This window comes from Pseudoalteromonas rubra, from assembly GCF_005887095.1.
Taxonomy (GTDB): Bacteria; Pseudomonadota; Gammaproteobacteria; order Enterobacterales; family Alteromonadaceae; genus Pseudoalteromonas; species Pseudoalteromonas rubra_E.
This window is the reverse complement of record NZ_PNCI01000008.1, coordinates 229,687-287,357: the sequence shown is the minus strand read 5'-3', so window position 1 is coordinate 287,357 and position 57,671 is coordinate 229,687. Positions and strand designations below refer to the sequence as shown.

Below are 57,671 nucleotides of genomic sequence, written 5' to 3'. Positions count from 1 at the left end.
GCCGAGGACCCCAGAGTCGCGGGGCGGTTTGAGTTGTACTATCGTGGTATGGAGCTGGCCAATGGCTTTAATGAGCTGACGGATGCGGTTGAGCAGAGTGCCCGGTTTGATGAGGACAATGCACTGCGCACAGCAATGGGGCTGGCACCGGTGGCCAAAGACGCGCGCTTTTTGGCGGCATTAGCACAAGGTTTGCCTGCTTGTGCCGGGGTCGCGTTGGGCGTTGACCGGCTGGTGATGCTGGCAACCGGTAAAACGCAATTAAAAGAAGTCATTGCGTTTGATATAGACAGAGCCTGACCCAAAGGTTTACCCGCTGGGCCAGCGCTGGCCCTACACAAAGCGTTTTAGCTCTTGTTGCGTCTTAGTGGAGCGCTGCTGTGCGTCTTGGCAGTCCTGCAGGGCCGCATCTATTTGTGCTTTGGCCGACTGTCCTAACTCTACAATTCGTTGTACGGAGCCATGGGTATGTTGCTGCGTCGACTCAAGCTGATGTACGGCACTGACGATCTCTTCGAGTTGTGACTGATTACGCTCAAAGTCTTCAGACATATCGACAAACCCCTGTGAGGTGGTGCGAATGGCTTGTTCGGCAGAGCTGGAATGATCTATCAGCTGTTCTGACTCCTGATGCGTTTCTCCCACTAACACATCCATTTGGTTGATAAAATCACTGATCTGACGGGTCGCGTCGTTGACTTTGACCGACAGGTTACGAACTTCATCGGCCACCACCGCAAAGCCACGGCCAGCTTCACCGGCCCGAGCAGCTTCAATGGCGGCATTCAGCGCCAGCAGGTTGGTCTGATCGGAAAATTCTTCGACCATTTTCAAAATGCTGCGAATATTCTCGCTGTTCTCTTTTAACCCTGCGACGGTTGATGAAAAGCTACCCAGCAGGTGAGTAATTTGCTGCACTTCTTTGACCAAAGTGGCCAGTGATTGTGACGAGCCGCGGACAAAGTGCAGGCTTTCGGTGTTGGCCTGATATACCTGATCGGTATTGTGCACTATGCTTTGCAGGCTATGCGTCACCTGGTCGCTGGCAGCGATGATGGTATCGCCCTGATCTATCTGTTGGCCACCCAGCAAGGCGGTTTGCTTCATTGAGTCGGTAACCTGTTGATTGCTGCGATTGGCTGCCTCTGCACTTTGATAGGTGGCAGCCAGCAACTCACTCAGATGCTGCGTAAAGGTATTATATTGCTCACTGAGGTCGCGAAATTCGTCGTAGGTAAACTGGGGCAGTCTGGCATCCAGATCGCCGTCCTGACGATTGATCTGTTCCAGTGTATCTCGCATGGCTTGCACGGGCCGCACAATGAGGTAGCGCATATAGAAAAAGGTGAAGATAAACGCACCGACTGAGATCAACGCAAGCAACCAGAATATTCCGGTAGATCCCCCGTGTTCAGTCAGCTCACCGTGTAGCCATAGCAAGGTGATGATTTGAAAAACTAATAAAAACCCCAGATTGCCAAAAATCTTACGGGTGAGGGTGAAGAACAACGATTCTTCGATCAAATTATATATGCGCATGTATAAACTCATATTTGGCTCTTCACTGTGCCTTTTAGCATACAGTATAGAGTAAACCCGGCAGGTGCAACTGTTTACAGGTTAAGCAATTTATTTTAGTCAGCGGCATAATCCGGTGAGTTGTCTGCCCTGTCAATTGGCCTGAGACGAATGGTTCAGCTGCTGCTGGATCACCATTTTGGCGTAACAAGGATAATTACTGAATATGCCGTCTACACCATAATCTAACATTAATTCAATGTCTTTGGCTTTATCGACGGTGTAAGCCAGAACTTTAAGGCCACGCTGTTTGGCATCCTGTACAAACTCATGATTGATGAAATTTTTATCCATGTGGATGCTTTGTGCATGAAGTTGCTGAGCAAACTGCGCATAAGTAAGCGGAATTGACGCCGTCAGTGCGCCAATCCTGACCCAGGGCAATTTCTGTTTAAGCCACAATAACTGATGGTGATCAAAAGACGACAGCAATAGCTGGTTTCTGGTGATCACGCCACGCTGCACGTTGTCTTCTAGGGTTGCTACAAATTTATCCAGACTGAAGGTATGCTTGAGCTCCAGGTTAATGGTGGTTTGCTGGCCTATGGTATCCAGCACTTGTTGTAGCGTAGGCACAGGCTCGTTATTACTGAGCTTGAGCTGAGACAAAGCCTCGCGACTGGTTTCATTGACTTTACCCCGCCCATTGGTGGTGCGATCCAGCCAGGTATCGTGAATAATGGCGTAATCATCCAGACAACTTTGTACATCGAGCTCTACGCCGTCGACGCCCACTTCCAGTGCTGCCTGAATGGCGCTGAGTGAGTTTTCCGGATAGTTTCCACTGGCACCTCGGTGTGCAAAAACCTGGATCATAGCTTATTCCTTGTGATCGACCACGTTTCATAGCAGGCTGCACTGACAACCAGGACGCCCCCTGCCAGGGTGGTTAGAGTTATGGTTTCTGCCAACAGCATATAAGCCAACACCGTTGCGTACAAGGGTTGCAAGCAAGAAATCAGCCCTGCGGTTGTCGCTGATAAGTAACGTAAACTGGACGCAAATAAAGCATGCGGGATAGCCGTAAAGACACAGCCTGCCAGTACGATCAGAATGAGGTTGTCCGTGCTTAATTCTGTCGGTGGAACCTCAACAAAAGCACACAGCATCAATGCGGCTATCAGGGTTTGGTAAAACATGGTGTGTGGCCCGCCATAGCTGGAAAACAGCTTTTTCTGCAGCAGATTTCTAAGTGCAAATAAGACCCCGGAAATAACGCCAGTGACTATGCCCAGCGTGATTTGATTTCCGGGATCGCTCGATGGTACCAGCAGATAAATGCCCAACATCACCACGACAGCTGTAAACACATCTTTGCGTTTCAGGCGACTGCGGAAAAACAGTGGCTCAAGCAGAACCGTGATAACCGGGTAGGTAAAAAACGCAATCACGCCCACAGCGATCCCAGCCATTTGCATGGCGGCAAAATACGTCACCCAGTGCAGTCCGACGCAAATACCCAGCAGCATCACGATGGCATAATCTTTTGCCGCATTGAGCTTAAATACACTGCCTTTGAAGGCGAGTATACATGCCAGTGTGACGAAAGCGATGGCGGTACGATACACCGTAATATCCAGCGCTGAGAGGGAGATCAACTTAGAGAATAACGCGGTACCACCGAACAGCAGTACAGCCAGGTGTAAATTAACTAATGAGGATTGTTCGGGGCGCATAGCGAACTCGGTATGTTTTTCATCAGCTTACCATGGTAAACAGATGTCACTAAAGCACAATGACAAAACACGATACTCTGGATATTGCACACGCTCATGTAGTGTAAAACCTGATTTCATTGATACTTTATAGGATAAAAGGGTTAGGTGTAATCTCGTGTAATGCCGTGTGGATTAGATTTTGCTTCCTGCCAGCACAAAATTAATACTATACTAGTAGTTCTTTTTGACGATGTTTAATGCGGTATGGGCGATCCTAAACAACTTTTACAGATCCTGGCTTTAACTTCGTGCGTGTGTGCGTTGTTTATGATGGTCAATTGGTTCATTCATCGCCGTCTGCTGGGCACCGCATTCTGGGCCGGCTTTTCGCTCTGTACAGCGCTGGGGTGTATTTTCATCGCTTCTTTTTCCCTGCCCGTGACCTGGACTATTTTTATCCCAAACAGTCTGATCTTAATTGGTTTGTATTGCCTGAGTCGGGGCAGTGAAGCGTTTTTTTCTGTGCCGCGTCTAAGCTGGCCCTGGTGGTTACTTGGCGCCATCTTTTTTCCTGGCTACCTGTACTACACCTATATTGATGCCAACTTCATTGCCCGCGTAATACTCAATTATCTTGGCTGGGCACTGAGTATGCTCTTATGCCTGCGGGCACTATGGCTGGGTCAGCGGCGTCAGTGGCAGAGTTTTTCTCCGGCGCACTGGGCCTTCGCCTTATCCTGTGTGTGCCTGTTTGCAGTCTTTACTGTGCGGGTGTTGATGCTCCATCATTATACTCAGCACGATAGCCTGACAACCAATAATTGGGTGAATCAGTTCTTCTCTGTGTCTGTGATCGTCATGCCTCTGATCTTGTGCTTCTCGTTATGTTTATTGTGTAGTGGGCGGCGTGAGAAAGAGCTCCACGAGCTACGTCATCGTGCCGAGCTGGCAGCACAGCATAAAGAACGCTTTCTGACTTTGCTAAGTCATGAACTCAGAACGCCTTTAAATGCCATTGTTGGGCATGCCGAGTTGCTTAAACGTGCGCCGCGTGAGCCACAACAGCATGCGCAGTTTTGTGATGTGATTATTGCCACATCCATGTCGATGTCCGATCTGGCCAACCAAATTCTGTTGCAGGCACGTGGTACTGTGCCCAATACCACCGTTGAACCAGTTAATCTTGCACATCATCTTAAGGAGCTGATGACATTTTTCAGACCCCTTGCTGAGAAAAAGCACTTAAAGCTGACACTGACAATGCAAGGAATAGATACCAACTTACAGGTGATGCTGGACAAAGACCCGTTTACACTGGTGATCAAGAATCTGCTCTCTAATGCCATCAAGTATACGGAGCGTGGAGAGGTGGAGTTGATTGTCTATGGCTATGGGCTCAGCCAGACGCGTCATCAGCTGCGCATTGCAGTGAAAGACACCGGGATCGGACTGAGCCCAGCTCAACAACAAAAAGTGTTTGAACCCTTTGTGACCTTCGGGGCATCGCGTGCTATTGCCGACAGTGCCGGGGTAGGCCTGGCTTTATGCAAGCAACTGCTGGAGAACATGGGGGTTGACCTGGAAGTCGAAAGTGAGCCTGATAAAGGCAGCGAATTCTTCTTTGAAATGCAGGTCAACTCGGAACTGACTAAACAACTTGATGTGGCAGACAGCAAACCAACGTCACTGGGGGAGGTGTCTGTATTGGTCGTGGAAGACAACCACCTGAACCGGGAAGTGGTACGCGGATATCTCGATAATCTGGGCCTTTCATACTGCCTGGTTGAAAATCTTGCTGCGGCTCATGCACAACTGACACACAGTCATTTTGATGTGGTATTGCTGGATATGCATTTGCCGGATGGTCATGGGCTGGAGTGGTATCAGGCAAACTGCAACCAGCTGCCAGCCCTGGCATCTGCGGTTGTTATGGCGCTGACGGGCGATGTGGATCAGCAAGCCCGTCAGGCGTATCAGCAGGCGGGTATCTATGACTGTCTTGAAAAGCCGTTGCGTATCAACGCATTGCGCCAGGCATTAGAGCGCATTGTGCAAGAGAACAACAGTGGTCTGGCAGCAACCGAAGCGGCTTATGTGGACCTGGCCTTTGTTGAGCGCCAGTTAAGTGAATCCACCGAACGCTCAGAATTTTCCTCTCGCTTAATGTATCTCAGTGACAGGCTGGACTACGAATTCGCTCAATTGCGGGGTCTGGCTGATATTCAAGCCGATGAGTCTTTACGTGAGAAATTATTACAACTGGAGCACGAAGTTGAACAGTTAGGGTTGTATGCGTTGCGTCAGGCATTACACCAGACCAGACGGCGTGCGGCTCAGGAGCGTGACATTGACTGGTCTGCCTTACATCAGTTTGCTAAGCAAAGTGCCTCGGCTCTGCAATCCTGCCACCAGCGCAAGAATGCCTGAGTGCTTGAAAAAGCGCAAGGTTAGGTGGGCCATTGGCAGGATTTGAGTTAGAATACAGGTATAACTTCTCTACATACTCAGTGAATGTCTAAACAGGATCCTTATCTCAGCCGAGAACAAGAAAAATACGACAACCCGGTGCCCAGCCGCGAGTTTATTCTTGACCATATTCAGAAAAGCAATAACAAGACTAACTTCAATCAGCTCTGTCAGGACCTTAAGGTCTTTGAAGATGAGCGGCAAATCGCGTTTAAGCGTCGCCTGAGGGCTATGGAACGTGACGGTCAGTTGTTTTTCAATAAGTTTAAATGTTACGTGATCCCAACCGAAGACGGCCTGGTAAAAGGGCGTGTCATCGGGCACCGAGACGGATTTGGTTTTCTGGAAGTAGAAGGGGAAGCCAAAGACTGGTTTATCACTAAGTATCAGATGGACAGAGTATTACACGGTGACTGGGTGCTGGCGAAAGCGGGCTCCCGTGGTTCCGGTGGCAAAGTAGATGCGCGCATTGTGCGGGTGCTCGAAAAAGAACGTGCACCGCTGGTGGGGCGCTTTTTTGTTGAGCATGGCATGGCCGTGGTTGTGCCCGAAGACCCGCGCATTACTCAGGACATTATCATTTTACCTGGCAGCGAAAATGGCGCCCGTCATAATCAGATGGTCCAGGTGGAGATCACGCAAAGCCCCAGCAAGCAGATGAACGCAGTGGGTGAAGTCACAGAAGTGCTGGGCGATCATATGGCGCCGGGTATGGAGATTGAGGTGGCGCTGCGCAATCATGAAATCCCCTATGAGTGGCCACAGGCGGTGCTGGATCAGGTCGCTGAACACGGCGAATTTGTTGCCGAGCCCGACAAACTTGGCCGGGTCGATTTACGTGAACTGCCGCTGCTCACCATAGACGGGGAAGATGCCCGGGATTTTGATGATGCAGTTTACTGCGAGCGTAAAAAGTCTGGCGGCTGGCGCCTGTGGGTTGCCATTGCTGACGTGTCTCACTACGTACCTAAAGGCAGTGCACTGGATAAAGAAGCCATTGCTCGGGGGAACTCAGTGTATTTCCCTGAGCAGGTGGTCCCCATGCTACCCAAAGTGCTGTCTAACGGCCTGTGTTCTTTGAATCCACAGGTGGATCGCCTGTGTATGGTGGCCGAAATGACGGTGTCCGAAGCGGGGCGTTTGTCCGGCTACCGGTTTTATGAGGCCGTTATGAATTCTCATGCCCGCCTGACCTACACCAAAGTCCACGCGATGTTGCAGGGCGATGAAGGATTGCGCGAGCAGTATAGTGAACTGTACCCGCATATCAGCGAATTACACCAGATGTATATGGCACTGAAATCTGAGCGTCAGGCCCGCGGTGCCATTGAGTTCGAAACCCTGGAAACCCGCTTTGTTTTCAATGCCCATCGTAAGATTGAGTCGATTGTTCCTGTGGTGCGCAATGACGCGCACAAGCTGATCGAAGAATGTATGATCCTGGCGAATGTGTCGGCAGCACGCCTGCTGGAAAAACATGAAGCGAGTGCCTTGTATCGGGTGCATGACCAGCCCGATCCGGAAAAGCTCAGCCAGTTTAGGTTATTTTTGCAAGATCTGGGGATCGAAAGCACGCTTGGCCATGAGCCAACCCCGTTGGAGATCACTGAAGCACTGGCAGGTTTGGGGGAGCGTCCCGAGCTAGAGCTTATCCAGACAATGCTATTGCGTTCAATGAAGCAGGCAGTGTACCAGCCAGACAACATTGGTCATTATGGCCTGGCCCTGAAAGCCTATGCACACTTTACGTCACCCATTCGTCGTTACCCGGATCTGGTGGTGCATCGTGCCATCAAAGGGATTTTGGCGGAGCAGGGACAGCAGGTGTCGGGTGCCTACGTTTATGAGAGTGATGAGGCCAATCAGCTGGGTGAACAGTGTTCAATGACCGAGCGTCGCGCGGATGATGCCACGCGCGAGGTTGCAGACTGGCTTAAGTGCGAATTTATGCAGGATCATGTCGGTGATGAGTTTACCGGAGTGATCTCCTCAGTTACTAACTTTGGCCTGTTTGTACGACTCGATGAGCTGCAAATCGATGGTATGATCCATGTCAGCAATCTGGGTCACGAATATTTCCATTTTGATGGTGCCAAACACTGCCTGATTGGTGAGCACAGTCGAAGCGTATTCAGACTCGGTGACAAGCTGAGTGTGGTGGTAAATTCCGTGAGCCTGGATGAGCGGCGCATCAATCTGGCCCTGGCGGAAGAAGCGGTGCCGGATCGCTATGCCAGACGGCGTCGTAAAACAACGACAGACAGCACGGCTAACAGTGTTCGTGCACAACTGAAAGACGGCAAGATCCCGGGCAAAGCCAGCAAAGACAGCAAAGCCGATAAAGACGCGAAAGCGGTTAAAGGTGACGGGAAAAAGCCGAAAAAGAGTAAGAAAACCACGCCCAAAGGCAAAGCTAAAAAAGCCAAACAAGCTGCCACTTTGACTTCTAAGAAGAAAGCCAAGAAAAGCGCCAGCAAGACCAAGGCAAAGCGGCCGGGAAAAAACGCGCGTAAAAGAAACAAATCGAGTGCGGGAGCATAATTTTGAGTAATGAATTAATCTATGGTTTCCATTCCATTGAAGCCATTTTATCTACCACCCCAGAGCGTTTTTTAGAGATCTATGCGTTAAAAGGGCGGGACGACAAACGCCTTAATGCGGTAGTCAATGAAGCGCGTAAGTTCGGTATTTCAGTCCAGTTTATGCAACGTAAGGCGCTGGATAACAAAGCCAACGGTGAGCAACATCAGGGGATCATTGCCAATGTGAAAGCCGCCAGAATACTCAATGAGCGCGATCTGGATGAGATCTTAGCCAGAGAGTCTGCGCCGTTCTTTTTGGTACTGGATGGTGTTACCGATCCGCACAACCTGGGAGCCTGTTTACGTAGTGCCGATGCCGCGGGTGCACACGCGTTAATCGTGCCAAAAGATAAATCTGCAAAACTAAACGGCACGGCCCGAAAGGTGGCGTGCGGAGCAGCAGAAACAGTACCGCTTATTCAGGTAACCAACCTGGCACGTACCCTCAGAGACATCAAAGAAGCGGGTGTCTGGGTCGTTGGTACCGCAGGTGAAACAGAGACTGAACTATTTGATGCCAGTCTCACAGGGCCTATTGCAGTGGTGATGGGAGCTGAAGGTGATGGTATGCGCCGGCTAACTCGCGAACATTGCGATGTTTTAGTGAAAATACCTATGGTAGGCACAGTGTCCAGCCTGAATGTATCGGTGGCCACCGGTATTTGCCTGTTTGAGGTGCTGCGTCAGCGAAATGCTCAGTAGCCCCATGGTCTGGCGCATGAGAAAGGCAAGCTTAGCTTGCCTTTTTTGTTGCTGAATCCAGCAGCAGCGCCTGTAACTGAGGTAGGGTATCGACCGTGTAGGTCGGACTGATCTCTGCCGGGCAAGTGGCACCAGGGTGGCGTAGCCAGCAGCTGTCGATACCAAAACGGTTGGCACCCAGCACGTCACTGGCGGGGGTGTCGCCAACCATGAGTACCTGTGACTTATCCGGATTGCCCAGTAGTGACAGGGCATGCTCAAACACTCTTGAGTCGGGTTTCGCCACGCCTACCTGCTCAGAGATGACAATGCTATGAAAATAATCTTTAAATCTAGTATGTGCCAGGCGTTTTTCCTGTAGGGCTGTAAAGCCATTGGTGATGATTGCGAGGGTGGCTTTGCCTTGCAGGGCATGCAGTAATTCAGCTGCCCCTGGCAGCGGCTTACACAGCTCAGCCATGGCTTCCAGAAAGCCCAGATTGAGGTTCTCAGCTGGCACATTCAGGCGTTCGGACCAGAATTTAAATCGTGTCACTTGTAGTGTCTTTGCTGTGATTTCGCCGTTCTGATATTGCACCCACAGCGGTTTGTTGATGCGCTGATATTCTTCATTATCGGCTTCACTAAAGTCCACGCCGTAGCGGGCAAACAGGGTTTTCAGACCTAAAAAGGCATTGAAACTGAACAGGGTCTCATCGGCATCGAAAAGAATATGGGTATATTTCATGAATACAGCTCGGCATGATTAAAGGGGGCCATAGCCAGCAGCAGGGCCTGGGTATAAGCACTTTCGCGGGTCGCCAGGTGATTGGTCAGTAACCCAATTGCCCCACCTTTTTGTTTAATATTGTCGGTATCGAACATACGGTCCATGACATGACCCAACTCTTCACCACCAAGCAATGCATCATAAATGCGTTGCGGCAGTGGCAGATTGGCGCTGCGACCTACACTTTCCTTTAGTCCGTCAGATATCACCACAAAAGCAAAGGTAGCGGGGCCGTAAGCAAACTGGTGGGCACCGCCCTCCATTGCGCAGTAATAATCGGCTGTGTGGTGGTCAACTAAGTGATGCACGCGATTTTGTGCACCTAACAGAGTGTCCGGCTCTCCCAATGGCTGATCAGCGACCCCACTTGGGGCATGCAAGCCTTCACACTGGATATCGTGATCCGGGTAATATTGCATAAATATCTGCCGTGCGGCATTGATCTTAACCGGGTTCTTTGACCCGACGAGTACCTTAATAACTGCCATCTGCGATGCCCTGAAAAATCGCTAGTGTAACGGCTGTGATGGCACGGCTGCAAGCGGTGAAGTGTAACCGGGCATTAAACCGGTAAGTCGAGTGGAACGATTTGCTCAAGCGCCCGTTTTTTGGTGAGCAAATCTTTGATAAGTGGTGTTAATACCAACTCCATAGCCAGCCCCATTTTACCACCTGGCACGACCAAAGTGTTCACACGAGACATAAAGCTGCCCTGGATCATCTGCAGATAATAGGGAAAATCAACGTCTTTGATATCCCGAAAGCGGATCACCACGAAGCTCTCATCCAGCGATGGGATGTCTTTGGCGCTAAATGGGTTGGAAGTGTCTACCGTGGGAACGCGCTGAAAGTTGATATGGGTACGCGAAAACTGCGGCGTGATGTGGTTAATGTAATCATCCATACTGCGCACTATGGAAGTCATTACGGCTTCTCGTGAGTGGCCTCGCTCATGGGTATCGCGGATCAGTTTCTGGATCCATTCCAGATTAATAATGGGCACCATGCCTATCAGCAAATCAACATGGTGGGCGACATCGTGCTCTTCGGTGACAATGCCACCGTGCAGACCTTCATAAAACAGCATATCGCTGTTGCTATCCAGTTCCTGATATGGAGTGAAAGTACCGGGTAATTGGTTATAGGGCACAGCATCGTCAAAGGTATGCAGATAACGCCTGACTTGCCCGGTGCCTGTCTGACCATAAGTGGCAAACAGCTCTTCCAGGGCAGCAAAATCATTGGCTTCCTGGCCAAAGTAACTCAGGTGCTTACCTTCTTGCAGGGCTTCTCGCTTAAGCTTGTCCATTTCCGGGCGGGTGTAACGATGAAAGCTGTCACCTTCTACGATTTCGGCTTTGGCGTCCAGGCTGCGAAAGATATGTTTTATCGCGGCTGTCGTGGTGGTTGTACCGGCACCAGAACTCCCCGTGATCGCGATGATAGGATGCTTTGCAGACATTTTGTCCCCTTACCTGGCCCAGTTGGACTGAGCGTAACTTCCGATTAACACCATTCGATGTTACTCGATAAGGGAAAATTCGCAAGGCATTTTGCGGTGACTTAAGCGCCAGTGATTGAGTTCCTGCTGTCGCTCGGTATGATAGCGAAAAAAGCAAGGGATATAACACAATGACATTGTTGAAAAAGATTATCGCAACCTGGTTGCTGCTGGGCGTAACGCAGACGGTAAGTGCCATGCCAGTATCGCAACTCTGGCTGGCTGAAGAGCAAGACGGGGCACTGTCAGTAACGCCCATTAGTGCGGCAGATGGCTATCACAACCAACCTTTGGTTGTCGACAATGGCGTTTACTTCACCCAACAAGTATCCAGTGAGGATGGAGCACAAACCGATCTGTTTTTCTACGACTTTACGACACAGGTCGCTCGCAATCTGACTAACACTCCGGTATCTGAATACTCTCCAACGTTATACCCTCATGGTGACGGCCTATCAGCGGTGGTGGTTGAAGCCGATGGCTCGCAAAAGCTCTGGTATTATCCATTTTCCAAGGAGCTGTCACCTCAGCGACTGTTTGCCCATATCGCGCCTGTGGGGTATCACGCCTGGGGTGACAATGAACAGCTGGTGATGTTTATTCTTGGTGAGCCGCACACTTTGCAGTTTACCGATTTAAGCGGACACCTGCCGAAAGTCGTAGCCCGTGATATTGGCCGTACTCTGGCATATAACGCCGCGCGAAAAATCTATAGTTTTACCTATACCGAGCAGGGACAGCAGTGGTTTGCCAGCTTTGATGCGCAAACCCAGGTCATCACTGAGCACTTCGCATTACCTGCACAGGTGCAGTATTACACCTGGTTTGATGACAATACGGTGGCCTATGCCATTGCGGGTCGAATTTATACGCGTCATTTAGATAACCCGGATCAGGTCACTCTGTGGCGTAATTTGTCAGCATATTGTTCGGGCACAATCTCGCGTTTGAGTAAGCAAGGAGGGCGACTGGTGTTTGTGTGCGACCCGGCAAAGACGAAGTAGTACATTGCTGGCCAATCACTGACACATAGGACATGATCAATTACAATGAACACTATTATGGATCCAGGAAAAAAAATATGACCGTCTTAGTTACCGGTGGCGCCGGGTATATTGGCTCACACACCGTTTTGGAGTTACTTTCTGAAGGAAAGGACGTCGTCATTGTTGACAACTTGAGCAACGCGTCACAGCAGTCATTGCAGCGTGTCCAGGCCTTAACCGGGCGCGATGCAACCTTTTATCGCGGTGATATCTGCGATAAAGCCTTTTTGGACAAGGTGTTTGCTCAGCACCAGATCAGTCAGGTTATTCACTTTGCTGGCCTCAAAGCAGTGGGCGAATCAGTACAAAAACCGGTTGAGTACTATCAAAATAATGTTCAGGGTACGCTTACCTTACTAGACGCGATGCGTGACGCTGGGGTGTTCCAGCTGGTGTTTAGCTCCTCTGCGACTGTGTACGGCGATCCGGCCAGTTTGCCCATTCGTGAAACGTTTCCTGTCGGCGGTACAACTAATCCTTATGGTACGTCAAAGCAGATGGTGGAGATGATCCTGCAGGACTTAGCCAAGTCTGATGAGCGCTGGGCGTTTGCCATTTTGCGCTATTTTAATCCGGTTGGCGCGCACGTTTCGGGTCAGATTGGTGAAGATCCCAATGGCATACCCAACAACTTATTGCCTTACATTGCCCAGGTTGCGGTGGGTAAGTTGGCACAGTTGGGCGTATTCGGAGACGATTACGATACCCATGATGGTACAGGCGTGAGGGACTATATCCACGTGGTTGACCTGGCCATTGGTCATCTTAAAGCCTTAGATAAGATTGCTGAGCAGTCCGGTACGCATATTTACAATCTGGGCACAGGCAATGGTTATTCGGTGCTGGATATGGTGAAAGCCTTTGAAAAGGCGGCGGGAAAACCTATTAACTACGAAATTAAACCACGCCGCGACGGCGATATTGCGGCTTGTTATGCCGCGCCTGAAAAAGCCCTAAATGAGCTGGGTTGGCGCGCTGAACGTGGCATTGATGAAATGATGCAGGACACCTGGCGCTGGCAAAGCCAAAACCCAAACGGGTATGAAGGTTGACTTCTCTGGGCGGCTCAATACGGTCGCCCACTCCCCAATCTCTCTGCGCTGGATGAAACTAACCACAACAGCGTGTATAATTCTCCCCTTATCGATTTTGATGACCACAAGCGGCGCCTTATTTGCAGAACATAGGCTGGAATGTGGTTCGTTTATTGACGTTGGTGGCGGTTTGGAACCGTGATCAGAGTGTTTCAGAGGTAGTATGACAAACTCAGACAATTCAGGCACAAGCCCAGTAAATACAAGCGATACAGCGTTTCGCCGCTTCTCCGTTGCGCCCATGCTGGATTGGACGGATCGCCATTGCCGGACCTTTCACCGTAAGCTGACCAAACACGCAGTGCTTTACACAGAGATGATCACCACGGGTGCCATTATCTTTGGTAAGGGCGATTACCTGCACTTTGGTGAGCACGAAATGCCAGTGGCGTTGCAGTTGGGTGGCTCCGACCCTAAAGCGCTGGCTGAATGTGCCAAGCGCGCGGAGCAATATGGTTATAACGAAGTGAACCTCAATGTGGGTTGTCCGTCGGATCGGGTGCAAAATGGCCGTTTTGGTGCGTGTCTGATGGCTGAGCCTGAGCTGGTGGCTGAATGTGTTGCAGCGATGAAAAGCGAAGTCTCTATTCCGGTGACGGTGAAAACCCGCATCGGGATTGATGAGCAGGATTCGTATGAATTTCTGACCCTGCTGATTGAGACTGCAAAGGCCGCCGGCTGTGATGACTTTATTATTCACGCCCGCAAGGCTTGGTTGCAGGGCTTAAGCCCGAAGGAAAATCGTGAAATTCCGCCTCTGGATTACCCTCGTGTGTACAAGCTGAAGCAGGATTATTCCGATCTGCACATCAGTATTAATGGCGGTGTGAAAACCATTGAGGAATGTCAGCATCATCTGGCACACCTGGACGGCGTGATGATTGGCCGTGAGGCTTACAGCAACCCGTTTATGCTGTCTGAAGTCGACAGCGCCCTGTATGGCGCGCCCGCGTTTACTCAGACCCGTCATCAGGTCGTCCGTAGCATGTACGACTACATTGAGTCGGAAATGTCTAAAGGGGCGAACTTCTGGCACATTGCCCGTCATATGCTGGGCATTTTCCAGAACCAGCCGGGGGCGCGAGGCTTCCGTCGCCACTTGTCTGAAAATGGTCATGGTAAGAGCGCGGATATCAGTGTGATGGAAAAAGCCCTGACCTTTGTGCCAGAACTCTAATAGTAATATGGTCAAAAAGGCTAACTATGTGCTTTTTTGACCAATACCCCTCAAAAAATCTCTCCCCTCTTTTTTACCAAAATACACTAAGTTATTGATTTTAAATTGTGGCTGGTTTTTGGCACAAACCTTGGAATAAGTTAACTCACATTAGCTTATCAAGGAGCCTGCCATGGCCTTAATCGACAGAATTGAAGACTTAATCAAAGCCGAGTTCAATGCGTTGCTCGACAAAGCGGATGATCCTAAGAAGGATCAGCGTCAGCTACTGATTCAACTGGAGGAGGCGCTAAGCGAATGCCGCAGCACTGTGGTTCAGGTGATCTGTGAGCAAAAAGCCTTGGCCCGACGGGATCAGGCGCTGGCCAAAAAAGCGGCGCAATGGCAGCAGCAAGCTGAATACGCGCTGCAAAAAGATCGTGAAGATTTGGCCCGTGCGGCGCTGGTGGAAAAGCAAAAATGTCAGGAAGCACAGCAACAGATTGAAGAGGAAGCGGCACAGCTGCAACAGGCTTACGACAAGCTGGAGCAGGATGCACAGACGCTGACAGAAAAGCTCAATCAGCTGCGCCATAAAGAAACCCAGCTGGCGCGCCGTGAACACACCGCCACTACCCAGCTGAAAGCCCGCAGCGTGGCGAGTCAGCAGTCGATAGAAGAAGCTATGGCACGTTTTGAGCACCTGGAGCGCAAGGTTGAGCGGGTTGAAGCTGAGGTAGACAGCTATGAGTTAGTGAGTAAAGAACAAGCGCAGTGGCAGGCACTGGAGACATTGGCGCGCGAAGAGCAAGTCGATAAGGCACTGGCCGAACTGAAACAAAAAACACACTCAGCTTAGGTATTGGCACACTCAGGTGCCAGATGGGCCCCGAATATAGCAGCAATGAGGAGAACTCTGATGACAGAACATGACACTTATTACAGCACAACACGTTCGCAGCAACCCCGTAAAAAAATAGCGGGGGTGTGTACCAATGTAGCAACAAGACTAGATATGCCAACCTGGCTGGTTCGCCTTATCACCGTGCTATTGGCACTGAAAGCACCAGTTTTAGTGCTGATGGCGTATTTTATTGCCTGGATCGTCCTGTCGGAGCGTTCCTGAGGAGGCATGATGAAAGCGGCATTTATCTTACTGGTTGGTTTGGTTGTATTATCGGCTTTATCCTGGGTGTCCTCACCCCTAGCCTGGTTCAGCATTCCTGACGTGGTCACGGATGTGAGCTGGGTAGGGATCGAAATGCTCAGCCTGTTTGTGGCTATGATTGCCGTTTTCGCTTTGCTGGCGTTGCTGAGTATAGGATTGCTTGGCGTGATATTAGTGGTGCTCATTGGGCTAGTATTGGCACTGTTATTTAATTCGCTCCTGATTGCCGTTCCCTTGTTATTCCTGGTTGCCATTGGCTGGCTGGTGAGTGATAAACAGGTGTTCTGTTAAACTGGTTGGCCGGGCGTTTTGCATTTCAGGCACGACCGGCTAAACAGCTCAGTAGCTGTAAAGAAATGGTGATGAAAGCGCGGTAAACTAAGAGCAATGTGGTATAGTGAAAAGACTATACTCAACAAGGAAAGCGCTTATGATCAAAAATTTAGCCTTCTTTATGCTGTGTTCATTACCTTGGGTGTCGCAGGCTCACTCCGGCCACACACATGGCGAATCTCACCAGCATGTTCACGCTGAACAAGCTCCTGTGACATTAACGCACGCCACTATTCGTGATTTTCTGCCCGCCGCCAAGTCGACCGCGGGATACTTTACTTTGTCCAACACCACCAAGCAGGCAATGACTTTGGTCAAAGCCGAGATTGAAGGGCTGGGGAGAGTGGAGATCCACGAACATGTACATGCCAACGGTATGATGCGTATGCAGCAGATCGATAAACTGGAGATTGCGTCTGATAGCCAGGTTGAGTTTAAGCCTGGTGGGTATCACCTGATGGCTTTTGAGCCGACAAAACCATTAAAAGTGGGCGAAAATCGTAAACTTACACTATATTTTGCTGATGGAAATCGCGTCTATGGTTTGATTGAAGTGATTTCGCTTAAAACGCAGATGCATAACGCGAACAATGGACATCAGCATCACTAGGAGTCTTGATGGATCACAACACACACAATCACATGGCTAAATTCTGGGTCGTTTTGGTTACTGTGCTGGTGCTGGGCTACGGCCTGGCAGTATATTGGAGTGCCGAGCCGGACCAGTTCGATGTGGTCGGCAAGGCGAAAAGTCATGCTGAACAGTCAAACACTCAACTGGTCACAGGCTATGTTACCACGCACACATTGATCACTGTGTCGCAGACGTTACTCGATAAACCCGGTGGTTATTTATCTAATGATGTGCTGCCCCCCAGTGTGATCATGGATAATATGCCTGCCTGGGAATATGGCGCGCTGGAAATGGTACGTGATATGGCCTTGTCGATGCGCAAGGATTTCAGCCGTTCTCAATCGCAGTCTACGGAGCACCCCAGTCTTAAAAAAGCGCAACCACAGTTTAATATCAGCTCTACGGCCTGGTTATGGCCAAGTGCAGAAGGGGAATACCGCACGGGTATTGCACACCTAAACGATTACTTGCTGCAGATATCTAACCCGGTTGATCAGAGCAGTCAGTTTTACGCCCGAGCAGACAACCTGAGAGGGTGGCTAAAAGAGGCCGAGAAACGCCTGGGTAGTTTAAGCCAGCGGCTCAGTGCGAGTGTCGGACAGGACAGATTGAATACCGATTTGGCCGGTGACAGCGCCGCTAATCAGGCAACCTACGCGGCCAATCACCACGAAGTCAAAACTTCATGGTGGAAAATTGACGACGTTTTTTATGAATCCCGTGGGGCGACGTGGGCCTTGTTACACTTTTTAAGAGCGGTTGAATACGATTTTGCGGATGTGCTTGAGAAGAAAAATGCAAAAGTGAGCCTCCAACAGATCATCCGGGAACTTGAAGCCACGCAAGAAACCGTGTGGAGCCCGATGATTTTAAATGGTAGTGGTTTTGGATTGGTGGCCAATCACTCGTTGGTGATGGCTAACTATATTTCTCGAGCCAATGCGGCTCTTATTGAACTCAGTGAACTTTTAGCGCAAGGATAAATAAATGAAAAAGTACTGTTTAGCGGCAGCGTTATCTCTGGCCTGCCTCGCACCTGCAGCACAAGCAGACACTCTGTTAGGTTTATACCTAGGTGGTGAAGCTTGGGGTGCTGAACCTGAGGGGAGCTTTGCGAACAAAGGTAATCAGCAAGAATTTGACTTTGCTGATAAAAATTTCTCGAGCTTCTATGCTGCACTGGAACACCCAGTGCCTTTAGTGCCTAACGTCAAGCTCAAGTATACCGAGTTAAAACTGGAAGGTTCAGCAGTACTGAATGAAACCTTCGACTTCGGCGACAAGAGCTTCACCGTGGGTGGCACAGTGAATACTGTGGGCGATCTGAATCATATCGACTACATCCTGTACTATGAACTGTTCGATAATGACTTGGTGTCCTTTGACTTCGGTCTGAATGCCAAGCACTTTGACGGTGATATCAGCGTAACGGGTTTTGCTAATGGCGAATCCACCACTGAGACTGTCGACTTTTCAGGGTTTATTCCACTCGGTTATCTGAGAGGGGAAGTCGGCCTGCCACTCACTGGCTTGAGCGTCTTTGCTGAAGGCAGTTTACTGGCTATCGATGACAGTAAAATTCAGGACTTCCAGGTCGGTGTTGCGTGGGAGTTCATTGACAATATGGCTGTGGATATTGCGGTACGTGCGGGTTACCGCTCTATGGTGGTAGAGCTGGATGATGTCGACGATATCACGACTGATTTGGATGCATCGGGCCCGTTCGCTGGCCTACAGATCCACTTCTGATAACCGCGGTTAGCAGATAGCATATCTAAGCATCCACTGGGTGCTTAGATACCTTTATTCCCTTTATGACTCCCAGGTCAGAGTAAATTCTTCCTCCAGAGCTTTACCAAGTAATTGTCTGTAAGTTTTGTTGACCGGTGTGTTGATGAGTTTTTTCAGTTCATCTCCGGTTTGAGTCAGCTTGTAATAACTGAGCACCAGATCGTTACTGTTGGCCTCTATGGAAAGATGTTTGCCTTGGTATGCCAGGGTCATAGACTGACCTTTTTGCAGGTTTGCTGACTCAATCTCCTGGCGGTAAATCAGGTTAATATCCATCAGGGTGAGAATATGCGGAAAGCTCAGGCCTGCCTGAGCCAGGTTCAACGACTCTTTTGCTCCTTTTCTTAGTAAATCAAACAGCGAAGGCTTCTTGTAAAAGCCAAGCAAGATCAGATAACTGTCCTCTTTTTCCAGGTAGCCACACAGTGAGGCGCAGCGTTGTAGAGCATCCGCTTCTTTTTGTGTCATCTGTTTCAGGGTCTGCAAACTTTTTATTGAAAAGGTACCTGGTGAGATAGATTCTCCAACCAGTATCTTCGCCCACAGTTTTTGCATTGCGCTGTTGGCAATGTCCTCGGCGAGCGCAATAAAGTGTTCCAGCCAGTCAGGATCGGGGCGCCCCCGACTTGTAACATCCGGGCATAGGGTGAGCGACATGCCCATAATGGATTCAATATTACGCTGCTGGGCAATACGCTGTAACTGATTTCGTTTAAGTGCACGTTTAAGTACGCCGTGTTCACTGCGCACGATAAATTGATTCTGATTAGGGTTAGGTGTGCTTGCAAAGCGCCGATCTTCGGATTGGATCGCGGCTTTAGGCTGTTTGATCATGGCGTAGCCGAGCTTTTCTTCAATCAGAAGTGCCAAACTAGAGCGCGCCTGAGCATTTTTTATCGTCATACCTATCCCTGTCTGTGTAATTTTAGTTGGCTAACAATTTGGTTCATCATCATTTTTAGCTGCTGCTCAACATAGTAAGCGGCGAAACGAGCATACAGCCCTCCGACCAGAGGCGCATGGTTTTCACCTTTGGCGCTGAGTGTGACCACCACGCTTTCCTCTTGTTGACTCACAGCAAGCTGAATATGTGCGACGTGTTCGGTATCAAATCTGATTTGCACTGTCACACCTTGCTCGTTCAGGCTCAATACGGTTATTTCGGCCAGTCCCCAGGGGTGGGCGAGTTCACCATAGCCACCTACCTGCTGAGCCTGGGTAAGAAAAGACAGCTGTAAGTCAGATTGTGGCGTCAGTAATTCTTGCCAATTCTCGACATTTAAATACTGCTTCACGGTTTGTACATCTCGCACAGCGATAGTTTGCTCTGCATGGGCCTGATAGTGAGAGGGAAGCAAAGCAGTCATTACGACCAGGCCAAATATAAAAACGAGGCCGAATAGAAAAGTGCGGAAAATAGTTGCTGTCATAACTTGCTTTGAGCCGCTATATTATTTAGTTAACGAGCACAAGTAGTTGAACATCGACTATAATATTACTTGAGTGTTAACGGGTATGGATCTTGATAGTAAAAACCTATCATAATTTATAAGAAAACACATAGGCAAATATGCCATGTGCGCAGAAACTAAGTAGTTGAACATAAGGTTGATGATGGCGTCAGAACAAGAAGAGTTTTTGTTTGCGGATCAAGACTCAACGCATGACTCACTAGAGGCAGTCAGCGCGTATTGGGATGTACTGGTTGTGGACGACGATCCAGAGATTCATTCCGTCACTAAGTTGGCCTTATCCGGCGTTGAGTTTTGGGGGCGTGCACTTAAGTTTCATCATGCTTACTCTGGTAAAGAGGCGCTTGAAGTCTTGACGCACAATCCTGAAATTTGCATTTTACTACTTGATGTTGTCATGGAAAGTGACGACGCAGGTCTGTCTGTGGTTAAAAAAGTCCGCGAAGAGTTTGGCAACTACGCGGTTCGGATCATTTTGCGTACGGGTCAGCCCGGCTATGCACCGGAAGAAAAAGTCATTCGAGAATATGATATCAATGACTATAAAATGAAAACCGAGCTGACACGCGGTAAGCTGGTCACGTCTTTGCTAACAGCCATTCGTTCGTATCAACAGATCTGTGAGTTAGAGCAGCAGAGTCTGGCACTGACCAATATTCTGGAAGCCTCTCATGCCATTTTAGGTCACACAGATATGCCCTCATTTGGCTTGTCTGTGGTGAATCAGCTGGCCAAAATCCTTGGCTCTGAGCCACATGGTTTGGTTGCCGGTGCAATTGAGAAAGACGCCAAAGTGATCGTCTTTGGGGGTACTCAGACTTATCTAACCAACATTGGTCAAGGCCTTGAACAAGTCGACAATGGCCGGGTGATAATGCAGGTGCAAAATTGCTTTGATATGGATGCGCACCAGCAAACCGACCATGACGTCACTTTTTTATTACAAGGCAAGAATCGCCGTGCAGCCATTTATCTTGAAGTGGCGGAGCCGCCGAGCGCTGCGCAAATGCAGTTTGCGGAAATCTTTTTAACCAATGTCAGTGTCGGCCTGGACAATATTAAGTTGATTAACGAACTGCGTGATGTTGCTTATAAAGATGCCCTCACACGATTGCCAAACAGGGCAAACTTTGTAGATCAAATCGCGCAATATTATAAACCTGAGCAAGATCAGCTGGTGTTTGTGCTGATTGATATCGCCCAGTTTTCAGATATCAACAACGGGCTGGGTCAGGAAGTTGGTAATTTGTTACTGCAGGCGGTAAAAGAGCGGTTGCAACAAGAGTGTCCGCAGGGAGAGTTACTCTCACGTATTGGCGCCGATGTATTTGGCGTGCTAGTGCCAAAGCAAGGGTTCGACGAAACCCTGTTTCTGGATGCGCTTACCGTGCCTTATCAGGTCGGGGAGCATGTTCTGACTATGCATTTCCATATTGGTGTATGCTGTCAAAGTGATTTCTCGCCGCAGGGTCTGGAGACTCTGAAGCTGGCTTATATTGCTCTGAACCAGGCCAAACAAGCACGACAAACACTCAATTGGTACAGCTCAGATCTGGAAGAAAAAATGGCCTGGCGATTAGGCCTCATTCGCCAGCTAAGACAAGACTTTGAGCTAAGAAAGCTTGAAGTGTGGTACCAGCCTCAACTGTGTTTACAAACCATGACGGTGATAGGGTGTGAGGCCCTGCTAAGATGGCCCACGGGGAAAGGTGACTATATCTCTCCGGGGGTGTTTGTGCCTTTGGCCGAGGATGCCGGCTTGATTGTCGAAATTGGCCAGTGGGTGCTGGAACAGGCATGTAGTATGCAAAAGCAATTAAGTTCGCTTGGCCATGATATCAGTGTGGCGGTTAACGTCTCTGTGCCTCAATTTAAAGTGGCCAATTACGCGCAGCAGGTTAAACAAACCATCATGGAACACGATGTTCCGCCTGAGAAAATTGAGCTCGAGGTAACAGAAAGTGTCGTGATGGACGAGATTAACACTGTGGTGCATACGCTGAGTGAACTTAAATCCTTTGGTGTTGAGGTCGCGATAGATGACTTTGGTACAGGGTTCTCGTCATTGAGCTATTTGCAAAAATTACCCTTAGCCCGACTTAAAATTGATCGTGCCTTTGTAAAAGGGATCCCTCAGGAAGACTCAGGTGCCATTGCTGAATTGGTGATTTCGTTAGGTCGTCATCTTGGTCTGAAAACCATTGCCGAGGGCGTGGAAACACAGGAACAGGTTGATATTCTCCGGGCATTAGGCTGTGATGAAGTGCAAGGGTTTTTCTTTGCCAGACCTATGGCACAAGATGATTTGCTCGCATATTTGAAAAGCTAGTACTGGGAAGCTGTGGTGCTTTTCAGTATAATCCGCTTCTTTTTTCAGCATTGAGCCGTCATCATGAATGCGTTACAGGCAGAGCGCCCGCTTTTTTCTTATCCCAAGTACTGGGCCGAATGTTATGGTCCCGCCCCATTTTTACCCACCAGTTGTGCAGAGATGGATGCGCTGGGCTGGGACAGTTGCGACATCATTATTGTCACGGGTGATGCTTATGTAGATCACCCCAGCTTTGGCATGGCGGTGATCGGGCGAGTATTAGAAGCACAGGGGTTTCGGGTTGGGATCATCGCTCAGCCGGATTGGTCGAGCAAAGACGCCTTTATGAGCCTGGGTAAGCCCAATCTGTTCTTCGGGGTGACAGCCGGCAACATGGATTCCATGATCAACCGTTACACCGCAGAAAAGCGTATTCGTCATGATGATGCTTATACACCTGGTAATGTGGGTGGTAAACGGCCCGATCGTGCCGTGGTGGTATATAGCCAGCGTTGTCGTGAAGCCTACAAAGACGTACCTTTGGTCATCGGTGGTATTGAGGCGAGCCTGCGCCGGATTGCCCATTATGATTACTGGCAGGAAAAAGTGCGCCGCAGCATTATTTTTGATGCCAAAGCGGACTTGCTGATCTATGGTAATGCTGAACGTCCGTTGGTTGAAGTCGCACATCGTATCGCAAACGGTGAATCAATCGACACCATACAGGATGTGCGCGGAACTGCTGTGATCCGTAAGGAACCCTTGCCAGAATGGCGCGGCAGCGACTCAACGGCGATCGATAAAATAGGTAAAATCGACCCGATCCCTAACCCGTATGGGGCCGATGATGTAGGCTGCAGTAAGTCGGAGTTTGTTCAGGCTGAAAAACAGCAGACTGAAACTCAGGCGCAGCCCATTGTAGTGCAGCCACCCAGACTCAAACCTTGGGAAAAAGTCTATGTTAAGCTGCCAGCCTATGAGCAGGTTAGCGTAAACAAGCCGCTGTACGCCCATGCATCGCGGATCCTGCATCAGGAAACCAATCCAGGTTGTGCCCGGGCACTGTTTCAGCGCCATGGTGATCGCAGTGTGTGGGTGAATCCACCAGCATTTCCGCTGGAAACCGAGGAAATGGACGAAGTATTCGGGTTGCCTTACCAACGTGTACCGCATCCCAGTTATGGCGATGAAAAAATCCCGGCCTATGACATGATAAAAACATCAGTGAACATCATGCGAGGCTGTTTTGGTGGGTGTAGTTTCTGCTCAATCACAGAGCACGAAGGGCGCATCATTCAGAGTCGCTCTGAGCAGTCTATCATTGATGAGATTGAGCAGATCCGCGATAAAGTCCCTGGGTTTACTGGGGTGATCTCCGATTTGGGAGGGCCAACGGCCAACATGTACAAGCTGCGCTGTAAGAGTAAAAAAGCAGAAAGTACGTGTCGTCGCTTGTCGTGTGTATACCCGGATATTTGTAAGCATATGGACACAGATCATACGCCAACCATAGACTTGTACCGTAAAGCCCGGGATGTTGACGGGGTGAAAAAGATCCTGATTGCCTCAGGTGTACGCTATGATCTGGCGATTGAGGACCCGCGTTATGTCAAAGAGCTGGTCACCCATCACGTCGGTGGTTACCTGAAAATTGCGCCAGAGCATACAGAGCAGGGACCACTGTCTAAAATGATGAAGCCGGGCATGGGCACTTACGACAAGTTCAAAGAGCTATTCGATAAGTATTCCAAAGAGGCGGGCAAAAAGCAGTACCTGATCCCTTACTTTATTTCTGCACATCCGGGCACGACGGATGAAGACATGGTGAATATGGCGTTGTGGCTAAAAGCCCATGATTTTAAACTGGATCAGGTGCAAAACTTCTATCCGTCTCCCATGGCCAACGCAACCACCATTTATCATACTGAGATGAACTCGTTGCGTAATATCAAAAACAACAAAGAAGTGGTGGCTGTGCCCAAATGGGCTAAGCAGCGCCGTCTGCATAAGGCGATTTTACGATACCATGATCCGGCTGGCTGGCCGATGATCCGTGAAGCGCTGAAAAAAATGGGTAAGGCAAACTTGATCGGTCGTGGACCGCAGTGCTTAGTACCTGAAGCAGGACGCAATGAAGGTAAGAGCAACACCCGACGCAAGCCCGGCACTAAAGCACTGACCCGCCACAGTGGCATTGGCCAGTTTAATCAGGCCAATACCAAGCCCAGAGTCGGTAAGAATAAACCTTCAGGTCGCAGCACCAAACGCTAGTGAACTGAGTAAAGAAAAAGCCGCTCAATAGCGGCTTTTTTAGTTTAGTTATCCATCTCTTTGCGATAAGGGATCCCGGACTTGATCCAGTCTGCGGCGGGTTTGCCCATCAGATAGTGATCAAAGTAGTCCTTCATCCGGATGGAGTAGTCGACCTGATTCGGAAATTGCTTCAGATGATGTGGTTCACCTTCGTACTGCAGGAATATGGCATCTTTATTATGACGACGCAGAGCAAGGTAGTACTGGATCCCTTCCTGCCAGGGTACAGCGCCATCCTTGTCACCAAACATCAGTAAGATAGGGGTTTTAACCTTATCAGCATAGAAGACCGGAGAGTTCTCTATATATAGCTCAGGCGCTTCGGTGAGTGTTTTACCAATCCGACTTTGTCCCGTCTCATATTGGAACTGGCGCGCCAGGCCCGACTTCAGACGAATACCGCTATAGGCTGAGGTCATATTTGAAACCGGTGCACCGGATACCACGGCTTTAAACATATCGGTTTGGGTGACGGCAAAAGCACTTTGATAGCCTGCCCAGGAGTGTCCCTGCAGACCAATTTTGTCAGGATCAGCCACACCCAGGTCAATCAGCTTTTGTGCAGCATTGACTAATGTTTGCGTAGAGGAGCGACCCGGGTAACCGATTTCAAATCGAATATCAGGCAGGAATATGGCATAACCATTGGAGGTGAACATCGGCAGGTTTGGCCTGTGGTTCAGCACCATATGTGGAAAGTCGTACATGCGTTGGCTCATGTATCGATAAAAATAGAATACCACAGGGACTTTCTGGCCGGGCTGATAGTTAGCAGGTTTGATCAGCACGCCCTGTAATTGCTCACCATTGTAACCCTGATATTGCACTAGCTCGGGCTTCTGTCCCCAGGCAAAGGTGCTGAGTTGAGGGTTCAGGTTGGTCACTTTGCTACGTTTCTCAAAGGTGCTATCTGTGTGCCACAGATCCGGAAATTCGTGATAACTCTGCCTGGTAAACAGCAGCGTGTCTGCCTGCTTCGCTTTTTCTATCAGGCTGTACTTGGCTTCGCCGGAGGTTAGAGTGGTGAGCTTACCTGTTGCCAGATCGAGCTTTGCAAGGTGTGTTTGCTTGTTTGCCAGGTTATGAGCTGAGAGGTATATCTGCTCATCAGCAGTAAAGCCGACAAAGTCTTTATCCAGCTTGATAACCCGGTATTGTGTCTGGTGCTCCTTGCCCTGTGTCAGGCGTGTGCCCTGACCTGTTTTAGCATCAAAAGCCCAGATATCGAATTTACTGTAGGCATATAGTGTGCTGCCGTCTTGTTGCCAGCCGGCAAATCCATAGCCTGGGTTAGGCTCTGGGTAATCATGGCGATCATCGGCAAACAAGGCATCGCGCACAGCTTTGCTCACGGCCGTTTCTTTTTGCGCACGCAAGTCTTTGAGCCACAGCTGATCCTGCATAAAGTAAGCGGCGTGTTTGCCAGTGGGTGATAGGGTCGGGCGATTGGGCGCTTCTTTCACAATAAAGCTGCGTGCGCCAGTGGCAACCTGAACAGCATAATAGTCTGCATAGAAACCCTTATACATGATCTGTTCCAGGTAGGGCTGATCATTACTGGCAAGTAAGAAGGTTGCTTCGCGGTTGAGTGTGACGTCACGGGCCGTTTCATCACTGAGCTGCGCAACACGTTGACTGTTCAAGTGGTACACCGCCTGATAATTCCGCTCGCGATTTGTCTCTTCCCAGGTTTTGATCTCCCGGGGTTTAATCTGGGCGTCATTATTATGCCAGACCTTAAGTCCTGACTGCGCCATGATGGTATCCAGATCTGTCAGTGACGCCTGATCCTGATATTTTTTCTCAACCGGCTTTGGCGCCAATAGCGGGCGGTTTTCAAAGTAAAGTCGCTCGCCTTGTTCCGACCAGCTTAGTGCCGCTGATTTGGCACTGTACCAGCCTTGTGGTTGCACGACCTCTGTAAAGCGGTCTACTTTGGCATCCCACAATCTAACCTGGTAAGCTCGGCGGCGCGTATCGTCGTTGACATAATTGCCCTGAGTAAAGGCGACCAGTGACGAGTAGGGGTGCCAGGCGATATGTGACAGGGTTACACCCGGTTCATCTATCAGCACACTGGCCTGAGCGCGAGCAAGGTCAAAGTACTGTATCTGATTGCTTGCGCCGTCTTCACTGTGTTGGCTCATGAGTACGCCGTATTCTGCCGGGCTCAATGCATAACGGCCAACCTGTTCAAATTGGTGCTGCTGATCTGAGGTTAAGTCCACAATAACCAGTGGATAGGTTTTGTCTTTCTTATCGGCAGGGATCTTAGCGTCGTCGCTTTGCTCTGATTTTTCTGACGGCTCAGCTTTTACATCCTGGCGGTATGCCAGCCAGCGGCCATCATCGCTCAGCTGGTAGTCTTTGACCGCATCAAAGGTGCGTTGCTCACCCGTGAGGGTATTGACCAGTACCAGCGCACGTTTGAGTTCTTTGCGGGCTTTTTTATCAGACGTTTCTGACGTCAACAGGCTCGGGACTTGAGTGAACGCAGCCCAGTTTGCGGCGCGATTGAGTTGAGCTTTGGTACCACGTTCAACGCTGGCAATCAGTCGGTTGGTTTTGAGGTCATAGACCTGACCTGTGCTATCACCGCGGTAGGGCTTAGCGCTGAGTGCAACAAAGCGCCCGTCTTCTGACAAGACTCTGCCTTGTGCATATTTAAAGTCAAATACATCACTAAACTCCAGATTGGGTTTAGCGGCCAGTGCAGAAGCTGAAAACAGCGCGGCCGTGAGTAAAGATTTCGCAAACGTCATAATATGATTCTTGTTCGATAGGAGTTGTAACTTTGTAACACTTTTATCTGGGAGACAAAACTGTGCTGCGTTGGGTGTGAGGAAAAACTGGATAAAGCCAGGCGGACAAGGCCCGCCATACAAACCACAAGTTAAAACGTCAGGCGCGTTTTATGGCATCCAGATACGCTGTAGCTCTTGCCAGTGACTACTGAAGTTCGCTGCGGGTTTGGCTTTGAAGTCACTGCGAACAAACTGGTTCATTTTACCTTCCACATAGGCCAGGAAAAAGTTCGCCAGAGCGGCTTCATCGCTGGCAAAGGTTTTGCCTTCGCGTAATTTGCGCTCCCGCAGTACTTGTTTAAATTGCGTCTCAAGCTTTTCAAACAAACCCTGTACACGCTCTCGTAATCGTTCCTGTTCACCCTGCAGCGCATCGCCAGTAAGAATACGGGTGATCCCCGGGTTTTTCTCGGAAAAGGTGAGTAACAGCATCAGGATGTTATACACACGGCTTTGCGTTTCTTTCTCATTCTCCAGGATCAAATTAATGCGAGACAGCAAGGTATCTTCGATAAATTCGATCAGCCCTTCAAACATACGGGCCTTGCTGGGGAAATGGCGATACAACGCGGCCTCAGAAACACCGACTTCCGTCGCCAGCTTGGCGGTGGTAATACGCTGCCCGGGACTGGTTTCAAGCATTTGCGCAAGGGATTGAAGTATTTGCTCTTTGCGATTACTGCGTTTAGTCGCTGGCATGAGATTTCCTTTATGATTATCGTTATTTTAGTAGGAGCGGGCCCGTGAGCTGGCAGTCGTTACGCACACCTGAACGATTGCACAATGGGCCCTGTACTCAATTATCTGGCCATGTTAATGCTTTATTCAGCTTCTTTCCAGTCTTTTAACATGAACTTAATTAAGTTTACCCGCAATTGCTTTGACGACAGTAAGCGCTAACTCTGACTTGCTTGCCAGCGGTAAAGATTGCTGTTCCTTGTCCCAGAAGAGGGTAAGTGCATTATCATTGGCATTAAAACCGATCCCTGCCTGGCTCACATCATTGGCGCAGATCATATCTAACCCTTTGTTTTTTAATTTACCTTGTGCATATTGTGCGACATCCTGAGTTTCAGCAGCAAAGCCCACGGTATAGGGGCGCTGCGCGGTCAGCGCGGCAACATCGGCAATGATGTCGGGATTTTTCACCAGCGTCAGCATCATTTCGTCACCCTGCTTTTTGATTTTTTGATCGGCAATATCGGCAGCACGATAGTCCGCAACCGCGGCGCAGCCAATAAACACATCTGAGCCGGGTGCCAGCGTCATGGCGGCTTGATGCATATCCAATGCACTGCTCACCGAATGGACGTCACAGCCCTGAGGGGGGGTGAGCGAGACCGGACCTGAGATAAGGTTGACTTTGGCGCCTAATGCCAGTGCCGCTTCGGCCAACGCATACCCCATTTTACCTGAGCTGTGGTTGCTGATATAGCGCACCGGATCGAGTGCTTCACGTGTGGGTCCCGCGGTGATGGTGACTGTTTTACCAGCCAGTAGCGGCGCTTCGGGGGTGAGGGCTTTGAGTGCCAGTGACACCAGTTCATTAGGCTCCAGCATACGGCCTTTTCCTACATCACCACAGGCCTGCTCGCCCTGGCCGGGTCCCCATATTGCTACACCTCTGCTTGCCAGTGTGACGAGGTTATTTTGGGTGGCAAGGTGCGCGTACATTTGCTGATTCATGGCCGGTGCAATTGCGACTTTAGCGGGGGTTGCCAGTAACAAGGTCGTCAGCAGGTCATCGGCGATACCGCTGGCCATCTTGGCGATGATATTGCTGCTGGCCGGGGCAACCATGACCAGATCGGCCCATTTGGCCAATTCAATATGCCCCATAGCTGCTTCGGCTGCCGGGTCGAGCAATGAGTCTGCAACGGGCTCGCCGGATACGGCCTGCATAGTCAGCGGGGTAATAAATTGTTTGGCTGACTCCGTCATCACGACTCTGACTTCACAGGCCTGATCTTTTAACCGTCGTACCAGTTCGGCACATTTATAGGCGGCGATTCCGCCGCTGATCCCCAGAAGAATACGCTTGTGTGTTTGGCTCATGCTCGGCCCCTGCAAATTGAAACTAGCGCTAAGATAGCATAGCCCGCCTGTGGTTTTGAATTATTCTGCTGCCCGTCTACACTCAGATCATCACAGTGACGTGATGATGAGCAATTTGCTCCCCTGTTCAGCAAATTGACTTGGTTAACAAGGAGGAATTATGCAACTGATGGCAATACCGAAAGCACAGCGACCAAGAGAGCGTTTATTAAAGTGTGGCGCGGGATCACTGAGTGATGCCGAATTGCTGGCTATTTTTCTACGCACGGGTGTGGCTGGCATGAATGCGATAGAGCTGGCTCAGTCTTTAATCGAACAAAGTGGCTCGTTACACAATCTGATGAATGTCACCCTGGGCGAGTTCTGCGAATATAAAGGGGTCGGCGAAGCCAAATATGTTCAGTTACAAGCCGTGCTTGAGCTGAGTAGACGTTATTTGTTGGAAGAAGTGGTTCGTGATGCGCAGTTTGGTTCGCCTCAGGCCGTCAGTGACTACCTAAAAATTCAGCTCAAAGGGCTGCATCATGAAGTCTTTATGGCGCTGTTTTTAGATAATCAGAATCGCCTGATCCGCGATGAAATTTTATTTTCAGGGACCATCAATGCCGCCAGTGTCTACCCCAGAGAAGTGGTCAAAGCTGCGCTCAAATATAATGCGGCGGCTCTGATCTTTGCCCATAATCACCCATCAGGTGTTGCTGAACCCAGTGAAGCTGACAGGTTGATCACCAATAAGCTGCAGCGCGCGCTGGCTCTGGTGGATATTCAGGTACTGGATCACATGATAGTGGCAGGCAGTTGTTGCCTCTCATTTGCACAAAGAGGGCTGATATAGCGCCCGATTATGCGCTATTTGATTGGTTTTACCCCGCTTTCCTAGCATAAATTAAAAATAGTTTAATTTAAATGCAGTTTTTACTTTCCTAAGCGGCCATGGATCATTATAATTGGCCGCTATCAAATTTACCCATGAGCTGATTAGGATATCATCAGATCCTTGAACTCTGCCTGTAAATACTGTATAAAGAGCGCCCTTTGATTTTACCCAGGGCAAACAGTTTGAAGGCCTAAGGGGAAATTAAGCTCGAGCGAAGTTATTGGAGATATATAGACATGTCTAAAGTCTGTCAAGTTACAGGTAAGCGCCCGGTTGTTGGTAACAACCGTTCACACGCGCGCAACGCAACTAAGCGTCGTTTCCTACCTAACCTGCAAACACACCGTTTCTGGGTTGAAAGCGAAAAGCGCTTTGTTACTCTACGCACTACTACTAAAGGTATGCGTATCATCGATAAAAAAGGCATCGACGCGGTATTAACTGATATCCGTGCTCGCGGCGAAAAAGTATAAGGAGCTTAAATCATGCGTGATAAGATCCGTCTAGTTTCTACTGCTGGTACTGGTTATTTCTACACTACCGACAAGAACAAGCGTAACATGCCTGAAAAAATGGAGATCAAAAAGTACGATCCTAAAGTACGTAAGCACGTGATCTTCAAAGAAGCGAAAATCAAGTAATTCGCTTTCAGATTCGAAAAACCCGGCTCCGGCCGGGTTTTTTATTGCCTGTTTTCTGCCATGCTACTTTCTTATCATACCTACCTGTTTGTTAATTAAGGCTTTTAGCCTAGAACTCCCACCGCTTTGAGACCTACCTGTTTAGTTGGACAGTTATTGCCTGTCGGGCAATCCCTTAGGCTATCTCCGATCGAATTCAAAAAGGAGATGGTAATGAAATATACACTGAAAAATCGGGAAAAAGGGGAGATCCAAATAGTCGAGGCGAATGCTGCACTGGGCTTGGATGCGCTGACACGAGAAGATGTACTGGAATTGGTGAAAGCACATGGAGCGGTTTTATTCCGTGGTTTTGACACCAATCTGGACGCCTTCTCAGCCCTGGTTTCCCGCGCCAGCGATAAAGTGACACTGGACCCTGCACGTAAGCATTTTTCTGATAATGCACAGCTGGTCGATGCCGGTACCGATCCGGTCGGACTGCACTTAGAAAATGGTAACGCGCCAAACCTGCCGGATCTCGCCTGGTTTTACTGTAAAAAAGCGGCGAAACGAGGCTCTCAGACAACCTATTGCGATGGCTATAGCGTGCTGGATGACCTGGATCCTGCCTGCAACCAAGACTTTACCACGCGACAAATCAAGTATGCGCGTCACTTACCTGAAGCACTATGGAAAAAGTACACGCTCAATGAAGTGGATGGCCTGGAGCGTATCGAGCAAGTGACCTTTGAGCACTTGCAACAACTGGCTGCACACAATCCGGGCCAGACTTTTACCTTACTTGAAGATGGTGTGGTGTACTCAGAGCTGGTTGTGCCTGCAATCCGCCAGTCTAAGTTCAGTCAGGTTAAAGGGTTTGCCAACAGTTTGCTGGGTCCTTCCTATAACTACGAACCACCTAAGATCACCTTTGGGGATGATCAGAAAATTGATGAAGCTGTCTGGCAGCACATTAATGAGGTCACCGAAGCCCATACCAAAAACATTGACTGGCAGGATCATGATGTCGTGGTACTCGATAACACCCGGGTGATGCACGGTCGCCGCGAAATCATCGACACCGATCGCGAGTTATTCAACGCGCTCAGTTATGTGGCATAGGAGTGAACATGAAACAGGCTAAATTAACCGAGATCGTCGGACAATTTCTTCAAAATACAGAGGCGCAGCAGGTTGTCGTCAAGCAGTCTGGCAGTGCACAACAGCTGACAATGCAGGATTTTCGTCATGCACTGGCACAGCTCAATACCAGACTAACCGCACAAGTGGCTGACATCGATCAGCACCTTGTTGCGATAGCCATAGATCCGAGTGCGAACTGGATTTTGCTGGACACCCACTGCATTGTGAGCAAAACAATCAGTGTTCCAATTCCAACTGAGTTCAGTGACGAGCAAATTGCGCATTTGCTTGAGCCGGTTGGCTACTGTTTTGTGGATGATTTTCAGGTGGCAAAACGGATCATGGCCGCAGCCCCTCAGGTTGGTGTGATCTTTTCAGATGGCACTCTAATCAAAGCCACTGAAAAAGCGCCTAATGCAGAGTTACTAACCCAGCTGCAACAGCAGGACGTGATTAAAATCATTCATACCTCGGGCACAACGTCAGCGCCAAAAGGCGTGTTGATCCGTGATGCCGGGCTGGGTGGTCTGATAGAGACGCTGGCACAGGTTTATCAACACCTGGGCCCCTGGCATTACTATTCTATGGTGCCATTTTCGCTGCTGATTGAGCAGGTACTGGCCATTTATCTGCCCTTTAGCAGCGGTGGTTCCTGCACTTTACTGCCGAGCGGGATCCGACCTTTCAGTACCCAAAGCGGTATGGCGGGTGAATATCTGGAAAGTGTCCGTTATGCCAACTGCAATGTCCTTTACCTGCCTCCTAAGCTACTTGAGGAGACTCTCAGCATTTTACAGCGTGGCGAAATGAGTGTTGCGGATATCTTCGGCTCTAATCAGGTACACGTTGTTACTGGCGGGGCAAAAGTGTCGGCACAACTGCTGATTGACCTGCAAGCGTATGGACTGGAGGTTGATGAAGGCTACGGGCTGAGCGAAAACTCATCGGTGGTGGCGATTAATACTGGTGCCGGAAAAAAACTGGGCAGTGTTGGCAAGCTATTGCCCGGGCTTGAAGCGCGGATTGAAGAAGGCGAGCTGCTGATCAAGAGTCCCAGCCTGTGTGCCGGCTACCTTAATCGCGATATCAGTGCATGCGAGTTCAATGACGAGGGTTTTTTGCATACCGGTGATTTGGCTCACTTTGATGAACAGGGTTACCTCTATATTGAAGGTCGGATCAAGAATGTCATCATTTTGTCCAGTGGCCGTAATGTCAGCCCGGAGTGGGTCGAGGCGACCTACAAAGAGCTGGATGATGTGGCTGATGTGGTGGTGTTCGGTGAAGCACAGGAAAGCATTTCAGGTGTGGTGTTTACTAACCAAGAAATGGACGAAGTACAGATCCAGGCGGCGCTGGCACAGGTGGCCTCGAGATTGCCGACCTATTGTCAGATCCAGCAAGTGCGAGTGCAACATCTGAGTGAATCACTCAGACGCCGCTACTTTACCGTAACCGGGCGCCCGATGCGGGACAAGATAGCCCAGGATTTCTTTGCTGATATCGCAGCATAAAGGAGCAAATGATGACAGTAAAAACAACCAGCCGGACGCTGCAAAGCGCCTCTGGCGCCACTTTGACATTTGATGACGGCAGCACAGCAATTGATTTGCGCAGTGGTGGTTTTGGCCATGGGCAGCGCGAGATTGTCGCGGCGGTTAAGGCCCAGGTCGAGGCCATGCCATTATCAAACCGAGTGATGATCACCCCAGTGTTGGCAAGTCTGGTGGATAAAATTGCACAGCTGATGCCAGGCGAGCTGTCTGTCAGCTATATCTGTAACTCTGGAGAAGAGTCTTTTGATGGGGCACTGAAGCTGGCCCGGGGTGCAAACCCGGATCGCGATCAGGTGGTGGTGGTATCCGGGAGCCATTTAGGTTGTCTGAGCTATGGCCAGTATTTCTCACAATCAGGTGTGTCTTTGGATTATCTGCCATTGCGTCCTGTCTTTGTCGAAGCCAATGACAGTAAGGCGTTAGCCAGTGCTATTACCGCGCAAACGCTTGCTGTGGTTTATGAACCTGTATTGACGCAACAGCAGCTGTTGCCGCTGAGCGAAGAATTCCTGATGACCATGCGCACCCTGTCCAAGAGTACAGGTGCCACCATGATTGCCTATGAAGTGAATACGGGCATGGGTCGTTGTGGTCGCAATTTTGCGACTGAACTGACTTCAGTGGTCCCTGATGTGATGGTTATTGGTGGTGCCCTGAACGCAGGGTGTGTGCCAGTGGGGGGATATGTCACACACAAGGCACTGAATGACTTGGTTTACGGCAAGCAAAACCCATCGTTGCACGGTAGCACCACTGGCGGGAACCCGGCCAGTTGTGTAGCAGCATTACAGGCACTAATTGCGCTGGAGTCTCAGGGGGTTGCGAACAGGCAAACTCAGATAGGTGCGCAACTGGTGAGCAGCATAGACGGACAAGCAAGCTGTAAGCAGGCAGGGAGCCTGGTGTATGTCACGCTGAAAAACGCTGCACAAGCGGATGCCATGAAGCTGGCATTAGCTGAAGCCGGATTACTGGTTGCCACACGGGGGCATGAACTGCATCTGACTCCGCCTTTGATGATCAGTGACAGTGAACTAGCAGAGGCCTGCGCCACATTAAGTAAAATCATCAAGCAAGTTAACGTCAAGGAGGCAGCATAATGGATCTGCAACAAACAGTAGAGACTTTAGATCAACACTGGAACCCGACAGCTGCAAGCCTGTACCGAGTGAGCCGCCGTACTATGGAACAAACTGCGCACAATACAGTGATCCGCGACCATCTTGGCAATGAATTCCTCGACTTTGCCTGTAGTTACGGTGTATTCATCGTCGGTCATACTCAGCCTGAGATCCAGGCTGCGGTGACGGCACAGCTGGAGCAAGTGTCAATTGGTGCTGTTGGAGTGGAAGATCAGCAAACACAGCGTTTGTCACAGCGCCTCGCAGAGATGCTGCCGGGCGACCTGAATCGCAGCTACTACTGTAATTCGGGTGCCGAGGCCAGTGAATTGTCTATGCGTGCGGTGATCACCGCTCACCCGAGCAGCGACCGGATCGTGGTAGCCCGTAACAGTTATCATGGCAAAACTTTGGGGGCGCTCAATATTCTCGGTCAGCGTGGTCATCGATTGCCATTTGGTAAGCTGGCAGACAACGTCGTGTATGTGGATTTTGGTGACATTGCACAAATGCGTGAAGCCATCGCAGGCGGGGCAGCAGCCGTTTTCATTGAACCCATACTGGGTGGGCCTTACCTGCAGGTGCCTCAGCTGGGTTATCTGAAACAAGTGGAAAGCCTGTGCCGGGAGTATGGCACTTACCTGGTTGCTGATGAGATCCAGACCGCGTTTGGCCGTTGCGGCAAAATGTTCGGGATTGACTATGATCAGGTGGAGCCGGATATCGTGATCCTGTCTAAAGGTCTGACTGGTGGACATGCGGCGATTGCCGTTGCGGTTTTCTCCGAGCGCCTGGACAGGCGACTGCGCAATGACATCCAAGTGGATGAGGCTTTCTTCGCGACTGCCGGGGGCCACCCCTATAGCAGCAGCGCCGCTCTGGCAGCACTGGATTTTATCGAGCAGAAGCAATTGGTGTCACGTGCGCAAAAGCAAGGTGAATATCTGCTTAGCGAGATGCGCCGGGTGGCAGCTAAATATCCAGACCTGGTATTAGACGTGCCCGGGGTTGGCCTGATGACCGGGTTAAAGTGTGCCAGTCCGGCGGTTGAAACGGCGATTACTATGATGATGGGACGCCACAACATTCATTTGGGTCACTCTATGAATGAAAAGGCAACGCATCCGGTACTGAGATTTTATCCGCCACTGACTGTGTCTCATGATGAGGTCACGCGTTGTATCACAGCGTTGGAAGGGGTGCTTGCGACCTTAGGTAAGCGTCCAAAGCTATTTCTGAAGCTGATGAATGCGCTGATCAAACGTCAGTTCACTATGCCCAGAAAGTGGTTATATAAAATTACCGGTGTCAAAGCGGCGTAACCGAAAAATAAAAAGACTGGCGCGAGGCCAGTCTTTTGGGCTTGGGACCACATTGGAGATGGAAGTTCACCCGCGATGACGCGGATGCACCCAATTAGTTGATCGGATAGTTAGGGAATGGATTTTGGTAACTGATATCCGGGCGTTGCTCAGTGAAAATGGAGCGCACTTTTAGCAAATCAATCTTCCACTCACCCGGCTTAGTGGCAATTACGCCTAAGGTGTTATTGCTGACGAACAGCTGCGGCCCCAGCAGTGGTTCAAACGGCAGCTCAACATCCGTGGACTGCACAATTTCCTGATGAACCAACACATTAAAGTTTAACTCCATTCTGCCAGTGCCCGGTCGGTTACCTTCTTCATAATGGCTGATATAGAAAGAAGTCGGTGAAAAAGACGCATTCTGTCTCAGTTGTGCCAGACCTTCTGTTGCGATCTGTATGGTGGAATCAATCCCGGTGGACAGACTACCATTGAGATCCAGTTCAATCGCCGGGCTGACAATGTCATTAAAGCAGGCTTTGACTTCATCAACCCGTACATAATCCTCCTTAAAGTTAGACGCTTCCGGAATGCACAGGAAAAAACGTCGCACTATCTGGCTGCCCTCAAAATATGCATGTTGTTTATTGAGGCTGCGTAAAAAGGTTTTGTTTCTGAGAATTCGCTTAATGTTAAATGGTGGCGCATCTTGCGCTTGCTGGTAAGCCATTTCATTGTCCTGCCAGTCATCATCCTGCGCCATAGCGCTGGTTGTGCCAAAAGTCAGTGCGGTGGTTGCTACCAGAGTCAGAAATTTATTCATTGTCTTTGTTCCTTAGTGTGGAAGTTGAGTTCGTTATTGTTGGTTGTCAACGTGGTGTTGACTTGCTTACCAGTCTGACCCGGAACTTTATTTCAGACCATTTCAGGATATTTCTTTGCTTATCGCTTCATTTCACGGTGTACCTGAAACAGCGTGTTGGGTTGTGAAATATATTTCATGGCGATTGTTGATTTTAATGGGAAACACCAAAGCGGCAGACAGCAACAACAATATTGCCGCGGGCTTAATAAACCAACATCAACGGAGATAATCATGAAAACAGTTAAGCAAACCCAAGTACTGGTCGGGAATAAATTCACTAACTTTGCACAAAACCCGGGCGTTACTACTTATGAACAAGCACGCACTATGCTGGAAACCAATGATGAACAGCTCTCGACCACCCAGTTTGTATTAGGTCAGGGAATTTGTGCAGATGCTTACCAGGCACTACTTAATTTGGCGGAGGAAAAAGGCATGGCAGCAGCCTTTGCAACTCCTTCCTTTAATAAGCTGAATAAACAGGAAACCCATAAACATCAAAAACGCAACGGTATGTTAGGGGAACCGCAACAAATTGAAGACAATGTATACCGTCTGCCTATTTATATCGACGATGCCTGCGATGAAATGGGTGACCATGTCACCGGGCACCATATTCAGGGCATGGTGCTGACAGAATCTGCACGTCAGGCGTTTTTGGCCATTACCGAACGCTATTTCCTGGCCGATGCTGAAAAAAGTTACTTCGTGATTAACTCGCTGGATAGTGAATATCTGAGCTTTGCATTTCCACTGCCGCTGGAGCTGGAATATCGCATTTTGAGCTTCACCGACAAAGGGCGCGGCACTTTGTGCTTCGATGTAGAGATGACCTTATCGCAGAACGGCCAGGATTGTGCTCGTGTGAAGACCAAGTTCAGTACCTACCCTGAGAAATTCCTGTCTCGCAAAGAAGGCAGCATGGCCAAGCAGGCGGTGGAGCACCTGCAAACGGCATTGGCTGAGCAAGGAGCCGTCTGTGATGTGGCAGCCTAATGTCATCGCGCAGAGACCCTGCGCGTTCTTTGACGTCGATAACACGCTTATCGACCTGAAAAGTATGTTTTCATTCGCCGACTTTTTACAGGACAACGCGCTTTTGGTTCCGGCTGAACGGTTCGGAGCCTGGCGCGAACGCCTTACGGGCTTATTTTCAGCGCAGCGTCCACGCAGTGAAATCAATCGCTTTTACTACACCTTATTTGAGGGGGTTGAAGTCAGTGCGTTTGCTGAGGCGGCGCAGCTGTGGTTTACCACTTTGCCCGAGCCAGATGCTTACACTAAGCCGGCTCCGCTGGCTGCACTGAAGGCATTACAGCAAGCTGGATATAACATCATTTTGGTTTCCGGATCCGGGTATCACCTGCTGGCACCTTTTGCGGCAGTGTGGCAGGTCAGTGATGTGTTGTGCGCGCCTCAACAGCAAAAAAATGGACGCTATACAGGCGAGCTGGATGACCTGCCGAGCATAGGTCAGGGGAAGGCACATTTTATTGCGCAGTTTTTACGTCAGCACCAGATCTCTGCCGAAAACTGTCTGGCTTTTGGTGATGACCTCAGTGACTTTCCTATGTTAGGTGCTGTTAATAAAGGGTTTCTGGTAGATCCGCCAGCGCCAACCCTGGTCGCGAATCGGGACGCCGGGTATGAAGTATTCACCACAGTTTCTGATCAGAACTGTACGTTCAGGCAGTACGTCTGCCTCTAATTTTAATCAACAATAAACGCAACTGGATAACTACAGCAGGATAACCAGAAATAAGTGCCCCGTCGCGGGGAGGCTGTTTCTGGCATCCAGGTAATGTAATTGAACACAATTTAACTTAACTAAAATGGAAGAGAATTATGTCTAAACGACTAGCAAACAAACTGGTATCTCCAATTGGCTTGGGCTGCATGGGAATGAGTGAGTTCTACGGTGAGCGCAATGATGCGCAATCTCTGGAAACGCTGCACGCTGCACTGGATATGGGTTATAACCATTTCGATACAGCGGATATGTATGGTCAGGGTCACAACGAATCATTGCTGGGCCAGTTTGTCAGTGACATTGGTAGTAAGCGTGATGATATCGTCTTTGCCTCAAAATTTGGTATTCGCCGCGATCCAAACGACAAATACAACCTGATCATTGATAACAGCAAAGAATATGTCAAAGCAGCGTGCGAGGCGTCACTGAAGCGTATGAACCTCGAAGCGCTGGACATTTATTATATGCACCGTCGTGACCCGAATGTGCCTATCGAAGAGCCTATGGAAGCGCTGGCTGAGCTGGTTAAAGAGGGTAAGATCAAGGCCATCGGTCTGTCTGAAGTCTCTGCCGATACGCTGCGTCGTGCCAACCAGGTACACCAGGTTGAAGCACTGCAGAGCGAGTATTCACTGTGGAGCCGTGATATTGAAACTGAGATCCTGCCGGCCTGTATTGATTTGGGTGTGCAGTTTATCGCTTACAGCCCGCTGGGGCGCGGTTTCTTAACCGGGCAGATCAGCAAAGAGCAAATCGAGCAGGCAGACGTGGCTTCAGATTTCCGCGCCAAACTCCCTCGTTTCCAGAAAGAAAATATCGACACTAACCTGGCGCTGGTTAATAAAGTGGAAGAGATCAGTCGCGAGCTGGGCTGCTCAACAGGCCAGGTTGCACTGGCGTGGCTACTGAGCCGTCATGAAAACGTCCATGTTATCCCAGGCACCAAACGCGTGAAATATCTGCGCGACAATTTCGCGGCACAGAACGTCACCCTGTCTGACTCGATCATTACGTCTCTGGATGAGTTGTTCTCTCGCGACAATGTTGCGGGTGAGCGCTACCCGGAAGCGATTCTGGCAGGCACTAACCTGTAATTCTAAGTTCCGGCACCCAGGTTTGGGTGCCCCTCAACAAAAGAGTATGTGTAATGGTTAAGCAAGTCTTAATTGTAGGGGCCGGACCAACAGGCATGGTGCTGGCGCTACAACTCAAACGTTTAGGCGTTGATGCAACCGTGATTGATTCACGTGTGGCTGCGGGGTCCGGTTCTAAAGCGCTGAGCGTGAACCCGGCTTCGTTAGATATTCTGGATGATTTGGGCGTGACGGAGCAATTGCTTGCACGTGGCAAACAAAACCAGAGTGTAAACTTAATTTATGAAGGCCAGCGTTTGTTTAAGCTGGACTTTAAACAACTGAACAGTCGCTTTGCGTACTTTTTGATGCTGCCACAACCAGATACCGAAGCAGCATTGCAGGCGCGTATGGCCGAAATGGGCTGTGAGGTGGAACGTGGCACGGCACTGGTCGACTTGCAGCAGCAGGGTGATCAGGTACAGGTGACGCTGTCCCGTGATGGCCAGATATATAAAGAGACCTATGATTATGTGGTTGGCTGTGACGGCGCACGCAGTCGCACCCGGGAATTACTGAAATTACCGTTCAGTGGGTACGATTATGATATGCATTTTGTTCTGGCGGATGTGAAGGTGCGCTGGAACCGTGACACCACTCAGAGCTACTACATGGTCAGCGAAAAGGGGTTCTTTATTTTGCTGCCACTGACCGAGGGTTACCACCGAGTTGTTATCAAGGTTTCCGGGGCGTTTGACCCTAAACAGACCATTGATTTTGACCTGATCCAGGCCCATTTGCAGCGTCTTGATCCGGATCTGGAGATTTTCGAACCCAGCTGGATTTCATCGGCCCCCTTTTACAATCGCGAAACCAGCCAGTTCAGACGCGGCAACGTGTTTATCTGCGGTGATGCCTGTCACTTATTTAGCCCAATCGGTGGCTTTGGTATGAATACCGGGATTGGTGATGCGTATAATCTGGCCTGGAAACTGGCTCAGGTAGCTAAAGGCGAAGCGCCTGACGTGCTGCTAGATAGCTATGACACAGAGCGCCGCCAGAACGCCAAATCGTTACTGCGCCTGACTGATAAAAATACCTCGTTAATCGCGCGCCTTGACCGGCACTCGGCAGATGATGAAGCGCTATTTACGCCCAAGCAGAAAAATCGCCCTTTTATCCGTCAATTTGTCCAGGCAGCGGCAGGTTACCAGCTTGATTACGCTGCAGCTGAGTCAGCCAAGGGGGTAGGCCGTATTTATTTACCCCTAGATCTGCAAGGCTATCGGCATCAGGGCACGGGATACACCTTGTTCGTCAGTGATGCAGCATGTGCGGAGCGTTTGGCTCAACAAGTGGCGTATTCAGCCGATCAGGCCCGGATCCAGATATGTCAACGAGAAACGGTGGCACATCAATTTGATCCTGAGGCCGAGTGTGTGCTGGTCCGGCCCGATAAAATCATTGCCTTCAGTGGCAATGAAATACAGTGCCGCGGTTTTCTTAACGACACACTGTTACTGGCTGAGAGTGCCTGATCATGAACGAGATAAGAACACTTGGCACTTTAGAGAGAAAAATGGCGGCTCTGCACGATGTGCAGGGGAATGCTCAGACGACGTCTTTACTGACACTTGGGCAACAGCTCGACGAGGCGAGACTGGCTAAAGCGATGACACGTTGGTTACAGCTTAATCCGGCACTGATGCTGACACTGAATAATCAGCAGGATGCTTTTATAGAGGCGTCTGTTACTGGCCAGCCGCACGAGCTCGATGTGGCGGAAGTTGCACATGACAAGGCTTTGGCGTCGTTGCTCCAGGCGGTGTTGAACACGCCATTACAGCCGCAGCGGCAGTTATGCTCTGTTCTGCTTATCCAACAGCAGGACACGGCGATAAGCCACATTGCACTGACTTGTCACCATGCGCTGGTGGATGGCCATAGTCTGGCCTACCTGCTTGAGCAGCTGCTGCATTGTTATCACAACCTGACACACAGCGAGCGCAGCGCACTGGCACCGGCGATTGAATCTCAGCTGGAGCGGGCACGAGGCACAGCGGTGCCCCAGCCTGCCCACATGGGATGGCCTGTTGTCACACAGGCAAAACCGGCCCAGCGACACACTCGATTTTGCCGACAAACCATTGAACAAGACGCTTTGGTTGCACTAAAAACCATTGCCAAACACAGTGGTAGCGCACTCAACACGGTCCTGACCTACATTTTGACACAGGCCATTAAACAGGTGCACAGCACAGGCCAGTTGCGCCTGTTAATGGCTATCTCACTCAGGCAGCGTACCGCAGTAAAAAGCGCGGCTTCTGCACTCGGGTGTTTGATTGCCGTCAGTGCTCTGGATATGCCTGGCAGCACGGACTGGCCAACTTTTGCTCGTCAATTTGATCAGCAGTTAGCACAAACGATTGATACTGAGCTTGGCTATGTGCCGCCAATGGACGAGCCATCATTGCACCAGTTGCGTCAAAGTGCGGACAACCCGTCACGCTTTGGCTGCGATTTTGCCATGACCAACCATGGTGTGGTGCAGTTTGATACCGCCCGACACGGCGTGGTTGTTCGGGAGTATGCCAATTTTGCCAATCGCAATGCCGGAAACGTTGGTATTGCATGCCACCTGGCAACCTCAGGACACAGGTTGAACTGTGTCTTCACTTACTGTGAGCCGCTGATGTCAACGGCGATGGCACAGCAAATTAATGCGCTATTTAGTCGTCAGGTGAGCGCGTTTATCGAACAATATCAGGAGATTTATCATGAAGCGAGCTAGACTCACCACCTCCCAGGGCACCATCAGTTATCTGGAGTCGACCGGACGTGGCCCCACTTTGATATTTTTGCATGGGAACTCTTCGCAAGCGGCGGCATTTGACGCCCAGATGAACTACTTCGGTGCGCATTTTCATTGTCTGGCTGTGGATTTTCTTGGCCATGGTGAGTCGTCTGCTGCACATCAGAGTGATGCTTACAGCTTTGCCGGATGTGTGACTCAATTACGTGATTTCATCGGTGCATTGCAGCTGGATGAATGTGTCATCATTGGCCACAGTCTGGGAGGACACGTGGCACTGGATGCTTTGCCTCACTTACCTCAGGTGAAAGGTGTCGTACTGGTAGGCGCACCACCATTTTCAGCCGATACGGCTGCGCAAGCGTTTAAAGAAGAGCCATCTCAGGGGCGTATTTTTCGCTCTGAATTGAGCGATGAGGATGTTGAGCAGGTGTGTGGTCTGTTCGTCAATAAAGAGCAAGTTTCTTTGGCGCAGTGGCTGAAAGTGTCGCACAGTGTTGAATTGACTCAGCCCGGTGTGCGCGAAGGGATCCTGGCAGGTCTGCAAAGCGGGCCTCTATGCGATGAAATGGCGTTGTTACAGCAAGCTCAGATCCCGTCACTGGCGATCACAGGTGCAGCAGATCCTTTCATTCACTGTGAGTATGTCACGGGGTTAGAGCAGCAAATTGCACAGTTTCAGGCCCATACTTTTGCGGATTGTCATCATTGTCCGCATGTGGAAGATGCGCAGCAGTTTAACCGGGCACTGAGCGCTTTTTTGGAGCGCTGCCTGAATGATAAGGTCATGCGGATAAGCCGGTTAAACAGCGAGGACCAAACCTTACATCAGCAGGTTGTAGCGCGTCCTGTGGTGGCTGCCGGACAAGTGCTGGTAAAAGTCACCGGGTGTGGTTTCTCGGAGCTGGATCAGCGAATTTTAGCCGGTGAATACCCCCAGCTGTTGTCGCAAAGTGCTTTGGTACCGTTGAGTCAGTTTATCGGCGAAGTGGTGCATGTGGCAGAGAGTCGGAGCTCGCTAAAAATAGGCGATCGGGTGTTTGGGTGCTTGCTGGCAGAAAGCCAGCGGCTGGGCGCGCTGGCGGATTTTGTGCTGGTGAGTGAACAGCATGTGATTAAAGCACCGGAGAAACTCGATGATAAGCTGCTGGGTAACCTGATTTACCCGTACAGCAAAGCCTGGCTGATACGGCAAAAACTCAAACATGTTCAGCAGGGACGGGTTTTGCTGGTGGGCCGCGAGCGGTTATCGACGACGCTGGTTGCAGATGCCCTGCTCGAAGCTGGCTATCAGGTGAGTTTGTTAGTTGATAATAAACAGCAAAAGCAGACACTGATCCAGAGTCAGGTTGCTGAGGTTGAGAGCGTCTCCACAGCACAGCTGGAAGAAGACGCCTTACAGGGGGTGTTTACAACCGTGATAGAACTGGAGCCTGTGATTGATCCGCAGCTGCTGTTGCCACTGTGCTGTCATGATGGCGATTTCTTCACCTTTCATTATCACCGGGAGTTCCCGACCCGGGCACTTTATGGTCGTGGATTGAGCCTGCACAGCCTGGTACCGATCAATCTGTTAATGGAGCAGCTGCCGCGCTGTTCAGTGCAGGAGTTGCTGGCGGATTGTCGTCGTGATATCACCCGGGTGGCCGCCATACTGAGCAACGAGACGGCCTGTCAGGTCGAGCCTCAACGGGTGGGAAATGGTGACAGACTGAGTGTGGCTAGTGGCCAGGACTTCGTATTGTTTCAGCAAGTGAGTGCGCAGCCATGTTGAGGCGCACCAAAACCGCGCAGGCAAGTAATTTACTTGCCTACCTGTTGTGGGCGTCAGCCGCGATTTTTTTTCATCAGCTGACGCACATTGCCCTGTTTGATTTACTGAGCCTGAGAATTGTCCTGGCGACGCTGATGTGTCTGGTGTTAGTGACTCTGATGGGGCAACAAAGTGCGTTGCTTGCATTGCTGCGTGCCCGGTTTAAGCTAATTGCCCTCAGTGCTCTGCTCATTGCCAGCAACTGGTTGCTGGTGATCAGCAGCATTAGCAGCGAGCAGCTCAACAGCGCCAGCCTGGGATACTATCTGGCACCGGTCCTGACTTTGCTGTTACTCAAGCTGGTTAATCGAGAAGGGTTGCAGCTCAAAGAATATGCGTGTCTGAGCTTGTGTCTGTGTGGTGTGCTGCTGTACATCAAGATGCAAGCTTATGCTGCGCTACCCTGGCAGGGGCTGATTATCGCCTTAACGTTTGCACTTTATGTGGTGCTCAGGCGGTACTTGCAGGAACCTGCGGTAGTGGTTCTGGCGGCGGAGCATGTGTGTGCTGCATTACCCGCTTTATTGTATCTGGCGTGGTCTCACTATACTGCGTCGGGCAGCGGTCTATCGCATCAGTTGCAGCAGGGCGACATAGTGAAGCTGTGCATACTGGGGGTGGTAACCACATTGCCTTTGTTACTTTATAACTTTTCTGTGAAACATCTCAGCAGCGCATTTGTGTCTCTGTCTCAGTACCTTAACCCGACACTGATGTTGTTGATTGCGGTGCTGCTTTTTAAAGAAGTGGTGATGGCAGGTCAGTGGCTGGGACTGGCATTTATCTGGGGCGGTATTGCGGTGTACTTTGTGTTGGCTCAGCGTGCGCAGACGCAGCACGCTGTCTAGACAGTATTTAACTATGTGGTTCTGTTTACCGTCGAGATTATGAGGGATTAAAAGGAGAGCAACAAATGGGAAGCGTTCGAAAACAGGTGGAGAATTGGAACAGGCAGCTGTATCCAGTCACATTTCAGGGCTTTGTTGAACGTGTAGAGCAGCCGGTTGCGGCTGAACTGCTGGCTCTGAGTAAACAGGCGAAATTTGCAGACATAGTCTGGTCCGGGGCCGATGCCTGTATGGACGACGTCTGGGGCACGATGACAGTAGCACAGTTGCAACAGATGCTGGAGGACGGAGGCGAGGACTTACCCCGGTTATGTTATGTGCGTGTTGAACCTGAGTTACTGGCATGTAAAGTGCGGGTCGCTGAGCTGATCGATACACTTGAATCGGCACTGACGCACAAAGTCTTTCGCTTCAGACTGGTATTGCAAGAGGCTTATCGTATTGGCAGCCAGGAGCTTAAAAAGGCGTTGCGGGTCTGCGACATGGTTGGCAGCGATCGGATCGCCTTTGAAGATTGCCTCGGCGGGTTTCGCCCAGCGGGGGTTGAGAATTTTATGCTGTGGCTGGCACCCAAAGCACTGGCCTATGAGCTGAGTACGGAATTTATCTTTTATTCTGCTAATATTGACGCCCATGATAATGCACTGCGTGCAATAGAGCACGGTTGTAACTATTTGCAGGTGAGTGCACACTTTTTTAATCGAGATCGGTGCGCTCTGGCAATCGGCTCCGTGCTGGAAAGCTATGGTGACTATCAGCGGTTCTTTGACCTGGCACTGCTCGAAAAATATATCTGTCTACGTTTATTCGGTGGTGATGAGGCATTTGTAGAGCAAGAAGCACTGCAAGTTACGCCAGCTCCCGCTGCTGTACCTGAGAAAGTGCAAATGACGCCGGCGATAAAAAATGACACGCCAGTCTCACTGTGTTTTGAGGTCAGCGACAACGACTGGCATGTGCGCTTGTTGCTCAAGCGTGGTTCTCAGAGTGTGGATCTGGGCGAGCGTGTACATCACTATATCCTGCTGTTATTGGTGCGCGAATACCATGAGCAAGCGATGAAAGCCTGGGAAGAGGGCGAAAAAGTCGATCCATTACTGACAGGCTGGGTTGAGCGGGAACTATTGCACCGTATGATAGGTGACAATGAAACTCAGTTTAATGTCAAACTGTGCCGTGCGAAGAAACAGCTTAACGATGCTGCAAAAAATCTGGGCCTGGATGTATTTGAACCTTGCGCCTACAGGCAGGGCGCACTGCGCATTAACTTTGGCCATGTTGAAGTTCTCAAAGGGAACAGCTGTGAAATCGTTATTGAAAACTGGCAGATAGCGGAGTCTGAACCTGACGAGCAGGCGATGGCTGCTTAATATTGTGACGACAGGGCGTTGTATTTCTGTATCTGTGGAATAACTACAAAAGTATAACGCCTATGTGAGTTCGTGAATCAAGTGTAAATAATGCACCATAATGGCACACGATTAATTTCAATATTTGGTATGCTTTATTTTTCTTTGTTATGTCTGCTGAAGCAAGAATTGTTGCTGCAAATGGTATTTTTCTATTATCTTCAATAAAAGCTAGTATTATTCTAACTGTGATCTTGAAAATAATATATCCACTTAAATAGGGCTCGCTATTTTTGTGGATATATTATTTGTAACAAAATATATTTTGTTTCTTTTTAAGGGGCGGGTTGCCTAGATAATACCGAAGCTCATGCCTTTCGCTATCGCCTGAGAGCGGTTTACCACATTCAACTTAGTGAATATATTAGACAAGTGAAACTTCACTGTACGCTCAGATATACTGAGGATGATTGCAATATCACCATTGTTTTTGCCTTCTTTGGCCCATTGCAAGACTTCAAGCTCTCGTTTGGACAGTTGTGGCATGCCAATTTTTCGTCGTGTGTTCTCACCATCACGTGAGAACAGTTCGTGAAAATGTGGCGCGATGTAAGACAAGATATGTGCGTCTGCTTTATTGGTTATGGCCTCGGTCGAAATAGACAGTAAGGTAGAGCCACTGTGGTTATTGACAACAATAGACAAGCCATGACTACCCACATATTTCTGAGATAAAAACTGAAAATCACTGGAGTACTGCTCTTTTTTGGGAGAGAACTGAAACGCACTTTGCCAGTCAACCACCTGGTTACTTTGAGACAGCGCATTAAGCACGGGGTCCTGTTGATAGAACTTACGTTGAAAATAGATATCCTGCCACTCGTTGCTCAAGTTGTAGGAAAATAATTGAGAGGGGCTTGTAAGTTGGAATTGATTTTGTACATCGATAGCTAAAATCGCGGTTTTGATGGGAATGAGTTTGTCTAATTTATTAAACAAGTTATTTACTGAAGTACTGTCATTTTCCGATTTTACACAGCTATCGACAAAATCCAGCGTTTGGATCAATTTATCCTTATCAATCATATTAAGCACACCATAGTTACGTTTTAATGAGAATATTTATTCTATGGTGAGTGCATAGTTAGTCAAGTGTTAATTTGTGAAGTTTTTGTCCCGGGTACAGCTTGGTTACTGGAACGGATGGTAACCAAGCCCGGCTTTTAAATTTATTTTATGCGGCTTGCAGGTAAGGTATATTTACTACTGGCTCCGGTGCGGTATTTGTCAGATAAAACTGGTTACAAGCAGAAATAAACTGGCGGACATCAATTTTGGCTGCAACGGTTCTCACACCATCTGGCATAGTCACTGTTTTACCCAGTACTTCACATGGCAGACCTTTACGTTTTAGTAGTGACAAAATCTGTCTTGAAACAACGATATACCAGTATTGGATATTATTTTGCTGTGCATGTGCCAGTAACCCTTTTATCAACAGGTCACATACCGTAAAGGTGTCTTTTACCTTGGCATCACGAGAAATGATATCGACTGCAAGACGTGTTACTTCTGCACTGTTTTTCTCAAACTGATAGTTTTTATCTTCAATCAGAAAACTAAATGTGTCATTCAGCAGCCAGGGCGAGTGCTCAGGAGTGATACGCATGTAACCTTTCACAGTATCTTCCTGATAGGCCATGACATGAGTGCTGGCAAAGTCGTATTTATCGATTTCCATTTTACTTTGTTCTGTTTTTACCCAACGCAGTTCTTCAGAGAAAACACTGTGTCTGAGTTTAAAGCAGTCAATGAGCTTGTTTGATGCACGTGTTACCAGTACCTGCCAGTTGTTTTCGATGATTGAGATTGCCTTAGTCATGGTTCAGTTCCTTTTTAATTAAGCCGTTTCGCATTAGTACGTTTTTTGTTAAGCCGTGTTGCTTCAATACGACCCATTATAGGGAGCGCTAAAAATCGCATAACCGATCCAATGGGCAGCTGTACTGTTGGACAGTGAAAGGTCCTGAAATATATCAGTGTGACATGTAATTGTATGAAATAAAACGAAATATTGCGTTGTATCTGTAATGGGGAGAAGGCAGTACAGTGGACAGGTAATCACAAACTAGCATAAAGGAAATATCATGACTGCAATCGAAAACTGTACACAAACACTGTCCACAATTAATACCATAAACCCTGACTCATCCTGTTTTTCTATTCTTAAGCAGCTGGTCGCGAGTCACTATGAACTGGTCCATGAGGCCATCATTGAACCTAAGGTCGACGAGTTCGTCTCACTGAAAAAAAGCGCCAATGGTTGTGAAGAGTATCTGGCGGCCTATGGGATTACTTATGCGGCAAACAAAGCGTTATTTTCGGAGCAATATATAGAAGGAGATAATATTGAAACACATGTACTCGATACATTGGGCATAGAGCTGTCTCGTCAGGAAATTTGTGAGATTGGGGCATTCTCGTCTTTTAAGGGACGAGGGGGTGCGCTCAAACTACTGGAATCCTTACCTTATATTATGTGGTCAAAAGGTCAGAAATATACCTTAGTGACTGTTACTCCCATCGTTGAAAAAATGATTGCCCGGCTGGGGTTTTATTTCCATGAAGTGGCACGGGCTAACGTCGAGATGTTACCACAACAGCAGCAATCTACCTGGGGGCGCTATTATGAACATAATCCCAAAGTGTTGTTAGTGGATCTGGCCGCCAGCTTGCAAAGTACTTTGCCTTTGCTATTTGGCAAATATCAGGTCGCTGAGTTGAGGTTGAATGAGCATGGAAAGGTGCTGAATCATTTGGAAGTGGCTGCCTGAAAGGTGCAGCCTGAACGTCACCAAATGGCCTTTCCGGGTAAACCTGACTGCCTGGACAGGTGCACAAAAACAGCGTCGTATTAGCATATGACTGGTTGATTCATTACATTTAATCAGGAGCAAATATGACGAACATCACGACTATGAAGGCCCTCAGAATTCACGAATACGGCGGGCAGAGTAAACTGCTTGAAGAGCAGGTCGCACTGCCCAACGTTGCTGAGGACGACGTACTGATAGAAGTGGCATATACCAGTGTTAATCCGGTTGACTGGAAAGTCCGTGAAGGCTGGTTAGCAGAAGAAGAGCTTCATCAGTTGCCCTTGATCCTGGGCTGGGACGTTGCTGGAACCGTGGCTAAAGTCGGTGAGCACGTGACGGGCTTTCAGGTTGGCGACCCGGTCTATGCGTTTGGCGATCTGACCAAAGACGGTGCTTATGCACAGTATATTAGTGTGAATGCTGCGCTGGTTGCGAAAAAACCACAGAAGTTGGATTTTGCACAAGCAGCATCTGTCCCGCTTACCTCTTTGACCGCCTGGCAGGCGATCAATCAACTGGCTGATATCGACTCTGAGACATCGATCCTTATTCATGGTGCCAGTGGCGGTGTTGGCAGCTTCGCTGTGCAGTTTGCAAAGCGTCTGGGTGCCACCGTTACAGCGGTTGCATCAGCAAAGAACCATGACTACTTGCGTACCTTAGGCGCAGATCAAGTGGTTGACTACAACACACCGGACTATCTGCAATCTCTGGGTCAGTTTGATGTGGTCTTTGATATTGTCGACAACGATGTTGCCGGTATTTACGACACAGTCAAAGCAACTGGCAAATATATTTCAACACTCAAGACACACGAGTTACCAGCCCGATATGACTTCGCGCATGAGCGCGTATTGGTGATGCCAAACGGTGGCCAGCTTAGTGAGATTGGCGCATTAATTGACAACGGAGAAATTAAGCTTCCGGAAATTGTTGAAATGCCTTTTACAAGCATCGGCGAAGCCCATGCCTTATCAGAAACCGAGCATGTGCGCGGCAAGATTGTCATTAGCATTTAATTTTTCAGTTCAATATTGCGGCTCACTCTTAGTCCTGGCAAATACCAGTCGTTTTTGGAGCCGCAGATGCGCTATTAGCCCAATAGGATAAAAGGAACAAAACCATGAACAAACTGATCATCGGACTGCTGTGTGCCACCGGATTGTATGCTGCACCTCAAACGCAAGCCCAGCAGAGTGAACACGACAAACAAATCATTGCTAAACGCACTGTAAAAGGTCATTTAACCACAGGGGTAAATAACTACTGTGGTCGTAAATTATTTGAATTCCCAGCGGCTTACGATAGCCTTAACGACCTGTCTTTTCAGTTTGTTGGCGAATTCGATCCAACGCCGGGGGCGCTGGACGCCAAGCCATTAAGTGCAGCGAACTGTGAGGCTGATACCATTCTTGCCTCCACGACCGATCCTATCAATGTAGCCTGGTTACAGAGTTTTCTGGACATGCCAGATGCCGATCCCAGACTTAAAAATCGCCCCATTATGGACAAGCCAACTTATGTCGATCTGATCGGTAATCATGGCTACATCGAGCGCCGTTTACCAGAGCACTCGAATCCTGTGCCCTTCTTCGACGGACCGAAAGAAGAGATCACCTTAGGCTCCTGGTCTAAAGCGCGTGGTCGTTACAAGTTTCAGTGTTATAACGATAATTCGGCGAAAACGGTGGCCAGATTCAAGCACTTGTTTCCCAATTCTATGTACTCGATGCTGGCGGTCTGGGATCGGGCTGGCGAGTTAGTGGTACAGCCTTTTGGTGGTCTGCCGAATGTATTTATCACGGACAAACGCGGTAATGCGCGCTATGAAAAAGAAATTAACGGCTGTCCGCTACTGCCTACTGAGGATGGCAGCTCACTGTTGTATCTGATCATCAGTTATCACCCGAATGCCTCTATCACAGGTGCCTCTTCCTTTATTACCGCAGCGCCTGCAACGGTTATTGACAAAGATGGCAGTGTGTTCGAAAGCACGCAACCACCTGGCATCGTGATCCACGATCAAATCATGTTCCCTATTAATGGTCTGGAGAAGATCCAGTATGACCAGCCACTAAATGCCAAGTAAGCCGGAGGTCTGAGTGGATATTGCAACTTTATCATTGCGCACTCAGGCTGACTTGATAGCGTCTGGTGCGCTATCAAGTGAAGCGCTGGTGCGTCATTATCTGGATATGATTTCAAAACATAATGGCGAAGTGAATGCCATTGTTCAGGTGGCCCGGGTCGAAGACCTGATTGCACAGGCACAAGCCGCGGACGAAAAGGTACGTAGTGGCGCACCACTGGGTCGTCTGCATGGTGTGCCCATGACAGTCAAAGACATGTGTAAGGTCGCCGGTTTCCCCTGCACCATGGGGACGGAGGGTCTGACGGGGTTTGTGGCCGAAGAAGATGCCACCATAGTTGCGCGGGTTAAAGCGCAAGGAGCCATTATTCTGGGCATTACCAATGTGCCTGAATTACTGATGGCGTTCGAGACGGATAACCTGATCTATGGCCGAACCAATCATCCACTTGACTCGCAACTATCACCTGGTGGCAGCAGTGGGGGTGAAGCGGCTGCTATTGCATCGGGATGTTCGCCAGCCGGACTCGGTTCAGATTCTATGGGCAGTGTCCGTGTTCCTGCCAGCATGGTGGGCATTGCCGGGCTAAAAGTCACACAAGGTCGTTTACCACAAACCGGACGGGTGCCCATGGAAGGGGCCAGTCTGCACGTAAGGTCAGCGTCTTATGGGCCTATGGGTCGTTACATTGATGACGTGGCGTTACTGTTGGAGATCATTGCCGGGCCAGATGGCATTGACCCGAATACGATGCCTGTGCCCGTACAGGATTATCAGCGCTGCGATATCTCGACGCTGGATGTAGCCTGGTATGAAAATAATGGCTGGTGCGAAGTTCAGCCGGAGATCGGGCAGGCATTGCGACGTGCTGTCGATACACTTGCCCCGTTTGTTGGCTCAGTGACCAATGACGCGCCGGCATGCCTGAATAAGGTTAAGTCGCTGGCTCTCGAGATGATTGCTTTTGGTGCTGATGGCGGGCAAAGCTGGTATCAGGGGGCGAAATTAATGGGGAGCAAAGCATTGTCACCCCTGTTTGAGGCCTTTTTGGAGTCTGCATCGTCTTGTCAGCTGACGGTCACTGAATTGCGTGGCCGACTGCGTGAGTGGGATCAGTACAATTTCGCAATGCAGGCCTTTAGCCAGCGTTATCCAATCACTTTGTGCCCGGTCAGTGCCACAACGGCACAAGCCCACGGACACTCAGTAAGACAGATCGACAACTACACCTTTACTATGGCTTACAGCTTAAGTGGCCAACCTGTGGCAACTGTTTGTATTGGAGAAGATAATAACGGTTTGCCGATTGGGGTACAGGTGGTTGGGCAGCTGTGGTGTGAGCATCAGGTGCTGGCGGTTGCATCGGTACTGGAGCGTGCCTTTTCTCAATCGGACGCAACCAATAAATAAAAGGAGTCTTTGATGAAATATATGATTATGTTAGTGGCGTGTGGTTTTCTGTGGGGATCCCAGTATATTTTTAACGCCATTGCCCTTGAGAGCATGCCAGCTTTGTGGATCGCAGCATTGCGCTCCACCATTGGCGCACTGGTGCTGATTGTTGCTTGCTATTTTCTGGGCTTAAAGCGTGAGCCAGGTCACTGGCGATTGCTGTTTGTGATTGGATTGCTGGAAGCCACTTTACCCTTCTTACTGGTCGCCTGGGGCCAGCAAACGACGGCGGCGTCTCACGCTGCTGTCATCACAGGTATGAATCCGTTGCTGACGATTTTGCTGGCGCCTTTGTTGCTGAAGGACAGCGATTTCAGCGTCAAAGGCATACTGTGCGGATTAATTGGTTTTGCCGGTTTGCTTTATCTGTTTTTACCTCAGCTGCAGGCGCAATCTGCATCCCAGTTTGTCGGTGCCGCGGCCATCTTTATCGCAGCACTGAGCTTTGCACTGAGCTTAATTCTGGTGAAAAAGCTTGAGCATTTGCATCCGGTTGTAGTTGCCCGTGATGTTATCGCTCTCTCCGCATTACAGTTGCTACCGTTAGCGATGCTGTTTGCGGATCTTAATGTCACACAGATAAGTGTCGATGCGCTGCTTGCCAGTGGTTATCTCGGTGTGTTCTGTGGTGGTGTGGTCTATATTCTGTTTATGCAATTGATCATGAGTAAAGGGCCTGCATTTGCTTCGTTCAGCAATTATCTGGTACCAACCGTTGGGGTATTACTGTCTTATCTGGTGACGGATCAGGCATTTGACTCACGGATCCTCGTGAGTCTGGCGATTATCATGTTTGCGATTTTCGTCTACCAGTATCAGGGCAAACGCGGCAGTGCGTCACAAGAGACGCCGTCAGCGGTACACAACAGCTAAGCAACAAAAAAGCCCTGATATGATCAGGGCTTAATTTAGGGTTACCGACAGTAATGCGGATTATGCAAATGCATCCTGTAGTGGCGGAACGACCTGCTTTTTACGGCTCAGTACGCCATCCAGCCATACCCGGCTATTTTCAGGGGTGACCTGGTAGGCTTTTTCTACAATGCTTTCGTCGTCAGATGCGATCAGCATTTGTGAGCCCTCTTTCATGATATCGGTCAGCAGCAGTAATACTGAGTGACGGCCGCCTTCTTCTTTCAGCTTAGCAATGTCAGCTTCCAGGTCGGCTTTGATGTCATCAAATACAGACAGGTCAATCACTTCCAGCTGGCCAATACCAACCAGGTTGCCATTCATGTTGAAGTCTTTAAAGTCACGCATAACCAGATCGCGTGCCGGTGTACCTTCAACCGCTGATTTTACTTTGAACATGTCCATGCCCAGAGCTTTAAAGTCCTCTACGCCTGCAATTTCAGCCAGCGCTTCAACACATTTAATGTCCGCGGTAGTACAAGTTGGTGACTTAAAGATCACGGTATCGCTTAGGATGGCACACATCATCAGACCTGCGATCCCTTTTGGGATCTCTACGCCGTAGAAGTCATACATCATTTTGATGATGGTGTTACTACAGCCAACCGGACGGATCCAGCATTCAAGCGGTGTTGAGGTAGTCAGGTCACCCAGTTTATGGTGATCAACCACACCGACAACCGTTGCTTCATCGATGTCATCCGGGGCTTGAGTCTTTTCGGTATGGTCAACGATATAGACTTCTTCACCCGCATAACTCAGTTTTAGCTCCGGCGCTTCAAAGCCAAAGCGGTCCAGAATAAACTGAGTCTCAGGAGAGACATCGCCCAAACGGGTTGGGATTGCTTCTTCACCGATCTGGTTTTTCAGGTAAGCCAGTGCAATTGCACCACAAATTGAATCTGAGTCAGGGATCTTATGTCCCACTACATACATTGCCATTGACGGTTCTCCAAAAAAATTTGGAGCCATTCTAGCAAAAATTAACCACAAGAAAACAGCATAAGCGGGGCTAATCGCAGCTTTTTCATGTCGTGTCATCTTATGAGACGCACTATGACGATGGCATTTGGATAAGAAAAGGAGAAGGCAATGTTGAAGAGCATTTTCTTTTCGATGAGTTTGGTTTGCCTGTTCTGAGTGCAAGCAAACGGGATGGTAAGTTAATTGAACTTTGGTACCGCCGCGCCAACTGAGTATAGGCAGCTTTGTGTGTTCACTCATATTGGGTGAACACACATGAACCAGATAATTGATTATCCTAAGTTTCATCGCTACATTACTGAACACATATGTTTGTTCTGGTAGGGCCAAGGAGGCGTTAAATGGAAAAAGCTTATCTGGTGCTGGCCTGGCTGGGGCTGGCTATTTTCTTGTATTCCATTGCTATTCGCCAGCTGAAGCGGGCGGAGTTTACCGGGCCGATGTGGTTTGTGCTGTTTGGCTGTGCGTTGGGATGGTACTTCCAGGGATCACTGTCGCTGCGTCTGGAGAGCTTGCGTGAGTTTTTGCCGCTGGTGGAGCTGATCCTGGCCATTTTTCTTTTCTCTGATGCTGCAAAAACCCGGCTCAGAGTGCTGCTACATTCTTATCAACTTCCCCTGTTATTACTGCTGGCGCTGCCTTTGACTATGGGCCTGGCCGCACTGGGGGCACATTGGCTACTCTCACTGCCCTGGTTGGCAGGGCTGATTCTGGCCATCATGTTGACACCGACTGATGCCGCGCTGTGTCAGAGCTTTATTCAGGATAAACAAGTACCAGCGAAACTTCGTGAGGCCATCAATGTCGAAAGTGGTCTGAATGATGGCTTGTGTGTGCCTGTGTTTCTGTTTTTATTAAGCAGCAGTCTTCATACGCAAGCGCCTTCAGGGCACTCACTTTTGATGCTGTTTTTACAGGAGGTAGGGATTGCACTTGCTGTTGCATTAGTGTTAACCATTACCGCCGTATGGCTGATAAAGTTGACCTATCGTCATCATTTTTTTGCCGCTAAAAGTAGCCCGTTTTTATTTATCGGCATTGCGATTGCTATCTTTTCACTTACTCAGTTACTGGGGGGAAGTGGTTTTATTGCAGTGTTTATCAGCGGCCTGTTGTTTGACTATGGGTTTCGCGATGCCTTTAAAGACAAATTAATCGAGGAAAGTGAGCAAATAGCAGAGTTGGCAGCCTATATCCTGTGGGTCATCTTTGGGATCAGTGCCAGTGTGCTGTTATTTACTACTTTTGAATGGCAGATATGGCTTTATGCCCTGCTGGCTGTTGTGGTGTTTCGTTTTATCCCTGTTATGGTGCTGCTTATGCCGACCCGTTTAGACTGGCGGGCGCAGGTGACGCTGGCCTGGTTTGGCCCAAAGGGACTAGCCTCTGTGGTGCTGAGCCTGATGCTGTTGGGTTCCAATCTCGCGTATAGCCTGCTACTGACGAAGATCACCGCTGCAACGGTATTGCTGAGTATTTTTATTTTTGGTGTCAGCGGCCATCTTGCAGGCTCTTTTTTGACTAAAAAACAACAGTAGACGAACAAAAAGTGTCACTCGGGTGAAATAAAAAAGTCATCAAGTGTCCCTAAACTGTGCCGCGGCTCAGATGATTACGTTTTAGGAACACTACAATGAATAAAAAGCTATTAGCAGTGGCAGTATCTGCCGTCTTATTGACCGCATGTAACAATGATGACACCAGAACGGTTGAAGTCGTAAAGGAAGTCGAAGTTGCAAAAGAAGTGGTTAAAGAAGTTGAAGTCGAAGTGATTAAAGAGGTGGAAGTGCCTCCGACGGCCGTGACTCAGGTTAAGAATGTTATCCTGATGATTGGCGACGGTATGGGTGCCCAGCAGGTTGGTTTACTGGAAGAGTATGCTCGCCGTGCACCTAACTCAACATATAATACTAAAAACAACCAAACTGCACTGTCTAAGCTAGCTGCGGGTGGTCATTTGGGTCTGTCTCTGAATGCTCCTCATGGTGCAAATGGCAGCCTGGTTGTTGACTCTGCGTGTTCAGCAACTCAGCTGGCGACTGGTAAAGCATCGGGCTCAGAGATGATTGGCCTGGATGACCAGGGTTACGTTATCGAAACTATTCTTGAGAAAGCGAAAAAAGCTGGCAAAGCGACAGGTCTGGTCTCTGATACTCGCTTAACACACGCTACGCCAGCGGCCTTTGCAGCACACCAACCACATCGCTCATTGGAGCCTGAAATTGCGGTTGAAATGGTAGAAAGCGGTATGGTCGATGTCATGCTCTCTGGTGGTGCACGCGTCTTTATCCCATCTGATATTAAAGAAGATGCCGCGGATCAGCAAATACTTGCAGAGCTGGGCATGCCTGCCAGTGTCTATAAAAAATCGAAGCGCAGTGATGACCGCAATGTTGTTGTTGAAGCGAAAGACAAGCATGGCTATACACTGGCGTTTGATAAGGCACAGTTAGCTAAAACGGATAGCGATAAACTGCTTGGTTTGTTTGCCAACTCAGGTATGGCGGATGGCATTGCTTACAGAGACTGTAAAGCCGATGACAGTTGTACGCAGCCGTCTCTAAAAGAGATGACGGTCAAAGCACTGGATATCCTGTCTAAAGATGAAGACGGTTTCTTCCTGATGATTGAAGGCGGCCAGATTGACTGGGCAGGCCATGCGAATGATGCCGGCTGGATGTTGAACGAGCTGCTTAAGTTCGACGAAGCTGTTGAAGCCGTTCATGAGTGGGCAAAAGATCGTACAGATACGCTGGTCTTGGTCACCGCTGACCATGAAACCGGCAGCTT

Annotated in this window: 52 protein-coding genes (2 of these 52 only partly in view); 37 read left to right on the top strand and 15 right to left on the bottom strand. The window is 49.4% G+C overall.

Annotation, left to right across the window (positions count from 1 at the left end):
* On the top strand, nucleotides 1-300 hold the final stretch of the coding sequence (epmA, locus tag CWB99_RS04625) for an elongation factor P--(R)-beta-lysine ligase (RefSeq protein WP_138550811.1). 699 nt of this gene lie to the left of the window's left edge; only the last 300 of its 999 coding nucleotides appear in the window; its start codon lies beyond the left edge, outside the window; it ends in the stop codon at nucleotides 298-300.
* Between the two features lie 33 nt (nucleotides 301-333).
* Here epmA and CWB99_RS04620 read toward each other — a convergent pair whose 3' ends face one another.
* The 3 genes from CWB99_RS04620 to CWB99_RS04610 all read right to left on the bottom strand — a co-directional run bounded on the left by CWB99_RS04620 (nucleotide 334) and on the right by CWB99_RS04610 (nucleotide 3,254).
* Nucleotides 334-1,539 carry a methyl-accepting chemotaxis protein gene (locus CWB99_RS04620; RefSeq protein WP_138550810.1) on the bottom strand — a complete coding sequence of 402 codons (1,206 nt, stop codon included), beginning with the start codon at nucleotides 1,537-1,539 and terminating at the stop codon, nucleotides 334-336.
* Nucleotides 1,540-1,671: 132 nt separating this feature from the next.
* Complete coding sequence (locus tag CWB99_RS04615; RefSeq protein WP_138550809.1) at nucleotides 1,672-2,394, bottom strand: glycerophosphodiester phosphodiesterase; 723 nt, start codon at nucleotides 2,392-2,394, stop codon at nucleotides 1,672-1,674.
* The gene (locus tag CWB99_RS04610; RefSeq protein WP_138550808.1) at nucleotides 2,391-3,254 is read right to left on the bottom strand and encodes a DMT family transporter; all 864 of its coding nucleotides are present in this window, start codon (nucleotides 3,252-3,254) and stop codon (nucleotides 2,391-2,393) included. Before CWB99_RS04610 ends, CWB99_RS04615 begins: the two co-directional genes overlap by 4 nt.
* A gap of 309 nt (nucleotides 3,255-3,563) precedes the next feature.
* On the opposite strand from CWB99_RS04610, the gene CWB99_RS04605 reads away from it, so the two are divergent.
* The 3 genes from CWB99_RS04605 to rlmB all read left to right on the top strand — a co-directional run bounded on the left by CWB99_RS04605 (nucleotide 3,564) and on the right by rlmB (nucleotide 8,986).
* Complete coding sequence (locus CWB99_RS04605; protein ID WP_171045260.1) at nucleotides 3,564-5,663, top strand: ATP-binding protein; 2,100 nt, start codon at nucleotides 3,564-3,566, stop codon at nucleotides 5,661-5,663.
* 84 nt (nucleotides 5,664-5,747) lie between these two features.
* A complete protein-coding gene (rnr, locus tag CWB99_RS04600; RefSeq protein ID WP_138550806.1) occupies nucleotides 5,748-8,243 on the top strand; it encodes a ribonuclease R in 2,496 nt (831 codons plus the stop codon).
* Between the two features lie 2 nt (nucleotides 8,244-8,245).
* Complete coding sequence (rlmB, locus tag CWB99_RS04595; protein ID WP_138550805.1) at nucleotides 8,246-8,986, top strand: 23S rRNA (guanosine(2251)-2'-O)-methyltransferase RlmB; 741 nt, start codon at nucleotides 8,246-8,248, stop codon at nucleotides 8,984-8,986.
* Between the two features lie 31 nt (nucleotides 8,987-9,017).
* On the opposite strand, the gene yjjG is transcribed toward rlmB, so the two are convergent.
* The 3 genes from yjjG to CWB99_RS04580 all read right to left on the bottom strand — a co-directional run bounded on the left by yjjG (nucleotide 9,018) and on the right by CWB99_RS04580 (nucleotide 11,217).
* Nucleotides 9,018-9,713: a pyrimidine 5'-nucleotidase gene (gene yjjG / locus CWB99_RS04590; RefSeq protein ID WP_138550804.1), complete on the bottom strand. Its 696-nt coding sequence runs from the start codon at nucleotides 9,711-9,713 to the stop codon at nucleotides 9,018-9,020.
* On the bottom strand, nucleotides 9,710-10,243 hold the full coding sequence (gene yjjX / locus CWB99_RS04585) for an inosine/xanthosine triphosphatase (protein WP_138550803.1): 534 nt from the start codon (nucleotides 10,241-10,243) through the stop codon (nucleotides 9,710-9,712). The genes yjjG and yjjX overlap by 4 nt, the downstream gene beginning before the upstream one ends.
* Nucleotides 10,244-10,317: 74 nt before the next feature.
* The gene (locus CWB99_RS04580; protein WP_138550802.1) at nucleotides 10,318-11,217 is read right to left on the bottom strand and encodes a phosphoribulokinase; all 900 of its coding nucleotides are present in this window, start codon (nucleotides 11,215-11,217) and stop codon (nucleotides 10,318-10,320) included.
* Nucleotides 11,218-11,387: 170 nt separating this feature from the next.
* Here CWB99_RS04580 and CWB99_RS04575 point away from each other — a divergent pair, with 170 nt between their 5' ends.
* The 9 genes from CWB99_RS04575 (at nucleotide 11,388) to CWB99_RS04535 (ending at nucleotide 18,436) form a co-directional block, all read left to right on the top strand.
* Nucleotides 11,388-12,260, top strand: a complete 873-nt coding sequence (locus CWB99_RS04575; RefSeq protein ID WP_138550801.1) for a hypothetical protein — start codon at nucleotides 11,388-11,390, stop codon at nucleotides 12,258-12,260.
* Between the two features lie 77 nt (nucleotides 12,261-12,337).
* Nucleotides 12,338-13,354 carry a UDP-glucose 4-epimerase GalE gene (gene galE / locus CWB99_RS04570; RefSeq protein ID WP_138550800.1) on the top strand — a complete coding sequence of 339 codons (1,017 nt, stop codon included), beginning with the start codon at nucleotides 12,338-12,340 and terminating at the stop codon, nucleotides 13,352-13,354.
* Nucleotides 13,355-13,559: 205 nt separating this feature from the next.
* Complete coding sequence (gene dusA / locus CWB99_RS04565) at nucleotides 13,560-14,573, top strand: tRNA dihydrouridine(20/20a) synthase DusA (protein WP_138550799.1); 1,014 nt, start codon at nucleotides 13,560-13,562, stop codon at nucleotides 14,571-14,573.
* 172 nt (nucleotides 14,574-14,745) lie between these two features.
* On the top strand, nucleotides 14,746-15,411 hold the full coding sequence (locus tag CWB99_RS04560) for a PspA/IM30 family protein (protein WP_138550798.1): 666 nt from the start codon (nucleotides 14,746-14,748) through the stop codon (nucleotides 15,409-15,411).
* 60 nt (nucleotides 15,412-15,471) lie between these two features.
* Entirely contained in the window at nucleotides 15,472-15,678 is a 207-nt protein-coding gene (locus CWB99_RS04555; RefSeq protein ID WP_138550797.1) for a PspC domain-containing protein, read from the top strand.
* A gap of 6 nt (nucleotides 15,679-15,684) precedes the next feature.
* Nucleotides 15,685-16,011 carry a hypothetical protein gene (locus CWB99_RS04550; protein ID WP_249331681.1) on the top strand — a complete coding sequence of 109 codons (327 nt, stop codon included), beginning with the start codon at nucleotides 15,685-15,687 and terminating at the stop codon, nucleotides 16,009-16,011.
* 139 nt (nucleotides 16,012-16,150) lie between these two features.
* Entirely contained in the window at nucleotides 16,151-16,663 is a 513-nt protein-coding gene (locus CWB99_RS04545) for a copper chaperone PCu(A)C (RefSeq protein WP_138550796.1), read from the top strand.
* A 32-nt stretch (nucleotides 16,664-16,695) separates the two neighbouring features.
* Complete coding sequence (locus tag CWB99_RS04540; protein ID WP_138550880.1) at nucleotides 16,696-17,670, top strand: DUF2333 family protein; 975 nt, start codon at nucleotides 16,696-16,698, stop codon at nucleotides 17,668-17,670.
* A gap of 4 nt (nucleotides 17,671-17,674) precedes the next feature.
* Complete coding sequence (locus CWB99_RS04535; protein WP_138550795.1) at nucleotides 17,675-18,436, top strand: TIGR04219 family outer membrane beta-barrel protein; 762 nt, start codon at nucleotides 17,675-17,677, stop codon at nucleotides 18,434-18,436.
* A 63-nt stretch (nucleotides 18,437-18,499) separates the two neighbouring features.
* Here CWB99_RS04535 and CWB99_RS04530 read toward each other — a convergent pair whose 3' ends face one another.
* A complete protein-coding gene (locus CWB99_RS04530) occupies nucleotides 18,500-19,381 on the bottom strand; it encodes a TIGR03899 family protein (RefSeq protein ID WP_138550794.1) in 882 nt (293 codons plus the stop codon).
* Nucleotides 19,382-19,383: 2 nt separating this feature from the next.
* Nucleotides 19,384-19,908 (bottom strand): hypothetical protein, encoded by a 525-nt coding sequence (locus CWB99_RS04525; protein ID WP_138550793.1) that lies wholly within the window; start codon nucleotides 19,906-19,908, stop codon nucleotides 19,384-19,386.
* 184 nt (nucleotides 19,909-20,092) lie between these two features.
* On the opposite strand from CWB99_RS04525, the gene CWB99_RS04520 reads away from it, so the two are divergent.
* Nucleotides 20,093-22,279: a bifunctional diguanylate cyclase/phosphodiesterase gene (locus CWB99_RS04520; RefSeq protein WP_138550792.1), complete on the top strand. Its 2,187-nt coding sequence runs from the start codon at nucleotides 20,093-20,095 to the stop codon at nucleotides 22,277-22,279.
* Between the two features lie 63 nt (nucleotides 22,280-22,342).
* Entirely contained in the window at nucleotides 22,343-24,532 is a 2,190-nt protein-coding gene (locus CWB99_RS04515) for a YgiQ family radical SAM protein (protein WP_138550791.1), read from the top strand.
* Between the two features lie 44 nt (nucleotides 24,533-24,576).
* Here the strand turns inward: CWB99_RS04515 and CWB99_RS04510 are convergent, their stop codons facing one another.
* From CWB99_RS04510 to coaBC, 3 genes are all read right to left on the bottom strand, one after another.
* The gene (locus CWB99_RS04510) at nucleotides 24,577-27,336 is read right to left on the bottom strand and encodes a S9 family peptidase (protein ID WP_138550790.1); all 2,760 of its coding nucleotides are present in this window, start codon (nucleotides 27,334-27,336) and stop codon (nucleotides 24,577-24,579) included.
* 150 nt (nucleotides 27,337-27,486) lie between these two features.
* Nucleotides 27,487-28,077, bottom strand: coding sequence for a nucleoid occlusion factor SlmA (slmA, locus tag CWB99_RS04505; protein ID WP_138550789.1), 591 nt, complete (start codon nucleotides 28,075-28,077; stop codon nucleotides 27,487-27,489).
* Nucleotides 28,078-28,233: 156 nt separating this feature from the next.
* Entirely contained in the window at nucleotides 28,234-29,433 is a 1,200-nt protein-coding gene (coaBC, locus tag CWB99_RS04500) for a bifunctional phosphopantothenoylcysteine decarboxylase/phosphopantothenate--cysteine ligase CoaBC (protein ID WP_138550788.1), read from the bottom strand.
* A gap of 160 nt (nucleotides 29,434-29,593) precedes the next feature.
* Here coaBC and radC point away from each other — a divergent pair, with 160 nt between their 5' ends.
* From radC to CWB99_RS04465, 7 genes are all read left to right on the top strand, one after another.
* Complete coding sequence (gene radC / locus CWB99_RS04495) at nucleotides 29,594-30,268, top strand: RadC family protein (RefSeq protein WP_138545263.1); 675 nt, start codon at nucleotides 29,594-29,596, stop codon at nucleotides 30,266-30,268.
* Between the two features lie 278 nt (nucleotides 30,269-30,546).
* Entirely contained in the window at nucleotides 30,547-30,783 is a 237-nt protein-coding gene (rpmB, locus tag CWB99_RS04490; protein WP_010383680.1) for a 50S ribosomal protein L28, read from the top strand.
* A gap of 12 nt (nucleotides 30,784-30,795) precedes the next feature.
* Nucleotides 30,796-30,951, top strand: coding sequence for a 50S ribosomal protein L33 (gene rpmG / locus CWB99_RS04485; RefSeq protein WP_005493124.1), 156 nt, complete (start codon nucleotides 30,796-30,798; stop codon nucleotides 30,949-30,951).
* Between the two features lie 213 nt (nucleotides 30,952-31,164).
* Nucleotides 31,165-32,055: a TauD/TfdA family dioxygenase gene (locus CWB99_RS04480; RefSeq protein ID WP_171045259.1), complete on the top strand. Its 891-nt coding sequence runs from the start codon at nucleotides 31,165-31,167 to the stop codon at nucleotides 32,053-32,055.
* An 8-nt stretch (nucleotides 32,056-32,063) separates the two neighbouring features.
* On the top strand, nucleotides 32,064-33,590 hold the full coding sequence (locus CWB99_RS04475) for an AMP-binding protein (protein WP_138550786.1): 1,527 nt from the start codon (nucleotides 32,064-32,066) through the stop codon (nucleotides 33,588-33,590).
* 11 nt (nucleotides 33,591-33,601) lie between these two features.
* Nucleotides 33,602-34,732 carry an aminotransferase class III-fold pyridoxal phosphate-dependent enzyme gene (locus CWB99_RS04470; RefSeq protein WP_171045258.1) on the top strand — a complete coding sequence of 377 codons (1,131 nt, stop codon included), beginning with the start codon at nucleotides 33,602-33,604 and terminating at the stop codon, nucleotides 34,730-34,732.
* Nucleotides 34,732-36,075, top strand: coding sequence for an aspartate aminotransferase family protein (locus tag CWB99_RS04465; protein ID WP_138550784.1), 1,344 nt, complete (start codon nucleotides 34,732-34,734; stop codon nucleotides 36,073-36,075). The genes CWB99_RS04470 and CWB99_RS04465 overlap by 1 nt, the downstream gene beginning before the upstream one ends.
* A 94-nt stretch (nucleotides 36,076-36,169) precedes the next feature.
* Here the strand turns inward: CWB99_RS04465 and CWB99_RS04460 are convergent, their stop codons facing one another.
* Nucleotides 36,170-36,880, bottom strand: a complete 711-nt coding sequence (locus tag CWB99_RS04460) for a hypothetical protein (protein ID WP_138550783.1) — start codon at nucleotides 36,878-36,880, stop codon at nucleotides 36,170-36,172.
* A 273-nt stretch (nucleotides 36,881-37,153) separates the two neighbouring features.
* On the opposite strand from CWB99_RS04460, the gene CWB99_RS04455 reads away from it, so the two are divergent.
* From CWB99_RS04455 to CWB99_RS04420, 8 genes are all read left to right on the top strand, one after another.
* The gene (locus CWB99_RS04455) at nucleotides 37,154-37,918 is read left to right on the top strand and encodes an AfsA-related hotdog domain-containing protein (protein ID WP_171045257.1); all 765 of its coding nucleotides are present in this window, start codon (nucleotides 37,154-37,156) and stop codon (nucleotides 37,916-37,918) included.
* The gene (locus tag CWB99_RS04450; RefSeq protein WP_249331713.1) at nucleotides 37,905-38,630 is read left to right on the top strand and encodes an HAD family hydrolase; all 726 of its coding nucleotides are present in this window, start codon (nucleotides 37,905-37,907) and stop codon (nucleotides 38,628-38,630) included. Before CWB99_RS04455 ends, CWB99_RS04450 begins: the two co-directional genes overlap by 14 nt.
* Nucleotides 38,631-38,767: 137 nt before the next feature.
* On the top strand, nucleotides 38,768-39,766 hold the full coding sequence (locus CWB99_RS04445; protein WP_054014836.1) for an aldo/keto reductase: 999 nt from the start codon (nucleotides 38,768-38,770) through the stop codon (nucleotides 39,764-39,766).
* A 53-nt stretch (nucleotides 39,767-39,819) separates the two neighbouring features.
* Nucleotides 39,820-41,283, top strand: a complete 1,464-nt coding sequence (locus tag CWB99_RS04440) for an FAD-dependent oxidoreductase (RefSeq protein ID WP_138550780.1) — start codon at nucleotides 39,820-39,822, stop codon at nucleotides 41,281-41,283.
* 2 nt (nucleotides 41,284-41,285) lie between these two features.
* Nucleotides 41,286-42,536, top strand: coding sequence for a condensation domain-containing protein (locus tag CWB99_RS04435; RefSeq protein ID WP_138550779.1), 1,251 nt, complete (start codon nucleotides 41,286-41,288; stop codon nucleotides 42,534-42,536).
* Nucleotides 42,523-44,331 carry an alpha/beta fold hydrolase gene (locus CWB99_RS04430; protein ID WP_138550778.1) on the top strand — a complete coding sequence of 603 codons (1,809 nt, stop codon included), beginning with the start codon at nucleotides 42,523-42,525 and terminating at the stop codon, nucleotides 44,329-44,331. Before CWB99_RS04435 ends, CWB99_RS04430 begins: the two co-directional genes overlap by 14 nt.
* A complete protein-coding gene (locus CWB99_RS04425; protein WP_138550777.1) occupies nucleotides 44,325-45,218 on the top strand; it encodes an EamA family transporter in 894 nt (297 codons plus the stop codon). The genes CWB99_RS04430 and CWB99_RS04425 overlap by 7 nt, the downstream gene beginning before the upstream one ends.
* Nucleotides 45,219-45,283: 65 nt before the next feature.
* Nucleotides 45,284-46,588, top strand: a complete 1,305-nt coding sequence (locus tag CWB99_RS04420; RefSeq protein WP_138550776.1) for a hypothetical protein — start codon at nucleotides 45,284-45,286, stop codon at nucleotides 46,586-46,588.
* Nucleotides 46,589-46,918: 330 nt separating this feature from the next.
* Here the strand turns inward: CWB99_RS04420 and CWB99_RS04415 are convergent, their stop codons facing one another.
* Together CWB99_RS04415 and CWB99_RS04410 are read right to left on the bottom strand one after the other, a co-directional pair.
* Complete coding sequence (locus CWB99_RS04415; RefSeq protein WP_138550775.1) at nucleotides 46,919-47,653, bottom strand: helix-turn-helix transcriptional regulator; 735 nt, start codon at nucleotides 47,651-47,653, stop codon at nucleotides 46,919-46,921.
* A 148-nt stretch (nucleotides 47,654-47,801) separates the two neighbouring features.
* The gene (locus CWB99_RS04410; RefSeq protein WP_138550774.1) at nucleotides 47,802-48,449 is read right to left on the bottom strand and encodes an acyl-homoserine-lactone synthase; all 648 of its coding nucleotides are present in this window, start codon (nucleotides 48,447-48,449) and stop codon (nucleotides 47,802-47,804) included.
* Nucleotides 48,450-48,714: 265 nt separating this feature from the next.
* Here CWB99_RS04410 and CWB99_RS04405 point away from each other — a divergent pair, with 265 nt between their 5' ends.
* From CWB99_RS04405 to CWB99_RS04385, 5 genes are all read left to right on the top strand, one after another.
* Entirely contained in the window at nucleotides 48,715-49,401 is a 687-nt protein-coding gene (locus CWB99_RS04405) for a thermostable hemolysin (protein WP_138550773.1), read from the top strand.
* Between the two features lie 125 nt (nucleotides 49,402-49,526).
* Nucleotides 49,527-50,462, top strand: a complete 936-nt coding sequence (locus CWB99_RS04400) for an NADP-dependent oxidoreductase (protein WP_138550772.1) — start codon at nucleotides 49,527-49,529, stop codon at nucleotides 50,460-50,462.
* 104 nt (nucleotides 50,463-50,566) lie between these two features.
* Nucleotides 50,567-51,532 carry a hypothetical protein gene (locus tag CWB99_RS04395; protein ID WP_138550771.1) on the top strand — a complete coding sequence of 322 codons (966 nt, stop codon included), beginning with the start codon at nucleotides 50,567-50,569 and terminating at the stop codon, nucleotides 51,530-51,532.
* A 13-nt stretch (nucleotides 51,533-51,545) separates the two neighbouring features.
* A complete protein-coding gene (locus tag CWB99_RS04390) occupies nucleotides 51,546-52,943 on the top strand; it encodes an amidase (RefSeq protein WP_138550770.1) in 1,398 nt (465 codons plus the stop codon).
* A gap of 12 nt (nucleotides 52,944-52,955) precedes the next feature.
* On the top strand, nucleotides 52,956-53,858 hold the full coding sequence (locus tag CWB99_RS04385) for a DMT family transporter (RefSeq protein ID WP_138550769.1): 903 nt from the start codon (nucleotides 52,956-52,958) through the stop codon (nucleotides 53,856-53,858).
* A 60-nt stretch (nucleotides 53,859-53,918) separates the two neighbouring features.
* On the opposite strand, the gene CWB99_RS04380 is transcribed toward CWB99_RS04385, so the two are convergent.
* Nucleotides 53,919-54,839, bottom strand: a complete 921-nt coding sequence (locus CWB99_RS04380) for a manganese-dependent inorganic pyrophosphatase (protein ID WP_138550768.1) — start codon at nucleotides 54,837-54,839, stop codon at nucleotides 53,919-53,921.
* A gap of 383 nt (nucleotides 54,840-55,222) precedes the next feature.
* On the opposite strand from CWB99_RS04380, the gene CWB99_RS04375 reads away from it, so the two are divergent.
* Both CWB99_RS04375 and CWB99_RS04370 read left to right on the top strand, forming a co-directional pair.
* Nucleotides 55,223-56,419 carry a cation:proton antiporter gene (locus CWB99_RS04375; RefSeq protein ID WP_138550767.1) on the top strand — a complete coding sequence of 399 codons (1,197 nt, stop codon included), beginning with the start codon at nucleotides 55,223-55,225 and terminating at the stop codon, nucleotides 56,417-56,419.
* Nucleotides 56,420-56,514: 95 nt separating this feature from the next.
* Nucleotides 56,515-57,671, top strand: the 5' portion of a protein-coding gene (locus tag CWB99_RS04370; RefSeq protein WP_138550766.1) for an alkaline phosphatase. The gene runs 547 nt beyond the window's last position; the window shows 1,157 of its 1,704 coding nt (coding positions 1-1,157); the start codon lies at nucleotides 56,515-56,517; the stop codon falls past the right edge of the window.

Coding starts and splice junctions, on each gene's coding strand:
- CWB99_RS04610 (WP_138550808.1), bottom strand. CDS start 3,254: ATGCGCCCCGAACAATCCTCATTAGTTAATTTACACCTGGCTGTACTG.
- CWB99_RS04535 (WP_138550795.1), top strand. CDS start 17,675: ATGAAAAAGTACTGTTTAGCGGCAGCGTTATCTCTGGCCTGCCTCGCA.
- CWB99_RS04430 (WP_138550778.1), top strand. CDS start 42,523: ATGAAGCGAGCTAGACTCACCACCTCCCAGGGCACCATCAGTTATCTG.
- CWB99_RS04550 (WP_249331681.1), top strand. CDS start 15,685: ATGATGAAAGCGGCATTTATCTTACTGGTTGGTTTGGTTGTATTATCG.
- CWB99_RS04515 (WP_138550791.1), top strand. CDS start 22,343: ATGAATGCGTTACAGGCAGAGCGCCCGCTTTTTTCTTATCCCAAGTAC.
- CWB99_RS04420 (WP_138550776.1), top strand. CDS start 45,284: ATGGGAAGCGTTCGAAAACAGGTGGAGAATTGGAACAGGCAGCTGTAT.
- CWB99_RS04375 (WP_138550767.1), top strand. CDS start 55,223: ATGGAAAAAGCTTATCTGGTGCTGGCCTGGCTGGGGCTGGCTATTTTC.
- radC (WP_138545263.1), top strand. CDS start 29,594: ATGCAACTGATGGCAATACCGAAAGCACAGCGACCAAGAGAGCGTTTA.
- CWB99_RS04380 (WP_138550768.1), bottom strand. CDS start 54,839: ATGGCAATGTATGTAGTGGGACATAAGATCCCTGACTCAGATTCAATT.
- CWB99_RS04395 (WP_138550771.1), top strand. CDS start 50,567: ATGAACAAACTGATCATCGGACTGCTGTGTGCCACCGGATTGTATGCT.
- CWB99_RS04520 (WP_138550792.1), top strand. CDS start 20,093: ATGGCGTCAGAACAAGAAGAGTTTTTGTTTGCGGATCAAGACTCAACG.
- CWB99_RS04530 (WP_138550794.1), bottom strand. CDS start 19,381: ATGACGATAAAAAATGCTCAGGCGCGCTCTAGTTTGGCACTTCTGATT.
- CWB99_RS04455 (WP_171045257.1), top strand. CDS start 37,154: ATGAAAACAGTTAAGCAAACCCAAGTACTGGTCGGGAATAAATTCACT.
- CWB99_RS04450 (WP_249331713.1), top strand. CDS start 37,905: ATGTGGCAGCCTAATGTCATCGCGCAGAGACCCTGCGCGTTCTTTGAC.
- yjjX (WP_138550803.1), bottom strand. CDS start 10,243: ATGGCAGTTATTAAGGTACTCGTCGGGTCAAAGAACCCGGTTAAGATC.
- CWB99_RS04470 (WP_171045258.1), top strand. CDS start 33,602: ATGACAGTAAAAACAACCAGCCGGACGCTGCAAAGCGCCTCTGGCGCC.
- CWB99_RS04580 (WP_138550802.1), bottom strand. CDS start 11,217: ATGTCTGCAAAGCATCCTATCATCGCGATCACGGGGAGTTCTGGTGCC.
- CWB99_RS04510 (WP_138550790.1), bottom strand. CDS start 27,336: ATGACGTTTGCGAAATCTTTACTCACGGCCGCGCTGTTTTCAGCTTCT.
- CWB99_RS04405 (WP_138550773.1), top strand. CDS start 48,715: ATGACTGCAATCGAAAACTGTACACAAACACTGTCCACAATTAATACC.
- CWB99_RS04440 (WP_138550780.1), top strand. CDS start 39,820: ATGGTTAAGCAAGTCTTAATTGTAGGGGCCGGACCAACAGGCATGGTG.
- CWB99_RS04605 (WP_171045260.1), top strand. CDS start 3,564: ATGATGGTCAATTGGTTCATTCATCGCCGTCTGCTGGGCACCGCATTC.
- CWB99_RS04425 (WP_138550777.1), top strand. CDS start 44,325: ATGTTGAGGCGCACCAAAACCGCGCAGGCAAGTAATTTACTTGCCTAC.
- CWB99_RS04525 (WP_138550793.1), bottom strand. CDS start 19,908: ATGACAGCAACTATTTTCCGCACTTTTCTATTCGGCCTCGTTTTTATA.
- CWB99_RS04385 (WP_138550769.1), top strand. CDS start 52,956: ATGAAATATATGATTATGTTAGTGGCGTGTGGTTTTCTGTGGGGATCC.
- CWB99_RS04460 (WP_138550783.1), bottom strand. CDS start 36,880: ATGAATAAATTTCTGACTCTGGTAGCAACCACCGCACTGACTTTTGGC.
- CWB99_RS04475 (WP_138550786.1), top strand. CDS start 32,064: ATGAAACAGGCTAAATTAACCGAGATCGTCGGACAATTTCTTCAAAAT.
- CWB99_RS04435 (WP_138550779.1), top strand. CDS start 41,286: ATGAACGAGATAAGAACACTTGGCACTTTAGAGAGAAAAATGGCGGCT.
- CWB99_RS04465 (WP_138550784.1), top strand. CDS start 34,732: ATGGATCTGCAACAAACAGTAGAGACTTTAGATCAACACTGGAACCCG.
- CWB99_RS04400 (WP_138550772.1), top strand. CDS start 49,527: ATGACGAACATCACGACTATGAAGGCCCTCAGAATTCACGAATACGGC.
- rnr (WP_138550806.1), top strand. CDS start 5,748: ATGTCTAAACAGGATCCTTATCTCAGCCGAGAACAAGAAAAATACGAC.
- rpmB (WP_010383680.1), top strand. CDS start 30,547: ATGTCTAAAGTCTGTCAAGTTACAGGTAAGCGCCCGGTTGTTGGTAAC.
- CWB99_RS04555 (WP_138550797.1), top strand. CDS start 15,472: ATGACAGAACATGACACTTATTACAGCACAACACGTTCGCAGCAACCC.
- slmA (WP_138550789.1), bottom strand. CDS start 28,077: ATGCCAGCGACTAAACGCAGTAATCGCAAAGAGCAAATACTTCAATCC.
- galE (WP_138550800.1), top strand. CDS start 12,338: ATGACCGTCTTAGTTACCGGTGGCGCCGGGTATATTGGCTCACACACC.
- CWB99_RS04415 (WP_138550775.1), bottom strand. CDS start 47,653: ATGATTGATAAGGATAAATTGATCCAAACGCTGGATTTTGTCGATAGC.
- rpmG (WP_005493124.1), top strand. CDS start 30,796: ATGCGTGATAAGATCCGTCTAGTTTCTACTGCTGGTACTGGTTATTTC.
- dusA (WP_138550799.1), top strand. CDS start 13,560: ATGACAAACTCAGACAATTCAGGCACAAGCCCAGTAAATACAAGCGAT.
- CWB99_RS04615 (WP_138550809.1), bottom strand. CDS start 2,394: ATGATCCAGGTTTTTGCACACCGAGGTGCCAGTGGAAACTATCCGGAA.
- CWB99_RS04445 (WP_054014836.1), top strand. CDS start 38,768: ATGTCTAAACGACTAGCAAACAAACTGGTATCTCCAATTGGCTTGGGC.
- CWB99_RS04575 (WP_138550801.1), top strand. CDS start 11,388: ATGACATTGTTGAAAAAGATTATCGCAACCTGGTTGCTGCTGGGCGTA.
- CWB99_RS04620 (WP_138550810.1), bottom strand. CDS start 1,539: ATGCGCATATATAATTTGATCGAAGAATCGTTGTTCTTCACCCTCACC.
- CWB99_RS04480 (WP_171045259.1), top strand. CDS start 31,165: ATGAAATATACACTGAAAAATCGGGAAAAAGGGGAGATCCAAATAGTC.
- CWB99_RS04410 (WP_138550774.1), bottom strand. CDS start 48,449: ATGACTAAGGCAATCTCAATCATCGAAAACAACTGGCAGGTACTGGTA.
- CWB99_RS04540 (WP_138550880.1), top strand. CDS start 16,696: ATGGCTAAATTCTGGGTCGTTTTGGTTACTGTGCTGGTGCTGGGCTAC.
- yjjG (WP_138550804.1), bottom strand. CDS start 9,713: ATGAAATATACCCATATTCTTTTCGATGCCGATGAGACCCTGTTCAGT.
- coaBC (WP_138550788.1), bottom strand. CDS start 29,433: ATGAGCCAAACACACAAGCGTATTCTTCTGGGGATCAGCGGCGGAATC.
- CWB99_RS04560 (WP_138550798.1), top strand. CDS start 14,746: ATGGCCTTAATCGACAGAATTGAAGACTTAATCAAAGCCGAGTTCAAT.
- CWB99_RS04545 (WP_138550796.1), top strand. CDS start 16,151: ATGATCAAAAATTTAGCCTTCTTTATGCTGTGTTCATTACCTTGGGTG.